General features: G+C 62.6%; 52 protein-coding genes, 1 tRNA gene, 2 rRNA genes and 2 pseudogenes (1 of these 57 cut by a window edge). 20 read left to right on the forward strand and 37 right to left on the reverse strand.

The window, feature by feature from the left end; translation table 11 throughout:
- Positions 1 to 10: 10 nt before the first annotated feature.
- Positions 11 to 355 carry a hypothetical protein gene (locus tag AC1D08_RS18325; protein WP_477228969.1) on the reverse strand — a complete coding sequence of 115 codons (345 nt, stop codon included), beginning with the start codon at positions 353 to 355 and terminating at the stop codon, positions 11 to 13.
- Between AC1D08_RS18325 and AC1D08_RS18330 the strand changes: the two genes are divergently transcribed.
- The 3 genes from AC1D08_RS18330 (at position 350) to AC1D08_RS18340 (ending at position 3,869) form a co-directional block, all read left to right on the forward strand.
- A 23S ribosomal RNA gene (locus AC1D08_RS18330) occupies positions 350 to 3,208 on the forward strand. The two genes, AC1D08_RS18325 and AC1D08_RS18330, sit on opposite strands and share 6 nt — an antisense overlap.
- Before the next feature lie 299 nt (positions 3,209 to 3,507).
- Positions 3,508 to 3,622, forward strand: a 5S ribosomal RNA gene (rrf, locus tag AC1D08_RS18335).
- A gap of 170 nt (positions 3,623 to 3,792) precedes the next feature.
- Positions 3,793 to 3,869 (forward strand) — tRNA-Met (locus tag AC1D08_RS18340).
- A 286-nt stretch (positions 3,870 to 4,155) separates the two neighbouring features.
- On the opposite strand, the gene AC1D08_RS18345 is transcribed toward AC1D08_RS18340, so the two are convergent.
- Positions 4,156 to 5,073 (reverse strand): LysR family transcriptional regulator, encoded by a 918-nt coding sequence (locus tag AC1D08_RS18345; RefSeq protein ID WP_457151951.1) that lies wholly within the window; start codon positions 5,071 to 5,073, stop codon positions 4,156 to 4,158.
- 142 nt (positions 5,074 to 5,215) lie between these two features.
- Between AC1D08_RS18345 and AC1D08_RS18350 the strand changes: the two genes are divergently transcribed.
- Both AC1D08_RS18350 and AC1D08_RS18355 read left to right on the forward strand, forming a co-directional pair.
- Positions 5,216 to 5,851: a DsbA family protein gene (locus AC1D08_RS18350; protein ID WP_457151950.1), complete on the forward strand. Its 636-nt coding sequence runs from the start codon at positions 5,216 to 5,218 to the stop codon at positions 5,849 to 5,851.
- 40 nt (positions 5,852 to 5,891) lie between these two features.
- The gene (locus AC1D08_RS18355) at positions 5,892 to 6,503 is read left to right on the forward strand and encodes an NAD(P)-dependent oxidoreductase (protein WP_457151949.1); all 612 of its coding nucleotides are present in this window, start codon (positions 5,892 to 5,894) and stop codon (positions 6,501 to 6,503) included.
- A gap of 75 nt (positions 6,504 to 6,578) precedes the next feature.
- On the opposite strand, the gene AC1D08_RS18360 is transcribed toward AC1D08_RS18355, so the two are convergent.
- The 6 genes from AC1D08_RS18360 to AC1D08_RS18385 form a co-directional block, all read right to left on the reverse strand.
- Entirely contained in the window at positions 6,579 to 7,121 is a 543-nt protein-coding gene (locus AC1D08_RS18360) for an L-2-amino-thiazoline-4-carboxylic acid hydrolase (RefSeq protein ID WP_457151948.1), read from the reverse strand.
- An 85-nt stretch (positions 7,122 to 7,206) separates the two neighbouring features.
- Positions 7,207 to 7,983: an ATP-binding cassette domain-containing protein gene (locus AC1D08_RS18365; RefSeq protein ID WP_457151947.1), complete on the reverse strand. Its 777-nt coding sequence runs from the start codon at positions 7,981 to 7,983 to the stop codon at positions 7,207 to 7,209.
- Entirely contained in the window at positions 7,980 to 8,795 is an 816-nt protein-coding gene (locus tag AC1D08_RS18370; RefSeq protein ID WP_457151946.1) for an ABC transporter ATP-binding protein, read from the reverse strand. Before AC1D08_RS18370 ends, AC1D08_RS18365 begins: the two co-directional genes overlap by 4 nt.
- The gene (locus tag AC1D08_RS18375) at positions 8,792 to 9,622 is read right to left on the reverse strand and encodes an ABC transporter permease (RefSeq protein ID WP_457151945.1); all 831 of its coding nucleotides are present in this window, start codon (positions 9,620 to 9,622) and stop codon (positions 8,792 to 8,794) included. The genes AC1D08_RS18370 and AC1D08_RS18375 overlap by 4 nt, the downstream gene beginning before the upstream one ends.
- Positions 9,619 to 10,605: an ABC transporter permease gene (locus AC1D08_RS18380; protein ID WP_457151944.1), complete on the reverse strand. Its 987-nt coding sequence runs from the start codon at positions 10,603 to 10,605 to the stop codon at positions 9,619 to 9,621. The genes AC1D08_RS18375 and AC1D08_RS18380 overlap by 4 nt, the downstream gene beginning before the upstream one ends.
- Before the next feature lie 282 nt (positions 10,606 to 10,887).
- Positions 10,888 to 12,498, reverse strand: coding sequence for an ABC transporter substrate-binding protein (locus tag AC1D08_RS18385; RefSeq protein ID WP_457151943.1), 1,611 nt, complete (start codon positions 12,496 to 12,498; stop codon positions 10,888 to 10,890).
- Between the two features lie 371 nt (positions 12,499 to 12,869).
- Here AC1D08_RS18385 and AC1D08_RS18390 point away from each other — a divergent pair, with 371 nt between their 5' ends.
- Complete coding sequence (locus AC1D08_RS18390; RefSeq protein ID WP_457151942.1) at positions 12,870 to 14,060, forward strand: M24 family metallopeptidase; 1,191 nt, start codon at positions 12,870 to 12,872, stop codon at positions 14,058 to 14,060.
- Between the two features lie 27 nt (positions 14,061 to 14,087).
- Here the strand turns inward: AC1D08_RS18390 and AC1D08_RS18395 are convergent, their stop codons facing one another.
- Genes AC1D08_RS18395 through AC1D08_RS18405 form a run of 3 tightly spaced genes read right to left on the reverse strand, consistent with a single transcriptional unit; the run spans position 14,088 to position 16,575 of the window.
- Positions 14,088 to 14,507 (reverse strand): cupin domain-containing protein, encoded by a 420-nt coding sequence (locus AC1D08_RS18395; protein WP_457151941.1) that lies wholly within the window; start codon positions 14,505 to 14,507, stop codon positions 14,088 to 14,090.
- Positions 14,508 to 14,513: 6 nt separating this feature from the next.
- Entirely contained in the window at positions 14,514 to 15,368 is an 855-nt protein-coding gene (locus AC1D08_RS18400; protein ID WP_477423710.1) for a phosphoenolpyruvate hydrolase family protein, read from the reverse strand.
- Between the two features lie 10 nt (positions 15,369 to 15,378).
- Positions 15,379 to 16,575 (reverse strand): Tm-1-like ATP-binding domain-containing protein, encoded by a 1,197-nt coding sequence (locus AC1D08_RS18405; protein WP_457154410.1) that lies wholly within the window; start codon positions 16,573 to 16,575, stop codon positions 15,379 to 15,381.
- Positions 16,576 to 16,685: 110 nt separating this feature from the next.
- On the opposite strand from AC1D08_RS18405, the gene AC1D08_RS18410 reads away from it, so the two are divergent.
- The 8 genes and pseudogenes from AC1D08_RS18410 to AC1D08_RS18445 form a co-directional block, all read left to right on the forward strand.
- Entirely contained in the window at positions 16,686 to 17,345 is a 660-nt protein-coding gene (locus AC1D08_RS18410; protein WP_457154412.1) for a TetR/AcrR family transcriptional regulator, read from the forward strand.
- 440 nt (positions 17,346 to 17,785) lie between these two features.
- On the forward strand, positions 17,786 to 18,898 hold the full coding sequence (locus AC1D08_RS18415; protein ID WP_457154409.1) for an ABC transporter ATP-binding protein: 1,113 nt from the start codon (positions 17,786 to 17,788) through the stop codon (positions 18,896 to 18,898).
- Positions 18,899 to 18,944: 46 nt separating this feature from the next.
- Positions 18,945 to 20,378: an ABC transporter substrate-binding protein gene (locus tag AC1D08_RS18420; protein ID WP_477227854.1), complete on the forward strand. Its 1,434-nt coding sequence runs from the start codon at positions 18,945 to 18,947 to the stop codon at positions 20,376 to 20,378.
- Positions 20,379 to 20,458: 80 nt separating this feature from the next.
- Positions 20,459 to 21,520: a carbohydrate ABC transporter permease gene (locus tag AC1D08_RS18425; protein ID WP_010911632.1), complete on the forward strand. Its 1,062-nt coding sequence runs from the start codon at positions 20,459 to 20,461 to the stop codon at positions 21,518 to 21,520.
- A gap of 3 nt (positions 21,521 to 21,523) precedes the next feature.
- Positions 21,524 to 22,462 (forward strand): carbohydrate ABC transporter permease, encoded by a 939-nt coding sequence (locus tag AC1D08_RS18430; protein WP_095084794.1) that lies wholly within the window; start codon positions 21,524 to 21,526, stop codon positions 22,460 to 22,462.
- Position 22,463: 1 nt separating this feature from the next.
- The gene (locus AC1D08_RS18435; protein WP_184877083.1) at positions 22,464 to 23,552 is read left to right on the forward strand and encodes an ABC transporter ATP-binding protein; all 1,089 of its coding nucleotides are present in this window, start codon (positions 22,464 to 22,466) and stop codon (positions 23,550 to 23,552) included.
- A complete protein-coding gene (locus tag AC1D08_RS18440) occupies positions 23,549 to 23,989 on the forward strand; it encodes a hypothetical protein (RefSeq protein WP_457152532.1) in 441 nt (146 codons plus the stop codon). The genes AC1D08_RS18435 and AC1D08_RS18440 overlap by 4 nt, the downstream gene beginning before the upstream one ends.
- Before the next feature lie 113 nt (positions 23,990 to 24,102).
- Positions 24,103 to 24,862 (forward strand): annotated as a pseudogene (locus AC1D08_RS18445) (ABC transporter ATP-binding protein); the annotation flags it as partial.
- Positions 24,863 to 24,894: 32 nt separating this feature from the next.
- Here AC1D08_RS18445 and AC1D08_RS18450 read toward each other — a convergent pair.
- Complete coding sequence (locus tag AC1D08_RS18450) at positions 24,895 to 25,887, reverse strand: AraC family transcriptional regulator (RefSeq protein ID WP_457152531.1); 993 nt, start codon at positions 25,885 to 25,887, stop codon at positions 24,895 to 24,897.
- 184 nt (positions 25,888 to 26,071) lie between these two features.
- Between AC1D08_RS18450 and AC1D08_RS18455 the strand changes: the two genes are divergently transcribed.
- Positions 26,072 to 27,286, forward strand: coding sequence for an MFS transporter (locus AC1D08_RS18455; RefSeq protein WP_457152530.1), 1,215 nt, complete (start codon positions 26,072 to 26,074; stop codon positions 27,284 to 27,286).
- A 130-nt stretch (positions 27,287 to 27,416) separates the two neighbouring features.
- Here AC1D08_RS18455 and AC1D08_RS18460 read toward each other — a convergent pair whose 3' ends face one another.
- Entirely contained in the window at positions 27,417 to 27,764 is a 348-nt protein-coding gene (locus AC1D08_RS18460) for a GFA family protein (protein ID WP_457152529.1), read from the reverse strand.
- Between the two features lie 119 nt (positions 27,765 to 27,883).
- Here AC1D08_RS18460 and AC1D08_RS18465 point away from each other — a divergent pair, with 119 nt between their 5' ends.
- The gene (locus AC1D08_RS18465; protein ID WP_457152528.1) at positions 27,884 to 29,179 is read left to right on the forward strand and encodes an amidase; all 1,296 of its coding nucleotides are present in this window, start codon (positions 27,884 to 27,886) and stop codon (positions 29,177 to 29,179) included.
- Between the two features lie 18 nt (positions 29,180 to 29,197).
- Here the strand turns inward: AC1D08_RS18465 and AC1D08_RS18470 are convergent, their stop codons facing one another.
- From AC1D08_RS18470 to AC1D08_RS18490, 5 genes are read right to left on the reverse strand one after another with little or no spacing between them, the layout of a single operon-like run.
- Positions 29,198 to 29,587 (reverse strand): hypothetical protein, encoded by a 390-nt coding sequence (locus AC1D08_RS18470; RefSeq protein WP_457152527.1) that lies wholly within the window; start codon positions 29,585 to 29,587, stop codon positions 29,198 to 29,200.
- A gap of 42 nt (positions 29,588 to 29,629) precedes the next feature.
- Positions 29,630 to 30,610 (reverse strand): hydroxyacid dehydrogenase, encoded by a 981-nt coding sequence (locus AC1D08_RS18475; RefSeq protein ID WP_457152526.1) that lies wholly within the window; start codon positions 30,608 to 30,610, stop codon positions 29,630 to 29,632.
- Between the two features lie 5 nt (positions 30,611 to 30,615).
- Positions 30,616 to 31,332 carry a FadR/GntR family transcriptional regulator gene (locus AC1D08_RS18480; RefSeq protein WP_095084786.1) on the reverse strand — a complete coding sequence of 239 codons (717 nt, stop codon included), beginning with the start codon at positions 31,330 to 31,332 and terminating at the stop codon, positions 30,616 to 30,618.
- Positions 31,333 to 31,334: 2 nt separating this feature from the next.
- The gene (locus AC1D08_RS18485; RefSeq protein ID WP_477423713.1) at positions 31,335 to 32,504 is read right to left on the reverse strand and encodes a mandelate racemase/muconate lactonizing enzyme family protein; all 1,170 of its coding nucleotides are present in this window, start codon (positions 32,502 to 32,504) and stop codon (positions 31,335 to 31,337) included.
- A 60-nt stretch (positions 32,505 to 32,564) separates the two neighbouring features.
- A complete protein-coding gene (locus AC1D08_RS18490; protein ID WP_095084784.1) occupies positions 32,565 to 33,452 on the reverse strand; it encodes a sugar phosphate isomerase/epimerase family protein in 888 nt (295 codons plus the stop codon).
- Between the two features lie 400 nt (positions 33,453 to 33,852).
- On the opposite strand from AC1D08_RS18490, the gene AC1D08_RS18495 reads away from it, so the two are divergent.
- From AC1D08_RS18495 to AC1D08_RS18505, 3 genes are all read left to right on the forward strand, one after another.
- On the forward strand, positions 33,853 to 34,908 hold the full coding sequence (locus AC1D08_RS18495) for a sugar phosphate isomerase/epimerase family protein (protein ID WP_477423715.1): 1,056 nt from the start codon (positions 33,853 to 33,855) through the stop codon (positions 34,906 to 34,908).
- A 150-nt stretch (positions 34,909 to 35,058) separates the two neighbouring features.
- Positions 35,059 to 36,246 carry a Gfo/Idh/MocA family protein gene (locus AC1D08_RS18500; RefSeq protein WP_477423717.1) on the forward strand — a complete coding sequence of 396 codons (1,188 nt, stop codon included), beginning with the start codon at positions 35,059 to 35,061 and terminating at the stop codon, positions 36,244 to 36,246.
- Positions 36,247 to 36,285: 39 nt separating this feature from the next.
- Positions 36,286 to 37,137: a sugar phosphate isomerase/epimerase family protein gene (locus AC1D08_RS18505; RefSeq protein ID WP_457152999.1), complete on the forward strand. Its 852-nt coding sequence runs from the start codon at positions 36,286 to 36,288 to the stop codon at positions 37,135 to 37,137.
- Positions 37,138 to 37,172: 35 nt separating this feature from the next.
- Here AC1D08_RS18505 and phnE (AC1D08_RS18510) read toward each other — a convergent pair whose 3' ends face one another.
- From phnE (AC1D08_RS18510) to phnG, 13 genes and pseudogenes are all read right to left on the reverse strand, one after another.
- A complete protein-coding gene (gene phnE / locus AC1D08_RS18510; protein WP_477423719.1) occupies positions 37,173 to 38,540 on the reverse strand; it encodes a phosphonate ABC transporter, permease protein PhnE in 1,368 nt (455 codons plus the stop codon).
- 103 nt (positions 38,541 to 38,643) lie between these two features.
- Entirely contained in the window at positions 38,644 to 39,597 is a 954-nt protein-coding gene (gene phnE / locus AC1D08_RS18515) for a phosphonate ABC transporter, permease protein PhnE (protein WP_457153001.1), read from the reverse strand.
- A gap of 55 nt (positions 39,598 to 39,652) precedes the next feature.
- A complete protein-coding gene (gene phnD, locus AC1D08_RS18520) occupies positions 39,653 to 40,561 on the reverse strand; it encodes a phosphonate ABC transporter substrate-binding protein (RefSeq protein ID WP_457153002.1) in 909 nt (302 codons plus the stop codon).
- 101 nt (positions 40,562 to 40,662) lie between these two features.
- A pseudogene (phnC, locus tag AC1D08_RS18525) lies at positions 40,663 to 41,501 on the reverse strand (phosphonate ABC transporter ATP-binding protein).
- A 132-nt stretch (positions 41,502 to 41,633) separates the two neighbouring features.
- On the reverse strand, positions 41,634 to 42,344 hold the full coding sequence (locus tag AC1D08_RS18530; protein WP_457153003.1) for a DUF1868 domain-containing protein: 711 nt from the start codon (positions 42,342 to 42,344) through the stop codon (positions 41,634 to 41,636).
- 85 nt (positions 42,345 to 42,429) lie between these two features.
- Positions 42,430 to 43,047, reverse strand: coding sequence for a DapH/DapD/GlmU-related protein (locus AC1D08_RS18535; RefSeq protein WP_457153004.1), 618 nt, complete (start codon positions 43,045 to 43,047; stop codon positions 42,430 to 42,432).
- Positions 43,044 to 43,751 carry a phosphonate C-P lyase system protein PhnL gene (phnL, locus tag AC1D08_RS18540; RefSeq protein ID WP_457153005.1) on the reverse strand — a complete coding sequence of 236 codons (708 nt, stop codon included), beginning with the start codon at positions 43,749 to 43,751 and terminating at the stop codon, positions 43,044 to 43,046. Before phnL ends, AC1D08_RS18535 begins: the two co-directional genes overlap by 4 nt.
- A 3-nt stretch (positions 43,752 to 43,754) precedes the next feature.
- Positions 43,755 to 44,531 (reverse strand): phosphonate C-P lyase system protein PhnK, encoded by a 777-nt coding sequence (gene phnK / locus AC1D08_RS18545; RefSeq protein WP_457153006.1) that lies wholly within the window; start codon positions 44,529 to 44,531, stop codon positions 43,755 to 43,757.
- On the reverse strand, positions 44,528 to 44,974 hold the full coding sequence (locus tag AC1D08_RS18550) for a hypothetical protein (RefSeq protein WP_477423722.1): 447 nt from the start codon (positions 44,972 to 44,974) through the stop codon (positions 44,528 to 44,530). Before AC1D08_RS18550 ends, phnK begins: the two co-directional genes overlap by 4 nt.
- Positions 44,967 to 45,887: an alpha-D-ribose 1-methylphosphonate 5-phosphate C-P-lyase PhnJ gene (locus tag AC1D08_RS18555; RefSeq protein ID WP_477423724.1), complete on the reverse strand. Its 921-nt coding sequence runs from the start codon at positions 45,885 to 45,887 to the stop codon at positions 44,967 to 44,969. Before AC1D08_RS18555 ends, AC1D08_RS18550 begins: the two co-directional genes overlap by 8 nt.
- On the reverse strand, positions 45,884 to 46,996 hold the full coding sequence (locus tag AC1D08_RS18560) for a carbon-phosphorus lyase complex subunit (RefSeq protein ID WP_457153928.1): 1,113 nt from the start codon (positions 46,994 to 46,996) through the stop codon (positions 45,884 to 45,886). The genes AC1D08_RS18555 and AC1D08_RS18560 overlap by 4 nt, the downstream gene beginning before the upstream one ends.
- Before the next feature lies 1 nt (position 46,997).
- A complete protein-coding gene (gene phnH, locus AC1D08_RS18565; RefSeq protein ID WP_457153927.1) occupies positions 46,998 to 47,609 on the reverse strand; it encodes a phosphonate C-P lyase system protein PhnH in 612 nt (203 codons plus the stop codon).
- On the reverse strand, positions 47,609 to 48,070 hold the full coding sequence (gene phnG, locus AC1D08_RS18570) for a phosphonate C-P lyase system protein PhnG (protein WP_457153926.1): 462 nt from the start codon (positions 48,068 to 48,070) through the stop codon (positions 47,609 to 47,611). The genes phnH and phnG overlap by 1 nt, the downstream gene beginning before the upstream one ends.
- 120 nt (positions 48,071 to 48,190) lie before the next feature.
- Between phnG and phnF the strand changes: the two genes are divergently transcribed.
- Positions 48,191 to 48,940, forward strand: coding sequence for a phosphonate metabolism transcriptional regulator PhnF (phnF, locus tag AC1D08_RS18575; protein ID WP_457153925.1), 750 nt, complete (start codon positions 48,191 to 48,193; stop codon positions 48,938 to 48,940).
- Between the two features lie 102 nt (positions 48,941 to 49,042).
- Here phnF and AC1D08_RS18580 read toward each other — a convergent pair whose 3' ends face one another.
- The 6 genes from AC1D08_RS18580 to AC1D08_RS18605 all read right to left on the reverse strand — a co-directional run.
- Positions 49,043 to 50,059: a zinc-binding alcohol dehydrogenase family protein gene (locus AC1D08_RS18580; protein ID WP_457153924.1), complete on the reverse strand. Its 1,017-nt coding sequence runs from the start codon at positions 50,057 to 50,059 to the stop codon at positions 49,043 to 49,045.
- Between the two features lie 74 nt (positions 50,060 to 50,133).
- Entirely contained in the window at positions 50,134 to 51,102 is a 969-nt protein-coding gene (locus AC1D08_RS18585; protein WP_477227872.1) for an ABC transporter permease, read from the reverse strand.
- Positions 51,099 to 52,652, reverse strand: a complete 1,554-nt coding sequence (locus tag AC1D08_RS18590) for a sugar ABC transporter ATP-binding protein (RefSeq protein WP_477285559.1) — start codon at positions 52,650 to 52,652, stop codon at positions 51,099 to 51,101. Before AC1D08_RS18590 ends, AC1D08_RS18585 begins: the two co-directional genes overlap by 4 nt.
- Before the next feature lie 158 nt (positions 52,653 to 52,810).
- Positions 52,811 to 53,803, reverse strand: a complete 993-nt coding sequence (locus tag AC1D08_RS18595) for an ABC transporter substrate-binding protein (protein WP_457152183.1) — start codon at positions 53,801 to 53,803, stop codon at positions 52,811 to 52,813.
- 339 nt (positions 53,804 to 54,142) lie between these two features.
- On the reverse strand, positions 54,143 to 55,141 hold the full coding sequence (locus tag AC1D08_RS18600; protein WP_457152184.1) for an aldo/keto reductase: 999 nt from the start codon (positions 55,139 to 55,141) through the stop codon (positions 54,143 to 54,145).
- Between the two features lie 146 nt (positions 55,142 to 55,287).
- Positions 55,288 to 56,282, reverse strand: partial view of a UxaA family hydrolase gene (locus AC1D08_RS18605; RefSeq protein WP_457152185.1) — the 3' portion only. It continues 511 nt past the right edge of the window; the window shows 995 of its 1,506 coding nt (coding positions 512–1,506); its start codon lies off the right edge, out of view; the stop codon is at positions 55,288 to 55,290.

Raw genomic sequence — 56,282 nt, forward strand, 5'->3', positions numbered from 1 at the left:
CGAGAAAAAGTCATTCGAAAAAAGATTTGCGGGAAGCTTTCTTGGCTTTCCCGCCTGTTCTGTTTGACATCGTAAAGAGAAGATTTGTTCGAACTTCATGAGCCCAAAAGGCTTGTGATTTGTCGCGGGAGACGCTCAATCTCCCGCATATGATGGGTTTGCCTAACCGCACCCTCGAACCGATCTCGAGAAGCTGGTCTTTTTGTGCCAATGACATCGGGCTAAATCCCGCACAGGATTTGGCCCATGCGACGATCCCTTCGGGGTCGCGCTGAAGCAGGATCCTTCGGGATTTGGCTGAAGCGACGATCTCTTCGAGGTCGCGCAGGTGGGCATTGGCAATGAGAACGATCAAGTGTCTTAAGGGCAATTGGTGGATGCCTTGGCATGCACAGGCGATGAAGGACGTGATACGCTGCGATAAGCTACGGGGAGGTGCGAATACCCTTTGATCCGTAGATTTCCGAATGGGGAAACCCACCTAAGGTACTTGGAAAATCAGAGCAGCAGGCCGGCGCGATCCCTTTGGGGGCGCGTTGGAGCGACAATCTCTTCGAGATTACGCTGATGCTGCTGTGGTTTCCGAGTATCGATAATAGGTAACTTACCCTGAATACATAGGGGTAAAGTGGCGAACGCGGGGAACTGAAACATCTAAGTACCCGTAGGAAAGGACATCAACCGAGACTCCGGAAGTAGCGGCGAGCGAACCCGGACCAGGCCAGTGGCGATGATGAGACAAGCGGAACCTTCTGGAAAGTAGGGCCATAGTGGGTGACAGTCCCGTACGCGTAATGCAAATCATCGTCCTCGAGTAAGGCGGGACACGTGAAATCCTGTCTGAAATTGGGGGGACCACCCTCCAAGCCTAAGTACTCGTGCATGACCGATAGCGAACTAGTACCGTGAGGGAAAGGTGAAAAGCACCCCGACAAGGGGAGTGAAAGAGTACCTGAAACCGATTGCCTACAAACAGTGGAAGCCCAAGGTTCGTCCTGGGTGACCACGTACCTTTTGTATAATGGGTCAGCGACTTAGTGTGACGAGCAAGCTTAAACCGCTAGGTGTAGGCGCAGCGAAAGCGAGTCTGAACAGGGCGTTCAGTTCGTCGCATTAGACCCGAAACCGAGTGATCTAGCCATGAGCAGGTTGAAGGTAAGGTAACACTTACTGGAGGACCGAACCCATAACTGTTGCAATAGTTCGGGATGACTTGTGGCTAGGGGTGAAAGGCCAATCAAACTCGGAAATAGCTGGTTCTCCGCGAAATCTATTTAGGTAGAGCGTCGACCGAATACCCCAGGGGGTAGAGCACTGGATGGGCTAGGGGTCCTCACCGGATTACCAAACCTAACCAAACTCCGAATACCTGGGAGTACTAGTCGGCAGACACACGGCGGGTGCTAACGTCCGTCGTGAAAAGGGAAACAACCCTGACCTACAGCTAAGGTCCCCAAGTTATGGCTAAGTGGGAAAGGATGTGAGGATCCCAAAACAACCAGGATGTTGGCTTAGAAGCAGCCATCATTTAAAGAAAGCGTAACAGCTCACTGGTCTAAATAAGGGTCTTTGCGCCGAAAATGTAACGGGGCTAAAGCCATACACCGAAGCTTAGGGTTCGTGAGCAATCACGAGCGGTAGCGGAGCGTTCTGTAAGCTGATGAAGCCATACCCGTGAGGGGTGGTGGAGGTATCAGAAGTGCGAATGCTGACATGAGTAACGTAAGGGGAGTGAGAGACTCCCCCGCCGAAAGACCAAGGGTTCCTGCTTAAAGCTAATCTGAGCAGGGTTAGCCGGCCCCTAAGACGAGGCGGAAACGCGTAGTCGATGGGAACCACGTTAATATTCGTGGGCTTGGAGGTAGTGACGGATCATTGAGGTAGTCCAATCTTATCGGATTGAACGGGCTGCTGCGTGGTTCCAGGAAATAGCTCCTCCTTATAAACCGTACCCGAAACCGACACTGGTGGTCTGGTAGAGTATACCAAGGCGCTTGAGAGAACTATGCTGAAGGAACTCGGCAAATTGCACGCGTAACTTCGGAAGAAGCGTGACCCTTTTCCACGCAAGTGGAGGAGGGTGGCACAGACCAGGGGGTAGCGACTGTTTATCAAAAACACAGGGCTCTGCGAAGTCGCAAGACGACGTATAGGGTCTGACGCCTGCCCGGTGCTGGAAGGTTAAGAGGAGGGGTGCAAGCTCTGAATCGAAGCCCCAGTAAACGGCGGCCGTAACTATAACGGTCCTAAGGTAGCGAAATTCCTTGTCGGGTAAGTTCCGACCTGCACGAATGGCGTAACGACTTCCCCGCTGTCTCCAGCATAGACTCAGTGAAATTGAATTCCCCGTGAAGATGCGGGGTTCCTGCGGTTAGACGGAAAGACCCCGTGCACCTTTACTATAGCTTTACATTGGCATTCGTAGTGGCATGTGTAGGATAGGTGGTAGGCTTTGAAACCTGGGCGCCAGCTCAGGTGGAGCCACCCTTGAAATACCACCCTTATTACTATGGATGTCTAACCGCGGCCCGTTATCCGGGTCCGGGACAATGTATGGTGGGTAGTTTGACTGGGGCGGTCGCCTCCTAAAGAGTAACGGAGGCGCGCGATGGTGGGCTCAGAACGGTCGGAAATCGTTCGCTGAGTGCAATGGCATAAGCCTGCCTGACTGCGAGACTGACAAGTCGAGCAGAGACGAAAGTCGGTCATAGTGATCCGGTGGTCCCGCGTGGAAGGGCCATCGCTCAACGAATAAAAGGTACGCCGGGGATAACAGGCTGATGACCCCCAAGAGTCCATATCGACGGGGTTGTTTGGCACCTCGATGTCGACTCATCGCATCCTGGGGCTGGAGCAGGTCCCAAGGGTATGGCTGTTCGCCATTTAAAGCGGTACGTGAGTTGGGTTCAGAACGTCGTGAGACAGTTCGGTCCCTATCTGCCGTGGGTGTAGGAATATTGAAAGGATCTGTCCCTAGTACGAGAGGACCGGGATGGACGGATCTCTGGTGGACCTGTTGTGGCGCCAGCCGCATAGCAGGGTAGCTATATCCGGACGGGATAACCGCTGAAGGCATCTAAGCGGGAAACCCACCTTAAAACGAGTATTCCCTGAGAACCGTGGAAGACGACCACGTTGATAGGCCGGGTGTGGAAGAGCGGCAACGCTTGAAGCTTACCGGTACTAATAGTTCGATCGGCTTGATCGTTCTCATTCCTTATGCCCATCTCGGCGCAATCCAAAGGATTGTCGCCAGAAGTCAGATGGTTTGTTCTTACTCACGCTTGTTCCGCCCTGCGGGCGGCGCTACGTGGGTGCGGCGCATCGGCGCCGACGGTCGGTCGACCTTGCGAAGCTTCGCTTCGAAGGGCCAGACCCCAAGAACAGCCAGGCACAAAAAAGACCAGCGAACAGCTCCGAGACGGCCAAAAAATAGGTAATCCCTATTGGCTACTCACTAATAGCTATTCGCTCAAAAGCTTCTCGAAACAACGTGCGTTTTGCCGACCTGGTGGTTATGGCGGAGCGGCTGCACCCGATCCCATTCCGAACTCGGCCGTGAAACGCTCCAGCGCTGATGGTACTTCGTCTCAAGACGCGGGAGAGTAGGTCGCTGCCAGGTCTGCCAAACGCACGTTGATCTCACATCCAAATCGGATGCAGAGAAATCTTCTCTTTATGAACAGGCCCGCCAACGGGATCACGGGCCGCGTAAGCGGCCCTTTCATTTGGTGAGGCATCTACCTATCTGTAGGCCATCCCTATCGTAGGCTTGCGCTTACTTCTAGTTGACGCGGGGTGGAGCAGCCCGGTAGCTCGTCAGGCTCATAACCTGAAGGTCACAGGTTCAAATCCTGTCCCCGCAACCAAATTAAGACAGCCCGGCCAAGCCCGGGCTGTTTTTGTATCTGGCCGACCGTGGCCATGGATTCGAACCCCTCAGGGCCCGCAAGGAACCAAGCCGACGCAGCAGGACAAATAAGACAAAGCCCGTTCCAGCAACCAAACGCCCGCCTGGCCAAAAGCCGGCGGGCGTTGCGCGTTTGGGACGCCTCGCCGTCGATTCTCCCATCAATGTAAGTTGTCTCTGACGTTTCCATGCGGCGGAAATTGCCCATCTGTTGCAGCGTCCTGCAACAGGTCGCCGAATAGGCGTCACGCCATGGTGCGGCCGCGCGATCGGTTTTTCTCGGCCGCCGCGAGCAAGTCGACGAAGGCGCGCACCTTGGCGGGCCGGAACCGGGCCGGCGGAAAGACGGCATGGATGCCGCCGGTGGGTAAGCTCCAGTCGGTAAACACCGGCACCAGCCGTCCCTCGGCGATATCATCGCTGACGCTGTAGTCGGGAAATACGCCCAGTCCGATGCCGGCGAGCACGCAGGCAAGGGCGGCGGGGCTCTTGTCGCACATGATGATCGGATTGAGTTCGGTCAAAACCGTTTCACCATCCCTGGAAAACAGCCATTGGCCGATGCCGCGCAGCTGGGCGTTGCCGACCCAGGCCAGCGATCTTGCCTGGCGCGGGCTGACGTCGGGCGGCAGGCTTGCCGCGAAGGCGGGGTTCGCCACCACGGTCTGCCGTATCGTGCCCAGGCGGCGCGCCTGGTTGGAGGAATCGGCGAGCCAGCCGACGCGGATGCCGAGATCGATCTGCTCGTCCACCAGATTGCTCACCGCGTCATCGAAGATCGCCTCGACGCGCATATGCGGATAGGTCTTCAGATAGGCGGCCATGACCGGGGCCACGATCTTGGTGCCGTAGTCGAGCGGCGCGGTTAGCCTCAGCGTCCCGCTCGGCTCGACCGCTCCGTGCGAAATTTCGCCATAGGCCGCCTCTGCCTCCCGCAGGATGATCATCGCGCGATCATAAAAGAGGCGACCTTCTTCGGTTGGCGTGACGCGCCGTGTGGTGCGCTGAAGCAGCGTTGCGCCCAGTTCCTCCTCGAGCTTGCCGATCTGGTGACTGACGACGGCCTTGGCTACACCAAGCCGGTCAGCCGCTGCGGTGAACGAGCCGGTTTCCATCACCGTGGTGAAGTAGGCGAGCCGATTGAGGTTCAGAAGTTCGGCCAAAGCGACAGCCTTTTTGTCTGATCAGATCAGACAGTTTGTATTATTGGACGCTGTTTATCGCAAGGCTGTCGCCTGTCATGGATGCGCCAACACATTCGACCGGTCGGTGGCCGGCATTTCCGCACCAAGGATGGCAGCGATCTTGAGCAATTCAGAAGTGACCTACCTCTTCGATCCGCTCTGCGGCTGGTGCTATGGCGCCACCCCGATGCTGGACAGGCTGTCGGCCGGCGGCGTGTGCGTCGAGCTGCTGCCGACCGGCTTGTTCTCGGGTGCCGGCGCGCGTCCGATGGATGAAGGTTTTGCCGCCCACGCCTGGGCGAACGATCAGCGCATCGAGCGGCTCACCGGACAGAAGTTCACGCAGGCCTATCAACGCAACGTCCTCAATGTCCGCGGCACCTTGCTGGACTCCCACGCCGCCACACTCGGCATCAGTGCTGCCGGCCTGGAAGATCCCAGCCGCCGGCTTTTCGCGCTGAAGACGATCCAGCGCGCGCGCTATGTCGACGGCCGCGATATCGTGACGATCGACGGCGTTGCCCAGGTGCTCGCCGCCGCCGGCATGAAGAGCGCCGGCGACCTGCTGAAGGCGCCGACGGAAGAGCTGATGACGGCCCACCGCGAGTTGGTCGGCCGTGGCCGCGCGCTGTTCCAGCGCCTGCATGCCGATGGCGTGCCCGCTCTGGCGGTCATGCGCAACGACGCGCCCCGACTCATCGGATCGAATGCATTGTTCGGCAGCTTCGACAACCTCGTCGCCCACATCGCGGCGTGATCCATCCACCAGCAATCTCCAACAAGGAAACGGAAAAGACATGGCAAAAGTCGCTCTCATCGGCGCATCAGGCGCTGTCGGTTCGCGCCTTCTCAGGGAACTCTCCGATCGCGGCCACACGGTCACCGGCATTGCCCGTAACCCGGAAAGGATCGCGGCGCTGCCGGGCGTGACAGCCAGGAAGGGCGATGTCTTCGACAAGGAAGGCCTCGCTAACCTGATCCGCGGCCATGATGTGGTGATCAGCGCCGTGCATTTTCTGGACAGTGATGCCGACGCGCTGATCGCTGCCGTGCGCGCCTCCGGCGTGAAGCGCTATCTCATTGTCGGCGGTGCCGGCAGTCTCGAAGTCGCACCCGGCAAGCGTCTGGTCGATACACCGGAATTCCCGGCGATCTACAAGGCTGAAGCGCAGAAGGGCGCGGACTTCCTGGACAGGCTGAAGACCGTCGGTGACCTCGACTGGACGTTCCTGTCGCCGTCCGCCATGTTCATTCCCGGCGAGCGCACCGGCCAATTCCGCCTCGGCAAGGACACGCTTCTTGCTTCGGACAAGGGCAGCAGCATTTCGTTCGAGGACTACGCCATCGTCATGGTCGACGAGATCGAGAACCCGGCCCACGTCAGGCAGCGCTTCACCGTCGGCTACTGATCGAACGAAGGTTCAACCAAGCCCGGCCGATCTTGTCAGGCTTCTTTCGAACAGCGTCGGCGTTGCCGACGTCCTTCAGTTCGATGAGGCGCGTCGAGCATCGTCTGCCTCCTGATCGCCCGCCCTGTTGGTCAGCGCGATGTGGCAGCAGCCGGAGCCGTGGCCCGGCGTCCAGGTGACGTTGTCGAAACGCACACCAGTCGCCTCGAACAGGCCGCGGTCGAAGGCGCCGGCAATACGGCAGAGCGTGGCAAGTTTCTCGTCACCGAGCCCGGCCTCGACCCAGGCGTCCTTCAGCGGGCAGCGTCTGACCTTGAAGGCGATGCGGTTATCGCTGCGTTCGACATCGGTCGGATACATGCGGCCGCCGTCAGGGCTGATGGCCAGGAAGGCTTCGCCGATCGCGCGTGCATCGTTGGCGCCGAAGCTGGCGAAGGCGGCTGCAGCCACTTCCTTGCCGCGCTGTTCGATGGCGCGGATCATGATCGCTTCGGCTCGTTCTGCGCCAAGCTCTCCAGTCAGTTCTTCGAGGAACAGACGATAAAGATCGGCGCGGTTGCGAAAGGCGGAATCGAGTTCGCGCGACAGTCTTTCGGCTCTGGCTTCGGGGTCGGTCATGTTGCGTCCTGGTCTGTTGTTCGACCATTGTCTTGTCCCGAAAACCGGATTTCGGTTTTCACCGGCGCCGTCCTTCGGTTCGGGGTCATGGTCGGGTCCTGTTCAATCTTGGCGCGGCCGCCACCAGTGCCTTGCCGATGCTAGATTGCGGCGCGTCGATGACGGTCCGGGCATCGCCGCACTCGGCAATTTGGCCGGCTTCGAGGAGGACAACACGGTGGGCGATCGCCCGGACGACGCCGAGATCATGTGAAATGAAGACATAGGCGATCCGTTCCTGGCGTTGCAGGTCGAGCAGCAATTCGAGGATCTGCCCACGCACCGAGACGTCCAGCGCCGACACTGCCTCGTCCAGCACGATCAGCGACGGCTTAGTCGCGATGGCGCGAGCGATGGCGACGCGCTGGCGCTGGCCGCCGGAGATTTCATGGATGGCGCGCGGGGCGACATCAGCGGTCAGCCCGACGCGCTCCAGCAAGGCGGCGATGCGGCGCGGGCGCTCGGCGCGAGCGGCGATGCCATGGATGCGCAAGGGGTCGTCGAGCACACGCGCCACCGTGGCGCGCGGGTTGAAGGCGGCAAGCGGGTCCTGGAACACCATCTGCAGGCGGGCGCGTCGCACCCGGAGTGCTGCGCCACTCAAAGCCAGGAAATCATTGCCTTCGAATTCGATACGGCCTGCATCCGGTTCGATCAGCCGCAGCACCAGCCGCGCGATCGTCGACTTGCCGCTGCCGGACGGTCCTGCCAGCGCCAGCGTTTCGCCGGGGTCGATGTGAAAGGAGACATCGTCGACGGCGGCAATGGTCTTGCCGCCGCGACGGTAGCTCTTGGTGAGGTTGGAAACCGTGAGCAAGCTCATGCGTCGAGCCCGGCTCGGTTGAGCAGCGGCGCGGCGTCGAGGCCGATATGGGCATCGAGCAGCATGCGAGTATAGGCTTGGGTTGGCGCACCAACGATCTGTGCCGTCATTCCGAGCTCGAGCAGTTCACCATGACGGAACACGGCAATCCGTTCGGCAAGCTCGGCCGCTAGCGCGATGTCGTGGCTGATGAACAGCAGCGTCATGCCGTCCTCTGTCACCAGCCGCCGGATCAAAGCGACGATCTCGGCCTGCACGATGGCGTCGAGCGCGCTGGTCGCCTCGTCGGCGATCAGCAATTTCGGACCCGCCGCAATCGCGGCGGCGATCGCCACTCGCTGCTTCTGGCCGCCGGAGAGTTGATGCGGGAAGGCCTGTAGGGCCGAGTCTGGGTCCGGCAGGCGGACGCGTTCAAGCAGGCTCTTTGCCTTCGCGTACGCCTGCGGCCATGTCAGGCCGAGATGGGTGTACGCCACTTCCGCGATCTGCTCGCCGACAGTCATGACGGGATCGAGGCTGGCGGACGGATCCTGGAAGACGAAGCCGATGTCGCGGCCGCCGAGGGGTGCCTTGGCACCAGAGGATGGCGTCGATGGCAAGAGCCAGCCGATGCGGCCTTCAATTCGAGAAGACTGCGGCATCAGGCCGGCAATCGCCAATGCCAGCGTGCTCTTGCCCGAACCGCTTTCGCCGATGATGGCCAGGCGTTCGCCAGCGACGATGTCGAGGTTGATGGTCTTCAGCGCAGCGACCTCGTTGCCGTCGCGGCGGTAGGTCACCGTCAGGTCGCGGATCGAAGCCAGTGCGGTCACGACAGGCCTCTTCTTACGGCTGTCGTTTCGACGATGCCTTCACCGGCGAGATAGACACCCAGTACCGTCAGCACCAGTGCAATGCCCGGGACGATCGACAGGAAGGGCGCGGTGCGCAGCACGGCGCGGCCTTCGGCGATCATGCCGCCCCAGGTCACCCTGTTGGGATCGCCCAGGCCAAGGAAGGACAAGGCTGCCTCGGTGAGGATTGCGGCGGCGACGATCACCGAGGACATGGCCAGCACCGGCGGCAAGGCGTTGGGCAGAACTTCGCGAAAAGCGATCGCCAGCGGATGCATGCCGATGACCCTGGCACCGGCAACATAATCGCGCTCCCGAATGGAGAGGACCTCGGCGCGGGCGACACGTGCCGGGCCAGGCCATGTGCCGAGCGCGATGGCAATCACGACGATGCCGAGCGACGGTCCAACGACGCTGACGAAGGCCAGCGCCAGCAGGAAGCCAGGCACGGTCTGGAAAGCGTCGGTGATGCGCATCAGCACCTCGTCGACGAGGCCACCGGCAAAGCCGGCCAGCGTGCCAACCACAGAGCCTATGGCGAGCGCTGTCGCCGCTGCCGCCAGCCCGACGGCGAGCGAGGTGCGGGCGCCGTGGAACAGCTCGGCCAGCACGTCACGGCCAAGCCGGTCGGTGCCGAGCGGCAGCGACCAGTCCTGAAATGGCGGCAGCAGTGCCGGCCCGGCGATGGCTTGCGGGTCTCCGGGAAACAGCAGCGGTGCCGACAGCGCCATGGCAATCAGCGCCGCCAGGAGGATGGCGTCGGCGACAGCCTCGGGTGTGCGCAGAAAACGTCTGACGGGGCTCATGTGCCGGCCTCGCCGGCGCCGACGCGCGGATCGAGAAAGGCATAGGCGATGTCGACGAGCAGGTTGATGACGATGACCAGGACGGCGCTGGTGAGGATAATCCCGAGCAGTAGCGGGGTGTCCCGCGCGGCCACCGCTTCCTGCGCCAGCCGGCCGAGGCCGGGCACGGAAAAGACGCTCTCGATGACCACGCTGCCGCCGAGCATCTGCGCCGATTGCAGCCCGAGCATGGTGACCAGTGGCAAGAGTGCGTTGCGGGCAACGTGGGCGAGGACGATGCGGCGGCGGGACAGCCCCTTGGCGCGGGCGGCCAGCACAAAATCTTGCCGCCAGACTTCTGCCATGCCGGCACGCATCATGCGCAGATAGAGCGCCAGATAGATGAAGCCTAGCGCCGAAACCGGCAGGACGAGGTGAATGGCGATGTCGGCGACACGGTCGAAGCCGGTCTTGTCCGACGCCAGGGTTTCGATGCCGCCGATCGGCAACCAGCGCAGGTCGACGGCAAAGACGACGATCAGCACCAGGCCGAGCCAGAAACCAGGCACGGCATAGAGCGCCAGCGAGCCGATCGACAGCAAGCGGTCGCGGACGCTGCCGGGTCTGGCGCCGGCGTAGATGCCGAGCGCCGAACCCAGCCCGAAAGAGAGCGCAGTGGCGCTGACCATCAGCAGCAGCGTGGTGGGCAACCGCTCGAGGATCATGTCGCGGATCGGCCGGGAGAACGTCACCGACTGGCCGAGATCGAGATGCAGGAGCGCCCAGAGATAGTTGGCCAGCCGTGTCAGCTCCGACTGATCGAGGCCCCAGCGATGACGCAGGAGTTCGATCATGCCGGCGTCGCCGCCGGTGGAGACGATGTAGGCGTCGACCGCATCGCCGGGCGCTGCTTCGAGCAGCAGGAAGGTGCCGACAACGACGATCAGCAGCACGAAGATGCTGCCGACCAGGCGACGACGGAGGAGAATGAGGGCGCGGGTCATGGGGATGACATGACGCCGTGCCGATTGAGAGAAGTGCGGTGTCTAGGCACCCCCCTCTGTCCTGCCGGACATCTCCCCCGCAAGGGGGGAGATTGGATGTCACCTCTGCTTTCGCCAATCTCCGATGTGGTCACGCAGAAAAAGAACCGCCGTCTGCGAAACCGCCGATCTCCCCCCTTGCGGGGGAGATGTCCGGTAGGACAGAGGGGGGTGTGAAGGAACGCGGCCTTCGGCCGTGTTTCAACACCGATTTCACCGCGAACTTTCATCCGCGCGACTGTGTCACGATTCCAGATAGGTGTCCGCCCAGTTCGACACCGCCCAGCGCGGGTTGTTGGCAATGTTGCCGACGGTGTCGCGCGCGACGCTGATGAAGCTCCATTCGGCGACGTTGATCAGCGGCAGGTCGGCGGCCACCTGTTTCTGGAATTCTTTGTAGAGGTCGGTGCGGGCAGCTGTGTCGAGCGTCTCGGATGCCTTGGCGATTAAGGCATCGAGCGCATCGTTCTTGTAGCCACCCTGGTTGGAGAACGGCACGCCGTCTGGAATGCCGCTCTGCACCAGGATGGTGGTCGAGATCGCCGGGTCGCCGCGGAACACCGACGGGCCGACCGCGAGGTCGAAGGCGTGGTCGGTGTAGACGGCCTTGATGTGCGCGGCCGAGTCGTTGTTCACCAGCTGGGCATCGATGCCGATGGCGGCGAGCGCCTGGCGCAGATAGTCGCCGAACTGCTTGGTCTCGTTGAAATAGGGCGCCGGCAAAAGCTTCAGCGAGAAGCGGTTGCCGTCGGCGCCTCGTCTGTAACCGGCCTCGTCGAGCAGCACATTGGCCTTGGCGACGTCGAAGGCATAGGTCGGCACGTCAGCGGTGTAGAATTGCGGATCGTTCTTTGGCACCGGACCGGTGGCGGTGGCGGCATAGCCGAGGAACACCGTCTTGACGACGAAATCCTTGTCGATGGCATGCGCGATCGCCTGGCGCACCTTGAGGTCGGCCAGCTCCTTGCGGCGATGGTTGATCTCGACGACGAGCTGATAGGTCAACCCCTCATAGCCCTTGGAGATCACCTTGAGGCCCGGCACCTTGGAGATGCGGTCGAGGTCAGCCAGCGGCACGGCGGAAAAGGCGGCGAGCTGGATCTCTTCGGCTTCCAGTGCACTCGCCGCCGACGTGCGGTCGGGCAGCACCTGATAGATGATCTCGTCGAGATAGGGCTCGTCCTTGCCCCAGTAATCCGTGTTCTTCGTCAGCCGGTAGTACTGGCCAGCCTTGTATTCGCCGAATTTGAACGGCCCGGTGCCGATCGGCGCGTTGTTGGCCGGGTTGTCCTCGATCTTGCCCACCTCGTAGATGTGCTTCGGCACGACGCTGCTCAGTGCCGGCAGCGCGTTGCGGATCAGCTGGAACGGGGTCGGCTTGGCGAATTTGAACACGGCGGTGAGATCATCCGGCGTGTCGACGGCGGCGAGATCCTTGAACACGGTACGGCCGAGATTCTGCAGAGGCTTCCATACCTGCAACGCCGAGAAGGCGACATCGGCCGAGGTGAACGGCTTGCCGTCATGCCATTTGACGCCATCGCGCAGTTTGAACGTGGCGGAGAGCCCGTCGGCAGCGCCTTCCCAGCTCAAGGCCAGCCGCGGCGCAAGCCCGTCCTTGCCGTCGAAGGAGGCTTCAGCCAGCGTTTCGACGATCTTGCTGGAGATGAAGAAGACGCCGTTGGAGGCGACGATCGCCGGGTTGAGGTTGCGCGGCTCGGAATCGGCGGCAAGCACCAGGCGCCCACCCTTCTTCGGCGTCTGCGCCCAGCCGAATGTCGGCATGGCGGTGGAGGCCAGCAGCATTGCCGAGCTGGCAAGCATCTGGCGTCTGGAAATCGTGAAACCTGACATGATCGAACTCCGTCCTCTCCGCAACCCAACCGGGTGCGCCAATCCCCTCGAACGCCGGCGAGCCCGCCAGCGTCCTTGCGGTGGCGATTATGAGCCTTGCCGAGGGTTTCGCCAGAGACGGAATTGGCGCATCCTTGCTTGGCTTTGAAATTTTCGTCCGCTGGACCAGTTTGGAGGAGCGGTTCAATTCGATCGATCTGGTAGGACCAGATTCTGTTGAATGCGCTGACATAACGATATGGTGAGTTTGAAGCAGGCCATTTCGCGTGTTTCTGGCTAGACCAGAGCGAGCGAAATGGTGCAGATTTGATCCACAGCCAAGGGATCGGGAGCAAACGGCCGGCGATCTCGGGCAATTCAGGGAGAGAGAGATGAACATTGCTCAGGGCAAGAGTGCCGTCAGCAATATCCCGTTCGACCAGGCAAGGGTCGACCGGCTGATGGAGGAGGCAGGCATCGATGTGCTGCTGGCGACCTCCAAGCACAACACGCAGTATTTGCTGGGCGGCTACAAGTTCATCTTCTTCGCCGCCATGGATGCGATCGGCCACAGCCGCTATTTGCCTGTCGTCATCTATGAGAAGGGCGGACCCGATCATGCCGCCTATATCGGCAACCGCATGGAAGGCGCCGAGCACCAGAACAACCCGTTCTGGACACCGACCCTGCACGCCGCCTGCTGGGGCACGCTCGATGCTGCCAATCTCGCCGTCGAGCACCTGCGGAAGATCGGCAAAACGGGCGCCCGCATCGGCATCGAGCCGAGCTTCCTGCCATCGGATGCCTACACGCTGATCCGCAAGGCATTGCCGGACGCCAAGCTGATCGATGCGACAGCCATGCTGGAGAGCATGCGCGCCATCAAGACCGATGCAGAGCTGGAGAAGCTGCGCACCGCTTCCGAACTGATCACCGATTCCATGCTGGCCACAATCGCCTGGGCGGGCGAAGGCACGACCAAGACCGACATCATCGAGCAGCTTCGGCGCGAAGAGACCAATCGCGGCGCGCATTTCGAATATTGCCTGCTGACGCTGGGCTCCAGCCATAACCGCGCCGCTTCACCGCAGGCGTGGAAGAAGGGCGAGGTGCTGTCGATCGATTCCGGCGGCAACTATCACGGCTATATCGGCGACCTCTGCCGGATGGGCATTCTGGGCGAACCGGATGCCGAACTCGAAGACCTGCTGGCCGAGGTCGAGACAGTGCAAAAGGCGGCGTTCTCCAAGGTCAGGGCGGGCACGCTTGGCGGCGACATGATTTCGCACGCCGAGGGTGTGCTGAAGGCCTCGAAGGTCGCGGCCTATACGGATTTCTTCGCCCACGGCATGGGGCTGATCACGCACGAAGCGCCGTTCCTGATGACCAACCATCCGGTGACCTATGAAGGCACCTACGCGGCCAAGCCGCTGGAAAAGAACATGGTGCTATCAGTCGAGACGACCATGCTTCACCCGACGCGGGGGTTCATCAAGCTGGAGGATACACTGGCGGTGACGGACACCGGCTATGTGATGTTCGGCGACCGGGGCCGGGGATGGAACAGGGGTGGCGCTTCATAGGCGGATGGCAGGTGCTGTCCGGAAAACCTATTTGTCGCCCGGCGGCAGCAGCCTGAAATCCGGCAGCTCGCGCAGCACCAGTTCCGGCCCGGCTGGTGAATAAACGACGAAAAGCTGCATTGGCCCATCGCCGGTGTTGAGCGTCGAGTGGAAGCGGCTTTCGGGCACGTAGATGGTGCAGCCGGGGCCGACCTTCTCGACCACCGGATTGCCCTTCTCGTCCTCGACCATCTGCTCGCCGTTGCCTGAGATGACGAAGATGATTTCCTCCGCGCCCGGATGGTTGTGGCGTGTGTGGCCCTTGCCGGAGGGCAGGTCGACGACTCCGCCGGAAAAGCGCGTCGCGCCATTCACTTCAGGGGCCACCGTCAACGCCAGCCTGCCCCAGTCGAAGCCGAAGGCGCTGACGTCCTTGGGGTAGACAAACATCTTGCTCTTGTCGGTCATCTCTCATCATCCCTTCTTTTTCTTCTGGTCATGAAGCGAGACGGCCTTGAAATCAGCCGTCTGTTTGGCGATCGCGGCCTCCGCCGGCAGCCGTTCCATCGAGCTTGCGCCATAGAAGCCGTGCAGGCCCTTGCAGCGGTCGAGGATATAGCGCGCGTCATCCGGCATCGAGATCGGCCCGCCATGGCAAAGCAGGATGACATCCTTGCGCACCGAACGGGCCGCGTTGGCAATGGCATCGATCTCGACAACGCAGTCGTCGAGCGACTTGGCCGAGGTGGCGCCGATCGAGCCGCCGGTCGTCACCCCCATATGGGCGACGACGATGTCGGCACCGGCCCTTGTCATGGCGCGGGCCTCATCGGGGTTGAAGACATAGGGCGTGGTCAGCAGGTCGAGCTTATGCGCCTCGGCGATCATCTCGACCTCGAGCCCAAAACCCATGCCGGTCTCCTCGAAGCTTTGCCGCATCTGACCGTCGAACAAGCCGATGGTGGGAAAGTTCTGCACGCCGGAAAAGCCCATCGTCTTCAGCTCGGCGAGAAGCAGCGGCATGATGACGAACGGGTCGGTGCCGTTGACGCCGGCCAGCACCGGCGTCTTCTTGACCACCGGCAGCACCTCATAGGCCATCTCCTTGACGATCTCGTTGGCATTGCCATAGGCGAGCAGGCCGGCGGCCGAGCCACGCCCGGCCATGCGGTAGCGGCCGGAATTGTAGATGATGATGAGGTCGATGCCGCCGGCCTCCTCGGCCTTGGCCGACAGGCCGGTGCCGGCGCCGCCGCCGACGATCAGCACGCCCTTTTCGATCATTGCCCTGAACTTCTTCAGTATGTCCTTGCGCGGTATGGCGGGCATGTCCTGGATCTCACTGTCTGGCGATGTCGAGAAAGGCCGCAACCGCGGCCTCGGCGAATTCGGGGTCGTTGATGTGCAGCGGCAGGCGCGTGACGCGGCGCATGTCGTTCGGCTGGATGGTGCGCTCGACGGCTTCGAACAGAACGGCGTCGGCCTCTGGATCGAAGAAAGCACCGCCTTCGATGTCGAGCGCCGAGACACCTTTTTCCGGAATGAGGACATGCACCGGCCCCTCGCAGAGGGCGAGCCTGGTGCCGATCCATTCGCCGATTGCGCGGCACTCCTGCGCCGTGGTGCGCATCAGCGTGACGTTCGGATTGTGTTCGTACACCAACCGTCCGCGATAATGTTCCGGGATCGTCGACGGCGCCCAGAAGTTGACCATGTCGAGCGCGCCGACCGAGCCGACATAGGGCAGCCCGGTGCGGGCGATCGCACCGAAACGATCCTCGGTCGCCGGCAGCACGCCGCCGAACAGCAGGTCGCAGACCTCCGTCGTGGTGATGTCGATGACCCCCGACAACAGGCCGCTGTCGGCCAGCTTCTCCATGCTGCGGCCGCCGGTGCCGGTGGCGTGGAAGACCATGCAGTCATAGGTCGAGCGAAGCTGGTCGGCGATGGCGGTCACGCAAGGGGTGGTAACGCCGAACATGGTGAGGCCGATCGACGGTTTGCCATCGGCCGGCGGCGCCGGCCTGGCCGCCATGCCTGATATGGCCAGGGCGGCGTTGTGCAGGACGACACGGGAAATCCGGTTCAGCCCGGCCATGTCGGTCACCGATGGCATCATGACGATGTCGGAGACATCGACATAGGGCGCGGTGTCGCCGGAAGCGAGCGTCGAGACCATGATCTTGGGCAGGCCGAGCGGTAGGGCACGCATGCCAGAGGTGATGATCGAGGTGCCGCCGCCGCCGCCAATGCCGATCATGGCGGCGATGTCGTTTCGCGATTGGACAAAGCGGGCGAAGGCGATGCCCATGGCGGCGACCGCGGCGCCACGGTCATTGCCGCCGAGCACGGCGTCACGACCGCCGGGGTGATGGCCGGCAATGTCTTTCGCTGGGATGTCCACCGCGACGGTTGGGTCGCGCGTCCCGACATCGACGCGCGAAACGGCGGCGCCCGTGGCGGCTATCGCATCCGCCAGGAAGGCGAGTTCCTCGCCCTTGGTGTCAGCCGTGCCCACCACATAGATGCGCTTCATTGCGTTCCCCAATCCAGGCCGGCGCAATGCTGCGCCCCACCGCTCATTGCCCGGCCGCTCGACGATGCGAAGGTCATTGCAAATTTTTGAGACGCGCGTATCGTATTGACATGGATGTCTCACGTCAACAATCGACAGCAGGCGAAGACGCCGAGCGGGGTAGCGGCCAGGCGCTGGAGCGTGGGCCTCGCGCGCGCACGAAACGGCTTATCCTGGAGACGGCGACAAGGCTGATGCAGGCGGGCGTCACGCCGTCGGTCAGCGAGGTTGCCGAAGCGGCAGAAGTTTCCCGCGCCACCGCCTATCGCTATTTCCCGAGCCAGGCGGCGCTGGTCCACGCGGTGGTCGACGAAGGGCTAGGCCCGATACTCGAGTGGCGATCCGATTCGTCCGATGCCGAACGCCGCGTGGCGGAGTTGATAGACAGCGCGATGCCGCGCATCGAGGCCTTCGAGGCAACGTTCAAGGCAGCCCTGAAATTGTCGCTGGACCAATGGGCGCGCGAGCAGGCAGGCACGCTGGGCGGCGAGCCACCCTTCACCCGTGGCCATCGCATGGACCTGCTGGAGGATGCGCTTGCGCCACTGAGGGGCGAGCTGCCGCCGCGCGAATTCGAGCGCCTGGCGCAGGCGCTGTCGCTGATTTTCGGCGTCGAACTGCTGATTGTGCTGAAGGACATCTGGGGCCTGGACAGCGGCAAGACCCTGGCCGTCGCCCGGTGGGCGGCCTCAGCGCTGGTGCGCCAGGCGCGACTCCGGACGCCATCCTGACCAGGGGTGGTGGCGGCGTGAGTTGGGCATGGAGGAGGGCTGGACCAAGGCGGATGCAGGATATGAGACTTTCTCCCGACGCGGACCGGATTGGGGGGTCGTCGAGGGCAATCCGGGGCGGTCGCCGCGGTAGCTCGGAGCGAATCTGGTTCGACCAGATTTGAAGGTCGGCGATTTCAGTGATTTTGGGGATTGGCGTTTTGCGAACGGGATGAAGGTGGAGAATTGCCAAAAATGAAGGAAATACCAACATATAGCGGACGTTTTCAGCTTATTTCGGTGACGGCAAATTTTAAGAAAGCGCTTGACGAGCATCTTAAATTGGTAATACCAGATTAGGAAAGAAAAGGCGGATCGGGAATGACAGCCGCAGTCCATTTCGGCAGGGCGAGGAGGATCACACGGATGGCGCGTGTTCCGTCCGCACGAGGTGGCACATCGTGACGCAGACGTCGCCTCGCGCCAGTGCCGGCAAGGGGATTGCGCTGCGCCTCGATGGGCTCAGCAAAGCCTATGGATCCGTGCGCGCCATCAACGACCTGAGCTTCGCCGTCGACGAAGGCCGCTTCTTCGTACTCTTCGGGCCGAGCTCGGTTGGCAAGACGACGACGCTGCGCACTATCGCCGGCCTCGTCCAGGCCGACTCCGGCACGCTTGAGATCGGCGGCCGCGACATGACCCATGCGCCGATCGCCGGCCGCGGCATCTCGATGGTCTTCCAGTCTTTCGCGCTTTACCCCCACCTCACGGTCTACGACAATCTCGCCTATCCGCTGCGCGAGGAGAAAGTCGCGCGCGCCGAGATCGACAAGCGGGTGAAAGAGACCGCCGAGATCCTGAAGCTGACACACCGCCTGAAGGCCAAGCCGGCAACCCTGTCCGGCGGAGAGCAGCAGCGCGTCGCGCTCGGCCGCTCCCTGATCCGCCGGCCAAAGATTCTTCTCCTCGATGAGCCGCTCACCAATCTCGACGCCAAGCTTCGGCACGAGACGCGCGCCGAGCTGAAGCGGCTGCACCGCCAGTTCGGCATGACCGTGATCTATGCCACGCCCGACGAGCTCGAGGCTCTCTCGATGGGCGAGACGATCGCCGTCATGCGCGATGGCGGCATCGTCCAGATCGGCACGCCGGACGAGCTTTACGAGCAGCCGATCCATACCTATGTCGCCAGCAAGATCGGCTCGCCGCACATGAATCTGTTCACGGCCTCGGTGCGCGCCGACACCAGGTCTTTCGACACGCCGCTCGGGACACTGGTTCCGGCGACGGCGCCAAAGACTGCCGATGCCGGCGAGGCCGCGCTGATCGGCATTCGCCCGAGCGACATTCGGCTCGCCGCCAAGGGCGAAGCCGGGGTTGCCTCGAAGGTGCATCTGGTCGAACCGCTCGGCGACATCACGATCGTCTCGGTCGAGGCCGGCGGCGAGATGTTGCGCATGGTGCTGCCGGAAGCGATCGCCGCCAGCATCAGGACCGGCGATTCGGCATCGATCGCCATCGATAACAGGAAAATCCACGTCTTCCGCGCCGTGAGCGGCCAGGCAATGACCTGACGCGAACGGCGAGAAGCAATCCGGTTAACCAAGGGAGGAAACGCGAATGACGGCGATGACCAAAGTGAAAGGGCTAGCGACAGCCGCAAGCTTCGCTGCCACGCTACTGGTGGGAGGCGTGACCTATGCCTCTGCCGAAGAAGTGACGTTGACGATGGCGGTGCCGGATTGGCCCCCGACCCGCATTATGAAAAAGTTCTTCGACGAGCAGTACAAGCCCAAGTCTGGCAATACCGTGAAGCTCGATGTCGACTTCATTCCGTGGCCGGATTTCTACACCCGCGTCAACGCCTCGTTGACCTCGGGCGAAAAGAAGTACAACTTCATCGTGTCGGACTCGCAGTGGCTGGGCGCCTTCGTCGAAGGCGGCTACTTCCGCAAGATCAACGATCTCATCGATGCCGACCCGGAACTCAAGGCGGCAATGGAGTCGATGCATCCCGCCGTGCTCAACGCCTACTCGACCTATCCCAACAGCACGCCGAACTACTACGGCTTCCCGCAGTTCCCGGACGTGCTGGTCACCTACGGCCGCAAGGACGTGCTCTGCAACGACGACGAGCAGGCCGCCTTCAAGGCGAAGTACAATGAGAAGCTGCCCTGCACCGGCGAAGAAATCGACGCCATGGACTGGAACACGTTCGAGCATGTTGGCGAATTCTTCCAGCGCAAGAAGGGCGACAAGCTCGCCGGCCAGGTGCTGGATGACGATTTCTACGGCATTGCCTATCAGGCAGGCAAAGGCTACGACTTCTCGACGAGCTCGGTCCACACGTTCGTCTGGGAGCATGGCGGCGGCATCTGGGATGAAACCAAGGCCCCGACCGGACATGCCGAAGGCGTCGTAAACTCCCCGAAGTCCATCGAGGGCATGGAGCATTTCCTCAAATTGCTGAAGTACATGCCGCCGGTGGTCAAGACCGGCACCATGGACATCTTCGTCTCGGACCAGTTGTTCCGTGAAGGCAAGGTGGCCATGAACATCGACTGGATCGGTCTCGGCGAAGCCTCGCTCGATCCCAAGACGTCGAAGGTTGCCGACAAGCTGGTGTTCGGATTGGCGCCAGGCCTGCGCGGCCCCGACGGAAAGGTGAATCGTACGTCACAGATCGGCGGACAGCCTTTCGTTCTCACCACCTGGACGACGCCTGAGCAAATCAAGGAAGCGGTGGGCTTCGTGAAGTGGTGGCTCTCGCCCGATATCCAGCACCAGTTCGCCGCCGCCGGCGGCCAGTCCGCGATCAAGTCGGTCTACAGCGATCCGAAATACGTGACCTATCGTCCGTGGGACCGCGCCTGGGCGAACTCGCTCGACTGGCAGAAGGACATGTGGCACGTGCCGCAGTTCTTCGAACTGCTCACCCAGCAGCAGGATCAGTACGACCTAGCCATCACTGGCAAGCAGGACGCCAAGACCACCCTGGATAACATCGCCAAGTTCCAGGAGGACCTCCTGAAGAACGCTGGCCTTATCCAGTAACCTTCCAACATAGCTGCGGGGAGCGGGCAAAAGCCGCTCCCCATCATTGCCACGTCAGGCGCTCCATATTTCGGACTCTCATGACCGCTGTTTCAAGCACGCTGCTGACACCACGCCTTACCGCGGTTGTTGCCCACAACTGGAAACTCGCCATCGCTGTCGCTGTCGTCGTGTCGGCCATATCAATGGCGGGCTTGCCGGCGGCTGTCTCCTTCTGGGTGGTGGGCGCCGCGGCGGCGTTGGTCGCGGCCGCATTTACCGTCAACGCGTATCGCCGCCACTACTTCGGCGCCCTGCTGGTCGCTCCGGCAATCGCCGTTCTGTTTGTGATGAATATCTTCCCCCTACTGTGGTCGCTGGGCCTTTCGTTCTTCGCCTACCAGGCAAACCAGCAGACGATCCGCTTCGTCGGACTCGGGAACTACGTCCGGATCCTTACCAACGATCTCGCTGCTCACGCGACTTGGGGCGCGCTGATCAATACCGCCATGTTCGTCGTGTTCACCGTCTCCGCGCAGATGATCGTCGGCTTTCTGCTGGCCATCCTGTTCGCCAAGCAATTTCCGCTGCGCAAGTATTTGTTGATCCTGGTGCTGACACCGATGATGCTTTCGGTTGTCGCCTCTGGCGTGTTCTTCACCTACTACTATGACCCGACATTCGGGATTCTCAGCTACGTCATCAATTCCATCTCCGGCAACCAGTTCATCCTGATGAGCAACAAAGTCGGTGCCGTGGCGGGAATCGTTTTCGCCGACGCATGGATGTGGTCGCCCTTCGTCATGCTCCTTGTGCTGGCGGGCCTCGTCTCGGTGCCGAAATACCTTTACGAGGCCGCTGCCATCGACCGTATTTCCAGCTGGCGGCAATTCTGGATGATCACCTTCCCCTACATCCGCGGCCTTCTGATGTTGGCCCTTCTCTTCCGCACCATCGAGGCATTCAAGCTGGCGGATCTCGTCATCCTCCTCACCAAGGGCGGCAACGACACACTGACGATCTCCTATCACTTGATCCGCATCGCCAACGAGCAGAACAAGACGAGTGAGGGCGCGGCGATCTCCTATCTGATGCTGTTCATGGTGATCGTTCTCACCAACCTCTACCTGTACCTCGCAAACCGCCGTACGAAGGGAGCCTGACCCGTGGCCGAATCGATATTGGGAAAGCTCGGCTTCGGCAGGGCCAGCGGAGTAGACAAGGCCGGCTGGGGGCGGACGCTCGCCGTGGCCGTCGTCGCCTTTATCTATTTTCTGCCGGTGCTGTTCATCATATTCACCGCCTTCAAACCGCAGGGCGACGCGCTCCTGGTGCCTCCGACGCTGTCGCCCACGTCGCTGTTCGGCTTGATTCCGGACCATTTTGTATTCAAGCCCACGCTCGAAAATTTTGGGTCCGTCTTTTCCCGCTCGATGACGCCGGACGGTGCCCCGGAAGCGACAGGATTCGACCGTTATTTCTTCAACTCGATCTTCATCGCCTCGGCGTCGGTGCTGCTGGCGCTGGTCATCGGCACCCTGGCGGCCTTCGGCTTCTCGCGCTATCCGCTGAAAGGCAATGACACCTACCTGTTCATCATCCTGACCACGCGCATGCTGCCGGCGATTGTGGTGATCATTCCGGTGATCCTGATGTTCCGCGTAGTGGGCCTGTCGGGCTCGTATCTCGGCATCATCATGCTCTACACCGCCTTCAACCTGGCCTTCACCATCTGGATGATGAAGAGCTTCTTCGATGAATTGTCGCCAGACGTCGAGGATGCCGCCCGCATCGACGGATCGTCCGGAATGCGGGTGTTCTTCAAGATTTGCCTGCCCCAGGTCATTGCCGGGCTCGCCGCCACGTTCGTGTTCGGCCTGATCCTCACCTGGAACGAGTTCCTCTTCGCCCTGTTGCTCTCGGGGCCTGACACGAGAACGGTCCCGGTCGCCATGAACCAGGCCGTGTCGTCGGGTGGACGCGGCACCGACTGGACTTTGCTTGCCGCCATCGAAACCCTGTTCCTCGTCCCAGTCTTTCTGGTCACCTTCTTCTTGCAAAACCATCTGTTGCGCGGCGTTACCTTCGGCACCGTGAAGCGCTGAGATGTCAACCATCGAACTCCGCAAAGTCACCAAGCGTTTCGGCTCCTTCACCGCGGTCAAGGACGTTGACCTGTCGGTGGCCGCCGGTGAGGTCGTCTGCCTTCTCGGCCCGTCCGGCTGTGGCAAGACGACGACCCTGCGCGTCATCGCCGGGCTGGAAAGCGTCACTGACGGCGAGGTCGTCATCGCCGGCAAGGTGATGAACAACCTGCCGCCCGAAAAGCGCGACATCGCCATGGTGTTCCAGTTCTACGCGCTCTACCCGTCGGCATCGATCGGCGAGAACATCGCCTTCCCGCTCTATCATGACGGCATTTCCAGGGCTGAGCGGACTGCCCGCGTCAACCGCGTCGCCGCGATCCTCCACTTGGAGCACGTTCTCGACCGGCTGCCGAACCAGATATCCGAGGGCGAAAAGCAGCGCGCCGCCATGGCCCGCGCCATCGTCCGCGACCCCAATTGCTTCCTCTTCGACGAGCCCTTGTCGCGTCTCGATGTCGAACTGCGCCAGAGCATGCGTGGCCAGATCAAGGAAGTGCTGCAGGGCCTCTCCAAAGCGACCGTGATCGTGACCCATGACCAGCTCGAAGCGCTCACCATGGCCGACCGCATCGCCATCATGAAGGACGGCCTGATCGAGCAAGTCGGCTCACCGCACGAGGTTTTTGCCAAGCCCGCCAATGCTTTCGTGGCGAGCTTCATCGGCACGCCGCAGATGAATCTTCTCGAGGCCGACCTCAAGACCTTCGCCGATGGCACGGCGGAGATGGCCGTGGCCGGCATTAATCTGGCGATCCGCACGGACGCGGCGGTCGCGCGCCTGCAGCCCGGCAAGGTGACGATCGGTGTCCGCCCCCGCGCCTTCACCGCGACCGATACGGGGGACCGTGGCACCATCTCCGCCCGGGCCGAGCTCATCGAGCCCATGGGCGCCGAAACCCTTATTCATGCCCGCACGGCGGCAGGCGCCGACATCCGCGTCGTGGTGACGAGAAGCCAGCGGGTCAAGGTCGGCGAGGCGCTGAATCTACGCCCCGATCCCAGGCAAACCCATGTCTTCGATGGCGCCGGAAAGGCGGTGCGGTCATGAGCGAACGTTCTTCCGGCATGAGCCGGGCCGGCGCGTACTGCCTCGAGGTCTTCATCATTGGCCTGGGCGTCATGGCGCTGGTGCTGATCTTCCAACCCTTTTCCATCGGCCTGTACGCGGTCGGCAGCGGTCTCGTGGTGCTTGCCGGACTCATCAACAACCTGCTGCCGTTGGCCCAGCCGGGCGTCAAGGTGCGCAGTGTGGTGACCGTAGCGCTGGTCGTGGCGCTGGTCTTCTGCATTGTGCTGCTGGTTTCGATCACGGCGGCGCATCTCTACGGCGTCTTCTTCCTCAATCCACCGGACCCCAACACTCTCGCCGGCAAGGCGCAGCTCGCCACGCCGCCTTTCTACAAGCAGGCTTTCGTGTGGGAAATCGCCGCCGCGGCGGTGATTCTCGCGCTGGTCGTCACCGCTCTCAACAAGACAGCGCGATGATCAGCAGCTGACGCTATCCGGCAGGTCGCGCTCGCGCCGGTCCGCGCCGGTCGGTGTGCGTCGCCCTCTCAACTCTCACGCCGTCATCCTCCGGCTTGACCGGAGGACCCGATGCCGAGATCAAGGACCGCGTCGACCGCGCCGCCAGGACGCTGCGGATCGAACATTTGCTCGACCGCAAGACCGACCGGCTTTCGGGCGGCCGAGATGCAGCGCGTGTCGATCGGCCGTGCCATCGTGCGCAAGCCGCACGTGTGCCTGATGGACGAGCCGCTGTCGGCGCTCGACGCCAAACTGCGCGTGGCGCTGCGCACGGAACTCAAGAACCTGCAGATGCAACTCGGCGCCACCTTCCTGTTTGTCACCCACGACCAGATCGCGGCGATGTCCATGGGCGATAAGGTCGGCGTGCTTAACCATGGCCGCATCGTCCAGACCGGCACGCCGTACGAGATCTACAACAATCCGCGCGACACCTATGTGGCGAGCTTCGTCGGCTCGCCGCCGATGAACCTCATCGACGGCAAGCTGGTGAACGGCCGCGCGGTGATGGCGCCGCTGAATTTCGAACTGCCTTTTTCAGGGGGAGCCAAGGCGAGTGCGGCGACCGACGGCCGCCCGCTCGTCTTCGGCATTCGGCCCGAGGACGTCTATCTCGAGAGCGGCGCGCCGGTCGAGGCGCACGTCCACGACGTCGAGAACCATGGCGTCGAAAAGATCCTGACGCTGCGCGTCGGCGACGCGATGCTGCGCGCCACGGTGCCGGCCAGGACCGATGTGGCGATCGAGCAGCCGGTGCGCTTTGCCTGGAACCCCGACAAGGTGGTGCTGTTCGACAAGGGCAGCGGCGTCAATTTGCGCCACGCGTCATAGGCCGCGACCTCGCTTATTTCGGCAGGTAAGTCTCATATGGCGTGTCGTTGATCAGCAGGACCCTGCTCTTCGGCGCGAAGATGGCTGGGCGCCGAGCCAATGACGCGCTTGAAGGCACGGCTGAAGGCGGCATCCGATTCATAGCCGAGACGCGCGGCAACGACGGAGATCTTCATCCGGTCGCGGACCAGCCACTGCCGCGCCTGGTGCATTCTGACCTGGGTGACATATTTAGCCGGCGTTTCTCCAACGACGGTGGCGAACCGCTCGGCAAATCCCGACCGCGAGGCGCCCATCATCCTGGCCAGCGACTCGACAGTCCAGTCGTGGTTCGGTTCGAGATGGATGGCGGCCAGCACGCGCCCGATCTCGCGGTCCCTGACCGCCGCGATCCAGCCGGACGAGTCTCCGCAACCGCGTTCGACCCATGAGCGGATGACGGTGGCGGCAAGCACGTCAGCCAGCCGCGCCATGATACCGCCGGAGCCGACGCGCTCCATCGTCACTTCGCGTGCCATCGAGTCCAGCAAATGCGGTATCCCCGGTTCGTAGGCTTCCAGCTCATGCGTGCGCATCACGTCCGGCATCATGCCGAGCAAGGGATGCAGGCCATCGAGGTTGAAATACATGCTGGCGCAGAACAGCAGCGTTCCCGGTTGGCAGTCCTTGCCGCACATCTCCGCGTTCGACGTGCAGTAGACGTCCTTGCAGACCTCTTCGAGTTCGTAGCCGTGGATCGGCCAGGCCTGGGCGCCGGGTTCGCTGGCCAGCACATGCGCCGCACCGCGTGGCAGCAGCACCGCATCCCCCGCATTCAGCTCCACCCATTCGCCCGACGGCTGCTTCAACCAGCAGCCTCTACGGCCGATGAAATGAAACCGCGCCCCGGGTTGAGCCGGGAACTGGATGCCCCACGGCTCCTTCATTTCGCAGCGACCGTATTCGACGCCATCGAGACGCAGGCCGCGCAATATGTCGGTGAGCGGATCGCCCGTGATCGGGATTTTGGACGAATGGTCAAACATAATGGGGTTTCTAGCATGGAAACTCCAGGCGGTCACTCCCTATGTTGCGTTGCAGCCAAATGCTGCGCTGCAAACAAGATCGAAGACCGGCCACATAGCCAAGCCGAGATGGCAAGGCATGTAACGGGTGGAGCCCCGGTTGGTCGTTCCCTATGTGGCGCTGCAAACAGATCGGAGACTGACCATGGCCGAACCCGCGACAGGCGTCATCGACGCCACACTTCTGAACCCCGCAGACTCTGATGAACGAACCGAGCCGGCATGGGGCGCCGTGGTCTCGCTGGCGCTTGGTGTTTTCGGCCTCGTTACCGCCGAGTTCCTGCCGGCCAGCCTGCTGACGCCAATGGCGCGCGACCTCGGCGTCACCGAAGGCGTGGCCGGACAAGCGGTGACGGCGACCGCCATCGTCGGCGCCATTGCCGCGCCGACCATGGCCATCATCACCAGGCGCATGGACCGCAGGGTGGTGATGTGGATGCTGACGGTGTTCCTGATCTTCTCCAACCTTCTGGCCACCTTTGCCTCATCGCTTACCGTGCTCCTGCTTGCCCGCGTCGTGCTCGGCGTTGCACTTGGCGGCTTCTGGGCGATGTCGGCGGCGATGGCGCTGCGGCTGGTACCGATGCGGCTGATGCCGCGCGCCATGTCGATCATCCTGACCGGCGTTTCGCTGGCGACGGTATGCGCAGCGCCGGTCGGCGCCTATGTCGGTGATATCTGGGGCTGGCGGACCGCCTTCATGATCGCCACCGTCGTCGGCGCCCTGGCGCTGCTGGTGCAGGTGGCCACCATTCCGAAGCTGCCACCCGTGGGCGTGGCAAGCTTCCGTACCTTGCTCGATGTGCTCGAGCGCCCCTCTATCAGGGTGGCACTGCTGGTCGTGCTGCTCGTTGCCTCGGGACACTTTGCCGGCTTCACCTACGTGCGCCCTTTCCTCGAGAAGGTCCCCGTGCTCGACATCGAGACAATCTCGCTGGTGCTTCTGGCCTATGGCGTTGGTGGCTTCTTCGGCAATGTCGCCGGCGGCTTCCTGGCCGAACGCAACCTCAAGGCAGCCGTTGCGCTGGCGCCCTTGCTGATTGCGGCGGCGGCTGCCTCGATGCTGGTTTTCGGTGCCTCGCCCACGGTCGCTGCCGCCGCGGTTGCGGCGTGGGGCTTTGCCTTCGGCGCGGTGCCGGTTGGGCTGCAGAGCTGGCTGGTGCGGGCAGCACCGGATCAGGCAGAAAGCGCAGGCGGGCTGATGGTGGCGACGTTCCAGGTGGCGATTGCGCTCGGTGCTGTCGTCGGTGGCCTGCTGGTCGACCATGCCGGCGTGGCCAGCGCCTTCGCCTATTGCGGCACGGCGACATTGCTGGCGGCGATCGTGGTGTTCCTGCGCGGTCCGAAGCAGGTCAACTAGCCGTCGGACTCACCATTTGGCGATAACTTCCTGACGCCAAGCATCGGCCCGCGAACCATCACGGTTTCGGGCCGATGCCGTTATGCGGCAAGCGACAAAGCGAACCTTGCCGGTGCGACGGGAGATAGGTTCAGACCGAGCGGCCATCGAAGTCGAAGACTGGCAAGGTCGAAGGGTCAAAATCCGCAATGCAATACATGTTGACGTAGGCACTGCGTTCAGGGCCTTCGCCGACATCCTCAGCGAAGGGGTGGACTCCACAGGTGCGGCAGAACCGATGCGCGATGGCGTGGTTGCCGAATGTGTAGATCCCCAAGTCATTGCCCCAGGCCAGCACCTGCAAGGTCTCGTGCGGGATGGCACACAACAGGGCACCCTTGCGCGAGCAGATCGAGCAATTGCACCGCACGGCGCCGGTCAGCTCGGCTTCGAACTCGAAGGCGACCTTGCCGCAGTGACAGCTGCCTTTGTAGAGCATCGGATTTTTCCTCGTATCGACAGGGTGCAAAACCGCCTGCGCCGGTTTAAGTCTCGGCAGGCCAAGTGCTGGCCGCTACCTCTTAAGACGTTCAAGGCGTCCGGAGTCCGACACCGAAAATGCAATCAGCCCGCGATCATCTCGAAACCATCCTCGCGCGACTCGCCGCCCGTGCCGGCGAAGAACATGTGTTCACGAAGCTTTATGCCGAAGCCGCGCGGGCCGCGGCCGACGCCAGCGATGCCCGCAAACAAGCCGGTGTGACGCTGGGGCCGCTCGACGGCACCATTGTCTCGATCAAGGATCTGTTCGATGTCGGCGGCGAACCAACCACGGCCGGCTCGCTCATGCTCAGGACCGCTGCACCTGCGCTGCGCGACGCCGCCATCGTTGGCCGGTTGCGGCAGGCCGGCGCGGTGATCGTCGGCAAGACCAACATGACCGAATTCGCGTTCACCGCGATCGGTGACAACCAGCACTACGGCACGCCCGGGAATGCCACCGATCCCAGCCGCATTCCTGGTGGTTCCTCCTCAGGTGCCGGCGTTTCCGTCGGCGAGGGGACGAGCGAAATCTCCATCGGTTCCGATACCGGTGGTTCGATACGCATTCCGGCATCGCTCAACGGTGTCGTCGGCTTCAAGCCGACCGCTAGGCGGGTGCCTCTCACCGGCGCTTTCCCGTTGTCCGGCACGCTGGACTCGATCGGGCCGCTTGCCCGAACCGTCGCCCAGTGCGCCGCCGCCGACGCCGTGATGGCCGGCGAGGAAGCGGCTGCGCTGACGTCGATTTCCCTTGTAGGGCTTCGCATAGGCATCCCGCGCGGCGTCCTATTCGAAGAAACGCAAGGCGAGGTGGCGACCGCGTTCGATCGATGCCTTCGCAAGGTCGAACTGGCGGGTGCAGGGGTGGCGGATCTGTCGATAGACGATCTGCTTGGAGAGATGCGCGCGGCGACCAAGCGCGGTTCGATCGCTGCCATGGAAGGGGCGGAGATCCATGCCGACTGGTTGGCGACGGGGGCATCGGTGCCGGTCGACCCACATGTCAGCGGGCCTTTGTCGCGGGCAGCTATGCTGCCGACGCCAGTTTACATCAGGACAATGCGTCGTCGCGCCGCGCTCGCGGCCGCCATGGACGAGCGGCTGGCATCGGTCGATATGCTGGCCCTACCGACCACACCGGTGACAGCGCCGACCATCGTTTCGATGGTTGACGATGCCGAACTGCGCGACCGCACCGAAGGCCTACTGCTGCGCAACACGCAGGTCGCCAACCAGTTCGACCTTTGTGCGATCTCGCTGCCGATGCCGGGCATGGTGCGCCCGGCAGGATTGATGCTGGTGGCGCGCAACGGCCAAGACCGGCGACTGCTACGCCTCGCCGCTGAAATAGAGTCGCTGCTTGGCTCTTGACGAGGGCTGAACTGAATATCAGTGCGACGAACAGTGCTTGCGTTCGCTTTCCTTGGCGGTGCGTACGATGCCGGTCGCAACCAGCCAGGGCAGGCTGTAGTCCTTGCCGGTGATGGTCTGCGTGCGATGTTCGATCGATCCCCTGACGACGATCTTTCCGGCGTAAAGCGCGTCTGAGAGATCCGTTATCGCCTTGTCGGCCTGCGGCAATCCGCTGCTGTCGATCGACACGCCCTTGATGATCGTGCCGGTGGCAAGGTCGAGCGCGCTGTTCGACGGGCAGGGTGCCTTGAAGCAGCGCAGCCCGTTGTCGCAGTAGACATAGCTGCTCTCCGCAGCGGCAAGCGACGGCAAGACGGCTGTCGAAGCGGTGGCAACAAACAACAGCGCGGAGCGAAGACTGGACATGGGAGCGAGCCTCGCCAGAAAATGAGGCGAAACGGCGATGCGTTACACGCTCGCAGGAAACCGCCGGCGGTAGTGATCGACCACTTCGGGGTTGCGCAGATTGACCGGCAGTTTGTTGGCCAGCACCAGCAAGGCTTCACCGGCCGCGCCGACGCCCATGCGCATCATCGATTCCTCGGTGATGCCGGCCATGTGCGGGGTGATGATGACATTGTCGAAGCCAAAATAGGGATGATCTGGCGGCAGCGGCTGCGTCGAAAACACATCGAGTGCGGCACCGCCGATGCGGCGTTTCTGCAAGGCTTCGATCAGGGCGTCGTCATCGACGACCGGTCCGCGCGATACGTTGATCAGCAGCGCATTGGGCTTCATGCGGGCGATCCGCTCGCGATTGATCAAGCCGCGCGTCTCCGGCGTCAACGGACAGCACAGAACGATGATGTCGCTCTGCTCGACCAGGGCGTCGATCGACAGGAAGCCGACTTTCTCCGGCGCCGGCTGCATGCTGCGCGTCGTTGCCACCACCTTCAGGTCGAAACCATGCGCCGCTATATGTCCGACAGCCTGGCCAACGGCGCCAAGGCCGACGATGCCGATCGTCTTGCCGGCAAGTTCGCTGTTGGAGTTGGCGTGCTCGCGGCCGGCGAGCCAGCCTTTCGCGCGCAAGTCGCGGTCGACGATGCGGAAGCGGCGAAGCAGGGCAAGTGCTGCAAACATGACGTGTTCGGCAACCGAGCGGGCATTGACCGCCGGCACATTCGCCACCAGCACGCCGGCCGCGAATGCTGCTTCCATCGGGATCATATCGAGCCCGGCGCCATGGCGGATTGCTGCCCTCAGCTTCCCTGCACCCTCGAAGAGCTGTGGCGGCAGAGGCGCGCGCACGATGACAATGTCAGCGTTTTTCGCCTCGGCAACAAGCGTCGCTGGGTCGAGAGCAGAAGCGACAACAAGCTCGCCGGCGCCGGCCAGCATGGCCGAGGCGCGCGGATGCAGGGGGTGTGTGGTGAGGATGCGGGCCATGTCGGTCAGGCTCTTTCGAGCGTCGGGCTTTGAGGTTCCTCGCCATGGCCCTCGATCAGGCCCTTCCAGTAGCTCTCGGCGCCCTGCAGATGAGCGCTCATCAGCGCCTGGGCGAGATTGCCGTCGCGGCGCAGCAGCGCCTCGTAGATCTGGATGTGCTCGGCATGCGAGCGCACGCTGCGCTCGGGATCGTTGAAATAGATCGGCAGGCGCTGCTCGCCCATCATGTAGTAGACGCTGCAGACATTGTGGAAGACGCTGTTCTTGGTCGCGCGTACGATCTCAAGGTGGAATTCGCGGTCTTCCTTGGCCAGGCCCTCGCCTGCGGCGATGCGCTCTTCCGAAGCTTTCAGGATCTCGCGCAGACGCTCGAAATTCTCTTCGGTGGCGCGCGAACAGGCAAGCTCGGCCGCCTTGATCTCATGGATCTTGCGCAATTCGACCGTCTCGTAGATCTGGATCGGATCGAGCGGCAGGCCGGCGCGCGCGAACAGCGCCATCGCCTCGACGCTGGCCTGCTTGGTGTCGATGTAGATGCCGGACTTGGCCCTGCGCTCGACGATGCGCATGGCTTCGAGGATGGCGAGCGCCTCGCGGATCTGGCCGCGGCTGACGCCGAACTGCTCCGCCAGCTCACGTTCCGACGGCGTTCGGCCGGTCTCCTTGTCCGAATGGGAGAACAGGTAGGCAGCGAGTTCCGCGAGAAGGTTCTTTTCTTTCATTGTCAATCGCGTTGCGCGTGCGCCTCCAGGAACCGCTCCGAAATGGTGAACCCCAGACCCGGCTTTTCCGGGATCGCTATCATACCGTCCTTGGCTTCGACAGTCTCTTCGATCAGATCATGGATCATCGGGTTGGCGCCGAGCGAATATTCGACGGTGAAACTAGCCGGCGAAGCAGCACAGACGTGCAGTCCAGCGAAGAAGCACGGCGCGCCGGCCCACAGATGCGGCGCAAAGCGCAGGTTGAAGGCGCTGGCGATGGTGCCGATCTTCATCGCTTCGCTGATGCCGCCGCAGAAGGCCGGATCGGGCTGGAAGATGTCGGCGGCTTTCAGCACGGCAAGGTCGCGGAAGGCATAGCGCGTCGCCTCACTTTCGCCGGTGGCGATCGGAACGGCGCCGCTTGCCCGCACTTCGGCCATGCCTGGCTTGTCGTCGGCGATGATCGGCTCCTCGAACCAGGCGAGGTCCAGATCGTCGATGAGGTGGATGAAGCGCTTGGCTTCAGCCACCGTGTAGGTGCCGTGGGCATCGACCATCAATTCGACATCGGGGCCGAGCGCCTGCCGTGCGGCACGGACGCGGGCGGCGGAGACATGCGCGGCACCGTCCATGGCGCCGATCCGCATCTTCAGCGCCTTGAAGCCGCCTTTGGCGACATACGATTTCAATTGCTCGCCGATGGCGTCGGCGGACGCCCATCCGCCGGACGCATAGGCCGGCATGCGATCGAGCTTGCGGCCGCCGAGGAGCCGCCAGACCGGAACGCCAAGCGATTTGCCCAGGATATCCCAGAGCGCGATATCGACGGCGCTGATGGCCGCTATGCTCATGCCGCGCCGCGCCAGTTGCGGCATGGCGTGGCCGGCGCGGGCGGCGCTGTCGTGGCGAACGCCGTTGTAGAGCATCTCCCAGATGACGCCGATGTCGGCCGGATCGCGGCCGATCAATTGCGGCCCGACTTCATGGTTCAGCATGTGGACCAGCGCCCCGTAGCTGCCGGCGCTGCCGGCGGCATTCTTGCCTTCGCCCCAGCCGACCAGCCCGTCATCGGTCTCGATGCGCAGGATGGCGGCGTCAAAGGTCGTCACCTGACCGAAGTCGCTGCGGTGCTGCCGAGCGGCTTCGATCGGGATGCGGATCCACCAGGCTTGGACGGTCTTGATGCGCATTGTCTTTCCCGGCCCTGCCGCCGGTCAGGGCGAAAGGGCAATTTCCCAACAGGCAGTCGACTACTTGATCAGCGGCAGCAACGTTTCTGCGGTGATGCGCATCTGGTCGGTGTAGAATTTCTCGGTCAGCACGCTGGAGCCGTGATCCTGGATGAACTTCAGCTGTTCGGGCGAAATGTCGACCGGATGGCGCTCGACCATGTCGGGATAGGGCGCGGCCGGCGTGCGGTCGACCGGGGCGACGAACTCGTTGGTCAGCGCGCCGTCGTAGCCGACTTCCTTCAGCGTGGCGACGATCTTCGGCCAGTCGATCTGGCCGAGGCCGGCGGCAAAGCGGTTGTTGTCGGCGACATGGAAGTCGAACAGGCGCTTGCCGACCTGCCGGATCGCGTCATGGACGTTAAATTCCTCCATGTGGATGTGGTAGGCGTCGAGGCAGACGCCGCATTCGGGGCTGACCGCGTCTGCCAGCGCCAGGGCCTGGGCGCCGCGATTGAACAGATAGGTTTCGAAGCGATTGAGCGGTTCGACGGCGATCTTGACGCCGACCTTCTTTGCGTGGGTGAAGCATTCACGGGTCGCGTCGACAACCCATTTCCATTCCTCTTCCTCGGTGCCATCCGGCACCACCTTGCCGACCGTCGCCGGAACCAGCGTGATGATCTCGCCATCGAGTTCGCTGATCATCGTCAGCACGTCCTTGACATACTGCACGGACCGCTCGCGCTGGCCCTGGTCCTTGGCGGCAAGGTTGCGCTCGCCCAGCATCAAGGTCACCGCGCCCCAGCAGCGGATCCCATGCTCCTTCAGCAGCGCCCGCGTCTCCTTGGTCTTGTACTGCTCAGGCTCGCCGGAAATCTCGATCGACTCGTAGCCGAATTTCTTGATGCGCTTGAGCGTCGTCTCCAGCGGTTCCGCGCGCATCCAGTTGTGCGTCGAAAGGTGCATGGTCTGTCCTTCCCAGATTCGTCTTTATGGTTCGCCTGCGACATGCATCGCTGAACGGCGACGCAAGGGTTCCTCCCCAAGGCATCCCCAGCCTTTTTCGCAAACTGGTTCGACCAATTGGGCCTGAAGCGAGGTCTACAGCAATTTCCCATGGACGGCAAGAAGCGGCGGACTGCTGCGCTCACTCCGAATTATTTCATTGATTATATTGAGATATGTATCCCTTTTTTGCCTGTCTCAGGGGTTCCCGCGATGCACTACAAGACTTGACCAAATCCTTGTATTTGGTAATACCAGAATAGCGGCGCGCACAAGCGCCCGGTATGAAAAGACCAAAGTGGCTGGCCCTGCTTCCAATCGGCGCTATGCTCGGTCGCGAGGAAAATGAGGGAGGATGCCGATGCCGACGACAATGAAGGGCCCTGGACTGTTTCTGGCGCAGTTTGCAGGTGACGCCGCACCGTTCAATTCGCTGGCTTCGATCACCAAATGGGCGGCTGGTCTTGGTTACAAGGGCGTGCAGATCCCGACCTGGGACGCGCGCTTGTTCGATCTCAAGAAGGCGGCATCTTCCAAGGCCTATTGCGACGAGGTGAAAGGCATCTGTGCCGACGCCGGCATCGAGATCACAGAACTGTCGACGCATCTGCAGGGGCAATTGGTGGCGGTGCATCCGGCCTATGATGCGCAGTTCGATGGCTTTGCGCCGGCTTCGGTGCACAACAATCCCAAGGCGCGTCAGAAATGGGCGGTCGAACAGATGAAGTTCGGCGCCAAGGCCTCGCGCAATCTCGGGCTGAACGCCTCTGTGAGTTTCTCCGGAGCACTGGCTTTCCCTTACCTCTATCCGTGGCCACAGCGGCCGGCCGGCCTGATCGAGGAGGCTTTTTCGGAGCTCGGCAAGCGCTGGAAGCCGATCCTTGACGTCTATGAGGACAATGGCGTCGATGTCGGCTACGAAATCCATCCCGGCGAGGACGTGTTCGACGGCGCTACCTTCGAGATGTTCCTCGACGCGGTTGGCGGCCACAAGCGCTGCAACATCAACTACGATCCGTCGCACTTCCTGCTGCAGCAACTCGACTATCTCGAATTCATCGACATCTATCACGAGCGCATCAAGGCGTTCCACGTCAAGGACGCCGAGTTCAACCCGACCGGGCGGCAAGGCGTCTATTCCGGCTATCAGAGCTGGACCAACCGCGCCGGCCGCTTCCGCTCGCTCGGCGACGGACAGGTGGATTTTGGCGGCATCTTTTCCAAGCTGACGCAGTACAACTACGATTCCTGGGCGGTGCTGGAATGGGAATGCTGCCTGAAGCACCCAGAAGACGGCGCGGCAGAAGGCGCACCATTTATCCAGCACCACATCATCCGGGTGACGGAAAAGGCATTCGACGACTTTGCCGGCGGCACCACCGACAAGAAAGTGCTGCGCGGCCTGATGGGGATTTAACGCGACTTCCCTCCCGCTCGAGGGAGGGTGGCCGACGGGCCCGGGTAGGGTCAGTTCAACCGAGCTCTACCTCTACGACCCACCCGATCCGCAGCGCGGATCGACCTCCCGTCAAGGGGCCGGGATATTTCAGACACGAGGAGAAAAGACATGGTCGGCGCATCGAAGTCGGAAACGGGAGGCGGTCCGATCCGCTATGGCATGGTCGGTGGCGGGCAAGGCGCCTTCATCGGCGCGGTGCACCGCATCGCGGCGCGCATCGACAATGATTTCGTGCTGGTCGCCGGCGCGCTGTCCTCCGATCCGGCGCGCGCCAAGGCCTCGGCCGCCGAACTCGGGCTCGACCCGGATCGCAGCTACGGCTCCTATGCCGAGATGGCCAAGGCCGAGGCCAAACGGCCTGACGGCATCGAGGCGGTGGCCATCGTCACCCCCAACAATGTCCACGTGCCGGCGGCCAAGGCCTTCCTCGAGGCCGGCATCCACGTCATCTGCGACAAGCCGCTGGCGACGACGCTTGCGGAGGCCAAGAAGCTGGCCGCCGTGGTCGAGAAGAGCGGCAAGGTGTTCGTGCTCACCCACAACTACACAGCCTATCCGATGGTGCGGCAGGCGCGCGAGATGGTGGCCAAGGGCGTGCTCGGCGACATCCGCATCGTGCAATCCGAGTATCCACAGGACTGGCTGACCGAGGACCTCGCAGCCACCGGCCAGAAGCAGGCGTCGTGGCGTGGCGATCCCAAGCAGGCAGGCGCTGGCGGCGCGCTGGGCGACATCGGCACCCATGCCTATAACCTGGCGCGCTTCGTCTCGGGACTGGAGCTCGCTTCCCTGTCGGCCGATCTCGATGCCTTCGTGCCGGGGAGGCTGCTCGACGACAATGTCAACGTCATGCTGCGCTTCAAGCCGGCCGGCAAGACGCATCCGGCCAAGGGCATGATCTGGGCCAGCCAGGTGGCACCGGGCCATGAAAACGGCCTGAAGCTGCGCATCTATGGCTCGAAGGGCGGGCTGGAATGGGTGCAGGCCGATCCGAACTATCTCTGGTACACGCCCTTCGGCCAGCCGAAGCAACTGATCACCCGCAACGGCGCCGGGGCGCTGCCGGTGGCGGGGCGTGTCAGCCGGGTTCCGCCGGGCCATCCCGAGGGCTACCTCGAAGGTTTTGCCAACATCTACCAGGAGGCCGCGCGCGCCATCCGCGCGGCGCGCAAGAAGGGCGGCAAGCCGGCAAAGGACGTCGTCTTTCCGACCATTCAGGACGGCGTCGAGGGCATGGCCTTCATCGAGGCCTGCGTGAAGTCGTCGAAGAAGAATGGGGCCTGGACGAAACTATAGCTTCGACCGGCGAGGGGAATTCACTGGGGAGGGGCGTCGATGAAAATCGGCATGTGCATGTTCCTGTGGACGACGGCGGTGTCGAAGAAACACGAGCCGTTGCTCCGCGACATCAAGGCAACCGGTTTTGATGGCGTCGAGATACCGATCTTCGCCGGCACGCCCGACGACTACAAGAAACTGGGTGAGTTGCTCGACCGTATCGGGCTGGAGCGGACCGCCGTGTCAGCCATGGGCGATCCGGCGATGAACCTGATCGCGGCCGACGCCGCGACCCGCAAGGCCGGCGTCGACTATATGAAATGGGCTATCGACTGCGCCGACGCGCTCGGCGCCAGCACGCTGAGCGGACCGCTGCATTCGACGCTCGGTGCCTTCTCCGGCTCGGGGCCGACAGCCGCCGAGAAGAAACGCTCGGTCGCTTCGCAACGCGCGATCGGCGATCATGCCGGCAAGAGGAACGTCACAATCGGGCTCGAGGCGCTGAACCGCTTCGAATGCTATCTTCTCAACACGATGGCGGATCTGTCCGAGCATATCGATGCCATCGACCGGCCGCACATCAAGGCGATGTACGACACGTTCCATGCCAACATCGAGGAAGCCGACCCGATCGGCGCCTATACAAAACACCGCAGGAATGTCGTCCATATCCATATTTCGGAGAACGACCGCGGCGTGCCGGGGCGCGGCAATATCCCGTGGAAGGAAGCGTTCTCCGCCATCCGCAAGAGTGGTTATGACGACTGGCTGACGATCGAGGCGTTCGGCCGTTCGCTCAAGGACCTGGCTGCGGCGACCAAGGTGTGGCGCGATTTTTCCGAGAGCCCGGAAGCCGTCTATCGCGACGGCTACAAGCATATCAGGAACGGGTGGAAGAAAGCGGCGTAAGGCGTGTTGAGACATGCTCTGAAGCGCCGTGATCGCTAACCCTGCTCGGCCTGGATTCTGTTGTAGTCGTGGATGGTCCGGCTCAGCCGGCGGCGCAGGAAGTTGGATATGTTGTCGAAGATGAACACCACGGCCAGCGTCAGCAGCACCATGTAGAAGACGTTGGCCCAGTTGGAGTTGGTGCGCATCGCTTCCCATAGTTTCAGGCCGATGCCGCCGGCGCCGACGGCGCCGATGATCGTGGCGCCGCGGGTGTTGGATTCCCACTGGTAGAGCGTCTGGCTGATGAAGATCGGAATCACTTCAGGCATTACGCCATAGCGCTGCACCAGCAAACCGTTGGCACCTGTCGACTTGATGCCCTCGCGCGGTTTGTCGTCGATGTTCTCGAGGCTTTCCGAATAGGTTTTGCCCAGCGTGCCGATCTCGGTGAAGAAGATCGCGGCACTGCCGGCCAGCGGGCCAGGGCCGAAGGCGCGGGTGAAGAACAGCGCCCAGATCAGCATGTCGACCGAACGCATGAAGTCGAAGAAACGCTTGAGCACCTGGCTGAGCAGCCCGTTCGGCGTGATGTTGCGGGCGGCGAAGAAGGCAAGCGGGAAGGCGACGATGCCACCGAGCAGCGTGCCGAGAAAGGCCATGACGATGGTCTGCAGCAACTTCGTCCAGACGTCGCCGTGCTGCCACTGGGCGTTGTTCCAGATATTGTCTCCCGCCAGCGCGAGGTTCGAGGTGCCCGGCTTGAGTTCGGGGCCGGACACGATCAGCGAGACCACTTCGCTGGCCGACTTGCCGAAGAAGGGCGAGCGCGTGTCGAAGACGAAATTTGCCCAGCCGAGGAAGCGCTTGCGGACCTTGACGCGGTCGACGGTGACGCGCACTTCGCCGGCGAAGCCCATCTTGGCCACCACCTCGTCGTCATGAGCGGTGATCCAGTCCGGCACCGGGCCCGAGATCACCGGCTTGCCGCCGGTCAGCGACACCGGCACCGTCTCGCCATTGGCCACGATCGTCGCCTTGGTCTTGTCGAAGGTGACGGACTTGTCCGGACCGTCGATCAGGACGCTGAAGGTGCCGTCCGCGTTCTTGATGACCCAGTCTGGGTTCGGGTTCTCGCCAAGCGCGGAAAAGCGCGGGTATTTCGGTGTTATCTCGGGCTGGTCGAGCCGAAATTCCGGCTGCAGGTCATAGCTGACCCACTGCGTCAGGAAGAGCGGCAGGCGTTCCCAGTGCGATTCCCGCAGCACTTGCGGCAGGCTGAAGAACCACAAGGCATAGATGAGGTAGAGCAGTATGCCGACGAACAGGAACAGCGGGGCAAAGCGCTTGTACGTCGGCCGCCGGAACACTTGCGGGTAGCGCTCCTCGATCAACCGGATTTCGTCGGCGGTCATCGTCGCCATGATCAAGAACCTGATCCATCCCGATAGGACCGGGATGGATCTCTATCTTTTGGTTTTGCCATGGTCTTTTCCGAAAACCGGATTCCACTTTTCGGGATCATGGCTAAGCACCCATCAGGAAGGCTTGTTCGCCGACCAGCTTGCGGCGCAGCCAGGCGGAGAACTGGTCGATGATGAAGATGGTCGTGAACAAGAGCAGCACCAACGCCAGCGTCTTGGCGCCGAAGCCGCGTGAAATCGAGAGTTTCAATTCCTCGCCGATGCCGCCGCCGCCGACGGCGCCGATGATGGTCGAAGCGCGCACATTGATCTCGACGCGGAGCAGCGTGTAGGACATGAAGTTGGGCAGCACCTGCGGCAGGTCGGCGAAGCGCACACGCTCGAACCAGTTGGCGCCGACCGCCCTCAGGCCTTCCTCGGCGCGCATATCGATGTTCTCGTTGATCTCATAGAACAGCTTGCCGAGCGCGCCTATCGAATGCAGGCCGATGGCGATGATAGCAGCGATCGGACCGGTCGAGACGATGGCGGCGAAGAGGCCAGCAATGACGATCTCCGGAAAGGCGCGCAGCAGCTCCATGAAGCGCTTGACGACGAGCCTCAGCACCGGATGCGGCGTCAGGTTGCGCGCGGCGATGAAGGAAAACGGCACGGCGAAGATGAAGCCGATAAACGTCGAGACCAGGGCCATGTTCACCGTGGTCAGCATGAGCTCGAAATATTCAGGGATGTAAAAGCCGCCCCAGACATAGACGCGGCCGAGCGGAAAGTTGAATTCCTGGGTGCCAGTGTCATGCGGCGAGGCAATGTCGAACAGCGCCCGCCAGACGTCGTTCCAATCCTTGGGGATCAGCCAGCTCAGGAAGTCCAGAATATGCGGCAGCCGGTCGAAGAAGTGCCCGGCATTGGCTTCGTCGGCGAACCACATGCTCGCAAACATCGCGGCAAGCAGTAAACCGACGCCAAGCACCGTATAGAGCCGGCGCAGCGATATCTGGCGTCGCCAGGCATCGGCCATCTGATGGGCGGCGGAGGGGGCTGTCACGGAAAGGGTCATGATCGGACAAACAGAAGGGGCGGTGTTTTGAACACCGCCCTTCTGATTTTTGCCGTTAGCCGCCGATGGCCGCCTTACGGGCTTCGACGATGACGTTGTAGAAGTCCGCCTTCACCGGAACGTAGCCGGTGAAATCGCCGCCTTCGACGCCCTCGAAGCAAGCCTTGTCCTTGGCCGGCAGGGCCGTGAAGAAGGCAGTCAGCTTGGCAGTCATGTCGTCGCCGAGTGCGGTGCGCACGACCAGCGGGCCGTTCGGGATCAGGCCCGAGCGCCAGACTTCGACGAAGTCGTTGGGGTCGACGGCGCCCTTGGCGACTTCCTTGTGGAAGGTGCCGGAGGTGTAGCCGTTCTTGAAATCGCCGATGCCCGAGGAATCGTCCACCGCGACGTCGACCTTGCCGTCACGCACGGCCAGGACGTTGTTCTCGTGGCCGCCATTGAACTGGGTCGAAGCGAAGAAGGTTTCGTTCGAAGCGCCAGTGTCCTTCGGGATCTGGGTCAGCGGGATCAGATAGCCGGAGGTCGAATCCGGATCGGCGTAGCCGAGCTTCTTGCCCTTGGCCGACTTGATGTCGGTGATGCCGGAAGACTTGAGCGCCAGGCCGATCGAATAGTAGCCGGTGGCGCCGTCGGTCTGCTGGGTGGTGAGGATCGGGGTTACCGCCTTCGGGTCCTTGAGGGCGATGCTGGCATAGCCGGAAGCGCCGAGTTCGGCGAAGTCGAGGGTACCGCCGAGCAGGCCCTGGATGACGCCGTCATAGTCGGCGGCGGGGAACAGCGAGACCTTCTCGAAACCGAATTCGGCCTTCAGATGGTCGGCCAGGCACTGGTAGTTGCGCAGCCGGTCGGTTTCGTTCTCGCCGCCAAGGATACCGACGCGGAATTCCTTCATATCGGCGGCGTGGGCCATGCTGGTTGCCATGGCGAGCACCGAAACGGCGCTAAAAACCATCTTCCTGAACATTGGATATCTCTCCTGTGGGTTCCGGCCCCGCGCCGGTAGCGTTGGTTATTCTGACAGGTGCCCTTGACGCGGGCTGGCGATCCAGGTCGCTCTTTCTTGACTCAATATCCCGGGAATGCGGGCTCGAGCGGTCCGGCGGATGCAGTGATCTTTTGCTTGTAGGCGATGCTGGTCGAGGTGATGGCCTCGGAGATTTGCTGTCGGCGCCATAGACGAGACGGACAGCCTCGCGGTTGAGCTCTTCCGGCGGGCCGTCGAAGACGACCTTGCCGGCGGCCATGCCGATGATGCGGTTGCAGTAGGCGCGCGCAGTGTCCAGCGTGTGCAGATTGGTGACGACGGTGATGCCTTCGCGCAGATTGATGTCCTGCAGCGAATCCATCACCACCTTGGCGTTGAGTGGGTCGAGCGAAGCGATCGGCTCGTCGGCGAGGATCACCTTGGGCTGCTGCATCATGGCGCGGGCAATGGCGACGCGCTGCTGCTGGCCACCCGACAAAGTACCGGCAGGCTGCATTGCGGTGCGGGCAATGTCGAGCCGCTCGAGCGCGGCGACCGCCTCGGCGCACTCGGCGCGGGAAAACATGCCGAGCAGGTTCGACATGGTCGAACGGTGGTTCAGCTTGCCGAGCAGCACATTGGTCAGCACGTCGAGGCGCGGCACCAGGTTGAACTGCTGGAAGATCATGGCGCAGTCGCGCTGCCAGCGCCGGAGCGGCGAGCCGCGCAGCTGGGAAACTTCGGCGCCGTCAAAAAAAATCGATCCCTGGCTGGGATCGATGAGACGATTGATCATGCGAAGAAGGGTTGATTTGCCAGCACCCGAACGGCCGATAATGCCAACCATCTGACCCTGCGGGATCGAGACGTTGATATCGCTGACGGCAGTGTTCTTGCCAAATCGTCGGGTGACGCCGCGGATTTCGAGCGTGGCTGACATGGTCGTTTGCAGTCCAGTCGCGTTGAAGGTCTGTTAAGAACTTCGCTAGCGCAGCGCCATGAACCTGCGGTGTCGGATTGATGTCAGTTTTGTTACTGCCCACAGGCGCGGCGTCAGGCGCCCGGTGGTGGATCAGCCGAGCACCTGCAACTCTTCGAAATGCTCCATGTCCCTGAAGCTGCAGAAGGCCGGCGCCTTGATCTCGATCGCCGGAGCCTGCCGCGCGAAAAGCGCGAGAGAGTCATCGAACAGTTGCTGCCATGCGGCCGCCCTGTCATCCGCAAGACGCTGGATCTGATAGGCGAAGGTGATGTGGAAGGCGTAGCTGTCATGGTCGGGATGCCGGTAGCCGAACGGCACCGCCAAGGCATCGCGCCAGGCGCCCATGATGCGCACGTCCTCGTCGGTCGCGCCGGCAACGGTAAGGCCGGTCGGTACGACTGCGACCACCTTGATGTTGAACGGGCCGAGGCCCTTGAAGCCCTTCAAGCGTTCCAAATAGAGGCGGGTCATGGCGTCGATGCTGGTGTCGAGCGGCACGTCATGTGGCCAGTAGGGCAAACGGCGGCGATATTCGATGATGCCCTGGAACAGCGTCATGTGCAGGCTGGAGACCGGGGTGAAGGCCAGCCGGTCGGCATCGGGCATCGCCAGCATCCGGTCGCGCACCTCAAGCACCACGGCCTCGGAGGGCGAACCGCTGACGAGATGGCTGACGACCGTGTTGCCGGGCTCGATCAGGAAATTGCCCGACGTGTCGTAGCGCGTGCCGAGATGAACCGGTGGCTTCGGATTGGAGCCGGCAAAGAATCCGGCGAGCGAGGGTCTGACTGAAACAGGCATTGCGATCTCCAGGGCAGATGGCGTCCTGCCCCGGCGATGTGTCAGGGAGATGAAACAGGCTCACCTATGACAATGATGTGATGGCCTATCCGCAATATTTTTCCAGAAAGGCCTCGGCCGATAGTTCCCGGAAATCAACCAGTGCTGTCCGCAGCTTGGCATGGTCCCAGTCCCACCAGGCGAGCGCCTGGTAGCGTTCGGCGGTGCGGCGGTCGAAACGCTCGCGGATCGGTTTGGCCGGCACGCCGCCGACGATGGTGTAAGGCGCGACATCCTTCGACACGACGGCACCGGCACCGACCGCGGCGCCATCGCCGACGGTGACGCCGGGCAGGATGGTCGAGCCGTGGCCGAGCCAGGTGTCGTGGCCGATGGTGACGCGCTTGGCGCGTCGCTGGGCGAAGAACTCGCTCTCGTGCTCGGCGTCGTCCCAATAGTCGGAGGCGCGGTAGGTGAAATGGTGCAGCGTCGGCCGCCATGTCGGGTGGTTGGTGGCGTTGATGCGCACGCTGGCTGCAATGTTGGAAAACTTGCCGATCGTCGCGCACCAGACGGCGCAGTCCTGCATCATGTAGGAATAGTCGCCGAGGATGCTCTCGGAAACCCGGCTGCGGTCGGCGATCTCGGTCCAGCGGCCAAGCGTTGAGTTCTGTACGTCCGCCGTCGGGTGGATCAGCGGCGTCTCTGACAGCTTTTTCGTCATGCGGCGACTTTTCCGGGCGCGAAAGCGGTGACGTCGATGATGCGGTCGGCGACGGCCTCGCGCACGTTGTGGTCGTGGAAGATGCCGAGCAGGGCGACGCCCGCGGCTTTCTTGGCGGCGATGAGTTCGATCACAACGTCGCGGTTCCTGGCATCGAGCGAGGCGGTCGGTTCGTCGAGGAGCAGGATCGGGTGCTCGGTGATGAAGCCGCGCGCGATGTTGACGCGCTGTTGCTCGCCGCCGGAGAAGGTTGCCGGCGGCAACGCCCAGAGTTTTTCCGGCAGGTTGAGCTGCGCCAGCAAGGCGCGTGCCTTGCCGCGCGCGTTCTCGCGGTCCTCGCCGCGCTCGACCAGCGGTTCGGCGACGACGTCCAGCGCCGAGACGCGCGGCACGGTGCGCAGGAACTGGCTGACATAGCCGATCGTTTGCCGGCGTATGGCAAGCACGGTGCGCGGACTGGCGGTGGCGAGATCGATCAGCCCGTCATCGTGCTTGACGATGATCTGGCCCTCGTCGACGGCGTAGTTGCCGTAGAGCATCTTCAGGATCGAGCTCTTGCCGGCACCGGACGGGCCGCCGAGCACGGTGCATTCACCAGCCCTGATCGAGAACGAGACACCGGCGACGACAGGCAGTTTGATGCCGTCGCGCAGATGCATGGTGAAGCTCTTGGCGGCGTCGGAGACAACGAGGGGCGTCGGCATGGGTTACACCTGAAGTATCGAGGAAACGAGAAGCTGGGTGTAGGGCGCGCGCGGGTCATCGAGCACGCGGTCGGTGAGACCGCTTTCGACGACGCGGCCATCCTTCATCACCATCATGCGCTGCGACAGAAGACGCGCCACGGCGAGGTCGTGGGTGACGACGATGGCGGCGAGACCAAGGTCGGTGACCAGGCCGCGCAGCAGGTCGAGCAGGCGTGCCTGCACCGAGACGTCGAGGCCGCCCGTCGGCTCATCCATGAACACCAGCCGTGGCCCGGTGACGAGGTTGCGGGCGATCTGCAGGCGCTGCCGCATGCCGCCGGAAAAGGCGCGCGGCTCGTCGTCGATGCGGTCTTCGTCGATCTCGACGCGCGACAGCCAGTCGACGGCCGTGGCGCGGATCTTTCCGTAGTGGCGGTCGCCGACCGCCATCAGCCGTTCGCCGACATTGGCGCCGGCCGACACCGTCATGCGCAGGCCATCGGCCGGGTTCTGGTGGACGAAACCCCAGTCGGTACGCATCAGGAAGCGGCGCTCGGCCTCGCTCATCCGGTAGAGTTCTCGGAACTGGCCGTCGCGCATGCGGTAGCTGGCGGTGCCGGAACTCGGCAACAGCCGGGTCGACAGGCAGTTGAGCAGGGTCGTCTTGCCGGAACCGGACTCGCCGACGACCGCCAGAACTTCGCCCGGCCACAGGTCGAAGGAAACGTTGTCGCAGCCGACGCGCGAGCCATAGAATTTGGAGAGCGCCGAGACGCGCAGCATTGGTTCGTCTGTCATGGACGGGATCCTGGCATGAATTCTGTGCTATCTGCTCCCGTCGTGATTTTGCCGGCGAGCAGGTCAAGAAATGCGTTGCCGATTTCGAGCAGCCGACTGGTCTCGATTGGGTGTGACCAAACAATGCTGAGTCCGAGAAGATTAATCGTGGCGGGTTCGAGCATCTTTGCGTGTCTCTCCAACATCGAGAGGAGTCGCCCTATCGCGCTGACCACTTTTTGCTTCGCGTTCTGATCGCGCGCCACGCGGTCCAAATCTGCCACAACGAAACCTGGAGCATGGCACTCGGATTGCAAAAGCCATTCTTCCCGGGCGACCATTTCTGGAGCCGACTGATCGAGATTGGATTGGACATGTAATGCCAGCAAACGCAGCCAAAGACACAGCAGGCTGTCGTTCATCCAGAAGCCCTTTTCATCTACTTCAACGAAAGAGCTACCCATTGGAGTGGTCCCGGATGGCCTGAATCTCCTCGCCAGCAGTATCAGGGGCAAGATGGCCACGATGACCCTCTTCACGCCGCTTCTCGCAGTGATCGGTGTCGGAGCAGACGAACATGTGGCCGCCATGGTCGTCGAGGATGACTTCGTCGAGATAGACATTCTCGGCCGCGCACAGCGCGCAGGGCTGGTCGAAGGTCTGCACCTCGAACGGATGGTCCTCGAAGTCGAGGCTGACCACTTCGGTGAAGGGCGGCACGGCATAGATACGCTTTTCGCGGCCGGCGCCGAACAGCTGCAAAGCGGGCGAGCGGTGCATCTTGGGATTGTCGAATTTCGGCGTCGGCGACGGGTCCATCACGTAGCGGCCCTCGACCTTGACCGGATAGGCATAGGTGGTGGCGATGCGGCCGTGCCTGGCGATGTCCTCATAGAGCTTGACATGCATCAGGCCGTATTCCTCCAGCGCATGCATTTTCCGCGTTTCGGTCTCGCGCGGCTCGAGGAAGCGCAAGGGTTCGGGGATCGGCACCTGATAGACCAGCACCTGGCCCGCCGTCAGAGGATGCTCGGGGATGCGGTGGCGGGTCTGGATGATGGTGGCGCTGGCGGTATCGGTCGTCACGGCGACATTGGCGACCTTCTTGAAGAAGGCGCGGATCGAAACCGCATTGGTGGTGTCGTCGGCGCCTTGGTCGATGACCTTCAAGACATCGTCGGGGCCGATGATCGAAGCGGTGACCTGGACGCCGCCGGTGCCCCAGCCATAGGGCATCGGCATCTCGCGCGAGGCGAACGGCACCTGATAGCCGGGGATGGCGATGCCCTTGAGGATCGCGCGGCGGATCATCCGCTTGGTCTGTTCGTCGAGATAGGCGAAGTTGTAGGTGGCGATGTCTGTCGGTTGAGCGGTCATTCCGCAGCCTCCCTCTTGTCGTCCGCCTTCACCGGGTTTTCGCGGGCGTCATATTCGGCGCGCATGCGGCGCACGAGGTCGAGTTCGGCCTGGAAGTCGACATAGTGCGGGAGCTTCAGGTGCTCGACGAAGCCGGTCGCCTGGACATTGTCGGAATGCGAGATGACGAACTCCTCGTCCTGCGCGGCGGCGACGACATCTTCGCCGAGTTCCGAAGCGCGCAATGCCCGATCGCACAGCGCCATCGCCATCGCCTTGCGCTCGCTCTGGCCGAAGACTAGGCCGTAGCCGCGGGTGAATTGCGGCGGCGCCTTGGCCGAGCCCTTGAACTGGTTGACCATCTGGCATTCGGTGACCCGCACGGTGCCGAGCGGCACAGCGAACGGGAGTTCGGGCACATCCAGTTCCAGCTCGACCTCGCCGATGCGGATCTCGCCGACGAAAGGATGGTTGCGGGCATAGCCGCGCTGCGTTGAATAGCCGAGCGCCAGCAAGAAGCCCTCATCGCCGCGTGACAGCGCCTGCAGGCGGATGTCGCGCGCCATCGGGAATTCCAGCGGCTCGCGGGTGATGTCGCCGGGGACATGGTCCTGCGGCATCTCGCCATCCGGCTCGATCAGGCCCTCGCGAGCAAGGATCGCAGAAACGCGGGGCATGGCTTGCGCTTCCGTCTCGCGCTGCAGCGGCTCGGCGACGTCGCCGCCCGCGGCAAGCTCGGGGTCGAGCAGCCGGTGCGTGTAGTCGAAGGTCGGGCCGAGCAGCTGGCCGCCGGGCAGGTCCTTGTAGGTCGCCGAAACACGTCGCTCGACAAGCATGGTGGCGGTGTCGATCGCCTTGGAATACCCGAAGCGCGGCAATGTGGTGCGGTAGGCGCGCACCAGGAAGATCGCCTCGATCAGGTCGCCGCGCGCCTGGACGATGGCAAGCGCCGCCAGCTCGCGGTCGTAGAGCGAGCCTTCGCTCATCACCCGGTCGACGCCAAGCGCCAACTGTTCGACGATCTGGTCGAGCCGAAGGGCGGGCACCGAACGGTCGCCGCGCCGGCGGTCGGCGAGCAGGCTGTGGGCGTTGGCAATGGCCGCCTCGCCACCTTTCACCGCGACATACATCTCAGGCCCCCATCGTCTTGATGCGCGTTGTGCGCGGCAGACAGGCGACGCCATCCGATGTGGCGAGGATGATATCCACGCCGCGCGGGAAGCGCTTGATGTTCTGCTTCCACTGTTCGACGAAATGACGCGGAATCTGCGCCGGCGCGATCGTGGCACTGGTTTCGATGCCGGGGCCTTCGAGCAGCAGCGGGGCGCCCGAGGCGAGATCGCTGACCTGCAGGATCAGCGTGGTGGAGCGGTCGGGATAGTCCTGCGTGCCTTGCGAAAAACCGTCGAGCGCCATCATCTCGGCCGGCGTGGCGATCAAAGCGAAATGCGCATCGGCCGGCGTGTTGGCCAAGGGCGCACCTGTGTGGAAACCAAGCCAGGATTTGATCGCGGCGGAGGCCTGCAAAGCGGGATCGAGCCAGAGCGGGGTGTCGTTGTCGCAAAGCGCCAGCGCTACGGCGCCGGCGGTCGCTGAAAACGGCACCGGCGGGCGAGCGAAGGCGGGCAGGGGCCGTATGCTGCCCGGCCGCGCCATCGCCTCCATGATCGCGCGAAACACGGTCTGGGCGTTGAAGACCGGATCGGCGAAACCGCCTTCGATCGAATGCGCTGCGATCTCCATCAGTCTTCTCCGCGAACCATGGTGAAGAAATCCACCTTCGTTGCCGCCGTCTCGGCGCGGCGCCGTTCATGCGCCGTGGCCAGAGCCGACCGCAGAGGCGCTATGAGCCCGGTCTCGACCTCGGCGCGACGCGCCGGGTCCTGCCACAACGCGTCGGCGATCGCCGCCAGCCTTGCCTTCTGCTTGTCGCGGCCAAGCGCATAGCAGTGGCCGACCTGTCCGGACGGCAACCGGACAGTGGCGCGGGTAACCGTCGTCTCACCGACATTGAAGGGGGAGCCGCCACCGCCGATGCGGCCGCGCACGGTGACCAAGCCGGTCTCCGGGCCGCGCAGCAGCTCAGCTTCCGAGGGCAGCCCGGTAGCGTTCCAGAGCCGGACGACGTCATCGCCGCTGGATTGCGCCAGTGTCGCCATGGCGGCCTTGCGCTCGGCCTGGTCGCGGGCTTCCTGTCTTCGCATGAGCAACATTCCTCTTGGCTAAATTTGTCTATTGATATAGACAACTATACAAATTATACCTATTATCTATCGCGAGTCCATGACGGGTGGATGACAAGCAATGGGAGGCCGGGGCAATTAATGGTCGGGCAGCTGGAAGCGGACGGCATCGAGCGGCGGAGTGGTGTCTCGCTGTGGCGGCAGATCGCCGACAAGATCCTGCATGCGATCGCCATCGGCGATTTCGCCGAGAATGCAGCGCTACCGCCAGAGGTTGCGCTGGCCGAGCGCTATGGCGTCAACCGTCACACGGTGCGCAGTGCCATAGCAGCCCTTGTGCAGGAAGGGGTGCTGCGGGCCGAACAGGGACGCGGCACCTTCGTGCTGTCGCGCAAGCGGCTATCCTATCCGATCGGCGCGCGCACACGGTTTTCGGCAGGCCTGCAAGGGCAGGCGTCGGAACGGCATATAGTCCTGCTTGCCTCGTCGGTGGAGCCGGCCAGCCAGCGCGTCGCCGAGGGGCTGGGCCTAGCCAGGGGGACAAACGTGATCCGGCTGGAAACACGCGGCGAAGCCGACGGTCGCCCGGTGTCGCGTGCCGCGGGCTGGTTCGAGGCCAGGCGCTTTGCCGGCATCGATGCCGCCATGGCACAAACCGGCTCGATCACCGCGTCGCTGGCACGTTTCGGCATAGATGATTACTTGAGGCAATCGACCATGCTGTCAGCACGCCATGCCGATGCCGCCGACCTTGCCGACCTCGACCTGCAGCCCGGCGCAATCGTGCTGGTCACGGTCGCCGTCAACGTCACACCCGACGGCCAACCGATCCAGTTTTCCGAGTCGCGGTTCCCGGCCGAGCGGGTCGAACTCAAATTGTCGGCGTTGTGAGCCGAGACCGCCGGTTGCCTAGATTGTCGAATTCAATTCCCTTAGCGAAAGCGCTAAGCGCTTTTCCCGGGAAAACCGCTTCAAACTTTTCCAGGATTGCACTCATCCGACTTCTATCACAGCCTTGATCAGACCGGATTTCTCGTGTGCCCAGCGTGCGAGATCATGTGGCGTGCCGGCCAGCGTGGTGCGGTGGGTGACGAGCTTGGCCAATGGCACGGCGCCGTTGCGGATCGAGGCGGCGACGTGGTCGAAGTCGGCGCGCAACGCATTGCGACTGCCGATCAGGGTCATCTCGCGCTTGTGGAATTCCGGATCGGAGAAGGTGATGTCATCCTTGACAACGCTGACCAGCACCAGTGTTCCGCCATGCGCGACATGGGCGAAGGCCGACTGCACCGACTGGGTGTTTCCGGTGGCGTCGAAGACCACATCGAAGCCTTCGCCGCCCGTCGCTTGCCCGACCAGATCGGGCACCGCGCCGCGCGAACCATCGAGGGTCTTGAAACCGAGCTCGTTGGCGGCAAAGGCAAGCCTTTCGCTGCTCATGTCGAGCAGCGTAACGTCAAGCCCGGCGATGCCGGCGAAGATGGCCGTGCCGAGCCCGATCGGACCGGCGCCGATGACCAGCGTGCGGGCGCCGGGATCGGCGCTTGCGCGCCGCACTGCATGCGCGCCGATGGCCAGGAACTCGACAGCAGCGGCGTCGGACAGCGAAAGGCCGTTTGCCGGATAGAGATTTTGTGCCGGCACCAGAATCCGTTCGCACATGGCGCCGTCGCGATGGACACCGAGCACCTCGATCCCGACGCAGCAGTTCGGCTTGCCGTGCCGGCAGGCGATGCACTTGCCGCAGGAAAGATAGGGATTGATGACCACCGGCTCACCAGCGGAAAGTTCAACGCCTTCGCCGGTCTCGACGATCGTTCCCGACACTTCATGGCCCATGATGCGGGGATAGGCGAGGAATGGGTGCTTGCCTTCGAAGATATGATAGTCGGTGCCGCAGATGCCGACATGGCTGACAGCCACCAGCGCCCAGCCGGGAGGTGGCGCGCTCGGCGCCGGACGGTCTTCCAGGACGAGCTCACCAGGCGAGCGGCAGACGACGGCTTTCATGCTTCAATCCAGTTTGTCATGAAAATCGCCGGCCCATTTTCGTGACAGGGCCGGCGATCGATCTCAAATTATTGTCACTTGCTACCGCGGCGTCGCAGCCCGTCGAAATAGACGATGATGATGATCAGCGCGCCGGTGATGATGCGCTGCCAGAAGGCGTTGACGTTCAAGAGATTGGCGCCGTTGTTGATGGTGGCCAGAATGAAAGCGCCGAGCAGCGGCCCGTGCACCGAGCCGACCGCGCCGAACAGCGAGGTGCCGCCGATCACCGACGACGCGATCGCCTGCAGTTCCCAACCCTCGGCCTGGGTCGGGTTGCCGATGCCGATGCGCGAGGCCAGCAACACGCCGACGAACGCCGCGCAGAGGCCCGACAGTGTGTAAGCCATGTAGATGGTTCGCTGGACATTGACGCCGGACAGGCGCGAGGCCTCGGCATTGGAGCCGACCGAGAACAAATACCGGCCCCAACGGCTATGATGGAGGAAGATGTAGGCCGGAATGCCGACCAGGATCACCATCCAGAACAGGTTGGGGACGCCGAGGAAGGAGTTGCGCGAGAACTCCTGAAAGGCATCGTTGTTGATCGAGATCGAATTGCCGTTGGTCATCAAAAGACCGATGCCGCGCAACGACGTCAGCGTTGCCAGCGTGATGATGAAGGGCGGCAGCCCCATCTTGACGATGCCGAAGCCATGGAACAGGCCGATGGCGACGCCGACCAGCAAGGTGATAAGGATGGCGAGGAAGACCGGGATGCCGGCATTGATCAGCATCGCGGCTATGACGGTGGCGAAGCCAACCACGGCGCCGACCGAAAGATCGATGCCGCCGGTAATGATAACGAAGGTCTGGCCGACGGCCAGGATGGCGATCATCGAGCCCTGGCGCAGCAGGTTCGAGATGTTGTTGGCCGAAGCAAAGCTTGATGTCGACAGTGACAGGATGACCCACAGAAGCACCAGCAGCGCCAGCAGCGTCAGCCCGAACAGGGCATTGTAGTTGCGCTTCGGTTTTTCGGCAGGAATCGCCTCGGTGCTCATATCTGTTCTCCCAGCTTTTCTTGTTTCTCGGCGAGCGCCTGTGTGAGAATTTCCTCATGGTCGGCGGTGCGGAACCCGTGCGTGGCGACCAGTTTGCCGCGGCGGAATACGTGCAGCGTGTCGGCCAGTTCGTAAACCTCGGGCAGGTAGGACGAGATCAGGATGATGCCGGCTCCCTTCGACAACAATACGCTGAACAGGCGGTAGATCTCGGCCTTGGTGCCGACGTCGACGCCGACCGTCGGCTCGTCGAAGATGAACAGCCTGGCGCCGTGGGCCAGCCATTTGCCGATGACGATCTTCTGTTGGTTGCCACCGGACAGGCTGGACGCCAGTGCACTGCGCGTCGGCGTCTTGATCCTGAGATCGGCGATCTGGCGGTCGGCCTGGGTCCTTTCCTGCGCATTGGAGATCAGCAGATTGTTCGAGATGCGCTTGTAGATCGGCAGGTTGAGATTGAGGCCGACCGAAAGGTTGAGGCACAGACCCTGATCGCGACGGCTTTCCGGCGCCAGCGCCATGCCAAGCTTGATCGCGTCATGCTCGGAGTTGATCTGGACCGGCTTGCCTTCCCACAGGATCTGGCCGGCCGATTTACGGTGGCGGCCGTAAAGCGTGGTGACGAACTCGCTGCGCCCGGCGCCGATCAGGCCGTAGAGCCCGACGATTTCGCCGGCTCGGACCGTCATCGATACATTCTCGAAGCCTTTGCCGGAAAGGTTCCTGGATTCGAGGATCGCCGCGCCCGGTGTGAAATGTTCCTTGTGGTAGATCTGTTCGATCGAGCGGTTGATCATCATCTTGACCAGCTCCGCGTCGTTGGTCTCGGCGATGTTGCGGGTGCCGACCAGCGTGCCGTCGCGCAGCACGGAAACACGGTCAGCCAGCTCGAACACTTCCTCCATGCGGTGGCTGATGTAGATGATCGTCACGCCCTCGCCCTTCAGCCGGCGGATCAGGGTGAAGAGCTGGTCGGCCTCCTTGCGGGTCAGGTAGGCGGTCGGCTCGTCGAAGATCAGGAATTTCGTGCCGCGCACGGTGGCGCGGGCGGCGGCGATCAGCTGCTGCTGGCCGATGGTTAGGTCGCCGAGCGTGACATGCGCCGGCAGATCGAAGCCGAGATCGTCGATGATCTTCTGCGCTTCCTTGACCATGGCGCGCTGCTGCAGGATGCCGAAGCGCGAATTCTCCTCGCCGAGGAACATGTTGGCTGCCACCGTCAGGTGACGGCAGAGTACGACCTCCTGGTGCACGGCATTGATGCCGAGTGCCATCGCCTCATGCGGTGTCGCCAAGGCTGCCGGCTGGCCCTCCCAGATCACCTCTCCGGAGGTGCGCGGCATGACGCCAGTGAGAAGCTTGATGAGCGTCGATTTGCCGGCGCCGTTCTCGCCGACGATGGCGTGGATCTCGCCCGACTTGAAAGCGAGGTTGACCGGCTTCAGGGCGTGGGTGCCGGGATAGCGCTTCTCCAACCCGCGCAATTCGAGGATGGTCCGCCCTGGTTCCAGCACGGGTGCCGGATGCAGTTCCTGCGCCGTCGACGTCATGACAATCCTCCCAGATTGGCCTCACGATTGGCACGCTGCAAGGCAAGGATAGGCCTCGAAAGGCAGCCTAGCTCAAGCTTGTGGATTGCCAAGCCGTTTGTGCCGGCAGTGGATGTTTCCGGGGCGCGAGGCCCCGGAAACGATTTGGATGCGACGGCTCAGAGCTTCGGGTTGAGCAGGGCGTCGATCTTCGGGTCTTTCATGTTGGCCTTGGTGACGAGGTTGGCGCCGGTGTCGACATTGGCCTCGACCTTCTCGCCCTTCGAGGCGGCGAGCGCCGTCTTGATGCCGTCATAGCCCATCCGGTACGGGTCCTGGACGACGAGGCCGGAAATGACGCCGTCATTGAGGAACTTGATCAGCTTCTCGTCGCTGTCGAAGCCGATCAGCCCGACCTTGCCGGCAAGTTTGTTCTCGGCGATCGCCTGGCCGACGCCCTGCGCCATAATCAGGTTGGAGGCGAAGATGCCCTTCAGGTCCGGATTGGCAGTGATCAGGTCGGTGGCGATGTTGAGGCCGGTGGTGGCCTGGCCGTCGGCATATTTGTCGGCGACGAGCTCGAGGCCCGGATATTTTGCCTTGAGCTGTTCCTTGAAGCCCTGGGCGCGCTGTTCCAGCGAGCCGGCACCGGGAAGTGCCGTGATCAACGCGACCTTGCCCTCGACCTTACCGCCATTGGCTTCGCCGATGGCTGCTGCAAGACCGTCCGCGGCGACGCGGCCACCCTGCACGTTGTCGGTGGTCAGGAACGAGGTGAAGGCCTTGGAGTCGGCGCCGGAGTCGATGCCGATGACCTTGACCTTGGCAGCGGCTTCGTCGATCGGCTTGCCAAGCGCCTTGGCTTCGGTCGGCGCGATGACGACGGCGGCCGGGTTGCCGGCGACGGCATTCTCGAGGATCGAGATCTGGCCGTTGACGTCGGTTTCAGCCTGGGCGCCGAGTTCCGGTACGTTGACGCCCAGGTCCTTGCCGGCCTTGCGTGCGCCGGCCAGAACGATCTGCCAGTAGAAGGACGTCGTGTCCTTGACGATGATCGGAATGGTCACGTCCGCCGCCGAGGCCGGCGCCGAGTGCATGACGCCGGCGAGCATCGAAGCTGCTGCCAACGTCATCACGGCGCGGCGGTTGAGAATGCTGGTTACGAATTTCATTAGGAATCCTCCCTAAGTCGCCCGGTGAACGTTACGGAAGCTCCGTCCGGATAGGCGTGGCCCAAACAGAACTTTATCAATAAAAAACATTTACAGTGTTTTGATAGTGCATCGACCTGTCCGATGCAAGCGGTGTTTCGCTTCAACCCTGCCGAGGTCTGGCAGGGGCAAAATAACCGCGCCACTCCTCCCTTGCCGCCGTCAAATGCTCCCGTTCCGTTCCGTGAAGACATGGAATATTAATTCCACTCTTTAGTCAATATGGAATATTCATTCTTTTATGAGATCGCAAGAATGTGAAGCATGGGTCAGCTTTCACGGGGGGGGTGGATGGGAGCTTCACGCCAGCTCCTGCACCAGAGTATAGGGTCGGTATCTGGCGTATTCCGCCTCGGGCACGTCGACGTCGAGCAATTCGAGGTTGCGGGTCAGGTTTGCCAGCTTGGCGGTGCCGGTCAGCACCGTGGCGACCGCGGGTTCATGCAAGGGGAACTGGAACGCGGCAGCGGCCAGCGGATAGCCACCCTCGGTGGCGATCCTTTCCATCGCACCGACGCGGTCCAGCACGTCGTGGTTGGCGGGCAGGTAGTCGAAATGCGCGCCTTGCACAGGCCCGGTCGCCAGGATGCCGGAGTTGAACACACCGCCGATGACCAGTGACGTTTGTTGTGCCCTGCACAATGGCAGCAGTTCCGCTTCGGCGCTGCGGTCGAGCAAGGAATAGCGGCTGGCGAGCAGGATACAATCAAGTGGCGCGCGACGCATCACATCGAGGCAGATCTGGACCTCGTTGACGCCAAGCCCATAGGCGGAAATGACGCCGGAACGCTTCAGCTCTTCGAGTGCCTTGAGGCCGCCATCCATGAACTCGCGAAAATGCAGTTTGGTTTTCTCGACGCCATGCGTATAGGCGCCGATGTCGTGGACGAACAGGATGTCGATCTTGTTGAGGCCAAGCCGCGCATAGCTGAAATCGACCGAACGCATGATGCCGTCATAGGAATAGTCATAGTCCAGCGCGAACGGCAGCGGGTCGACATAGGAGTGATCGGGAACACGGTCGTCCGGCACGGGGCGGAACAGGCGGCCGACCTTGGTCGACAGCACATAGGAGTCGCGCGGCTTGTAGCGCAGGAAGTCGCCGAAGCGGCGTTCCGACAGGCCGAAACCGTAGAAGGGTGCGGTGTCGAAATAACGCAGGCCGGCCTCCCAGGCGCCTTGCAGCGTTTCCATTGCCGACTCGCGCGAACAGGCGCGGTAGAGACCGCCGATCGCGGCGCCGCCAAAGCTGATCTCGGTGACCTCGAGCGCGGTCTGACCGATGCGGCGCTTGTTCATGCGAAAACCTCCCTGTTGCCGACCGTTGTCCGGTTGGCAGCCTTCAGATGTCAGTTCAATCTAGAGCAATTCCTGGAAAGACGTGTAACGGTTTTCCCGGGAAAGCGCATAGCGCTTTCCCTTGGGAATTACGCAAAAACAACGGGTTAGAGCGTTGCACCAAGATGCCAGGGCACGAACTCGTTGTCGCCGTAGCCGAAATCCTCGCTCTTGGTCTTGCGGCCGGAAGCCGTCTCGACGATCAGTTCGAAGATCTCGCGGCCCATGCCGGCGATGGTTTTCTCGCCCGAGGCGATGACGCCGCAGTTGACGTCCATATCCTCTTCCATTGTGTGATACATGGTCGAGTTGCTGGCGACCTTGATCGACGGCGTCGGCCGACAGCCGAAGCACGAGCCACGGCCGGTCGTGAAGACGATGACATTGGCGCCGCCCGCCACCTGTCCGGTGGCCGAGACCGGGTCGTAGCCGGGCGTGTCCATGAACACCAGTCCGTTGCCGGTGACCTTTTCGGCATAGCCGAAGACGCCGTTGAGCGGCGTCTGGCCGCCCTTGGCGACCGCGCCCAGCGACTTCTCCAGGATGGTGGTAAGGCCGCCGCGCTTGTTGCCGGGCGAGGGGTTGTTGTCGATCGAGGCGCCATGCTTGGCGACGTGATCCTCCCACCACTTGACGAAACCGTCGAGCTTCTGCGCGATCTCCGGTGTTGCCGCGCGATAGGCGAGCAGGTGCTCGGCACCATAGATCTCGGTTGTTTCTGAAAGGATGCCGATGCCGCCGACGCCGGCCAGGATGTCGACGGCTGCGCCCAGCGCCGGATTGGCCGTAATGCCAGACATGCCGTCGGAGCCGCCGCATTGTAGGCCGACGACGATCTCACTGACCGGGATCGGCTCACGCTTCAGCTGGCCGACTTCCTCCGCGATCTCGGCCAGCACCAGCATCGCCTTTTCGACCGATTTGCGCGAGCCACCCGCGTCCTGGATGTTGAAGTGGCGTTTGCCGGCGGCAGCGCCCTTCTGGCCATAGAGGGTGAGCTGATTGACCTCGCAGCCGAGCCCGACCATCAGCACGCCGCCGAAATTGGGGTGGCGGGCGTAGCCGGCGAGCGTGCGATGCAGCACCATCATGCCGTCGCCGG

The sequence above is a fragment of the Mesorhizobium sp. P2_E6 genome (assembly GCF_056403835.1).

Coding starts and splice junctions, on each gene's coding strand:
- AC1D08_RS18555 (WP_477423724.1), bottom strand. CDS start 45,887: ATGACCGCTCAACCGACAGACATCGCCACCTACAACTTCGCCTATCTC.
- AC1D08_RS18600 (WP_457152184.1), bottom strand. CDS start 55,141: ATGAACAAGCGCCGCATCGGTCAGACCGCGCTCGAGGTCACCGAGATC.
- phnF (WP_457153925.1), top strand. CDS start 48,191: ATGGTCGGGCAGCTGGAAGCGGACGGCATCGAGCGGCGGAGTGGTGTC.
- phnG (WP_457153926.1), bottom strand. CDS start 48,070: ATGCGAAGACAGGAAGCCCGCGACCAGGCCGAGCGCAAGGCCGCCATG.
- AC1D08_RS18395 (WP_457151941.1), bottom strand. CDS start 14,507: ATGACCGACAAGAGCAAGATGTTTGTCTACCCCAAGGACGTCAGCGCC.
- AC1D08_RS18485 (WP_477423713.1), bottom strand. CDS start 32,504: ATGCGCATCAAGACCGTCCAAGCCTGGTGGATCCGCATCCCGATCGAA.
- AC1D08_RS18500 (WP_477423717.1), top strand. CDS start 35,059: ATGGTCGGCGCATCGAAGTCGGAAACGGGAGGCGGTCCGATCCGCTAT.
- AC1D08_RS18405 (WP_457154410.1), bottom strand. CDS start 16,575: ATGAAGCGCATCTATGTGGTGGGCACGGCTGACACCAAGGGCGAGGAA.
- AC1D08_RS18490 (WP_095084784.1), bottom strand. CDS start 33,452: ATGCACCTTTCGACGCACAACTGGATGCGCGCGGAACCGCTGGAGACG.
- AC1D08_RS18410 (WP_457154412.1), top strand. CDS start 16,686: ATGGATGTCTCACGTCAACAATCGACAGCAGGCGAAGACGCCGAGCGG.
- AC1D08_RS18425 (WP_010911632.1), top strand. CDS start 20,459: ATGACCGCTGTTTCAAGCACGCTGCTGACACCACGCCTTACCGCGGTT.
- AC1D08_RS18585 (WP_477227872.1), bottom strand. CDS start 51,102: ATGAGCACCGAGGCGATTCCTGCCGAAAAACCGAAGCGCAACTACAAT.
- AC1D08_RS18360 (WP_457151948.1), bottom strand. CDS start 7,121: ATGACCGACCCCGAAGCCAGAGCCGAAAGACTGTCGCGCGAACTCGAT.
- phnK (WP_457153006.1), bottom strand. CDS start 44,531: ATGACAGACGAACCAATGCTGCGCGTCTCGGCGCTCTCCAAATTCTAT.
- AC1D08_RS18505 (WP_457152999.1), top strand. CDS start 36,286: ATGAAAATCGGCATGTGCATGTTCCTGTGGACGACGGCGGTGTCGAAG.
- phnE (WP_477423719.1), bottom strand. CDS start 38,540: ATGGCGACGATGACCGCCGACGAAATCCGGTTGATCGAGGAGCGCTAC.
- AC1D08_RS18400 (WP_477423710.1), bottom strand. CDS start 15,368: ATGCCCGCCATACCGCGCAAGGACATACTGAAGAAGTTCAGGGCAATG.
- AC1D08_RS18550 (WP_477423722.1), bottom strand. CDS start 44,974: ATGGGTAGCTCTTTCGTTGAAGTAGATGAAAAGGGCTTCTGGATGAAC.
- AC1D08_RS18470 (WP_457152527.1), bottom strand. CDS start 29,587: ATGTCCAGTCTTCGCTCCGCGCTGTTGTTTGTTGCCACCGCTTCGACA.
- phnD (WP_457153002.1), bottom strand. CDS start 40,561: ATGTTCAGGAAGATGGTTTTTAGCGCCGTTTCGGTGCTCGCCATGGCA.
- AC1D08_RS18390 (WP_457151942.1), top strand. CDS start 12,870: ATGAACATTGCTCAGGGCAAGAGTGCCGTCAGCAATATCCCGTTCGAC.
- AC1D08_RS18595 (WP_457152183.1), bottom strand. CDS start 53,803: ATGAAATTCGTAACCAGCATTCTCAACCGCCGCGCCGTGATGACGTTG.
- AC1D08_RS18460 (WP_457152529.1), bottom strand. CDS start 27,764: ATGCTCTACAAAGGCAGCTGTCACTGCGGCAAGGTCGCCTTCGAGTTC.
- AC1D08_RS18455 (WP_457152530.1), top strand. CDS start 26,072: ATGGCCGAACCCGCGACAGGCGTCATCGACGCCACACTTCTGAACCCC.
- AC1D08_RS18435 (WP_184877083.1), top strand. CDS start 22,464: ATGTCAACCATCGAACTCCGCAAAGTCACCAAGCGTTTCGGCTCCTTC.
- AC1D08_RS18440 (WP_457152532.1), top strand. CDS start 23,549: ATGAGCGAACGTTCTTCCGGCATGAGCCGGGCCGGCGCGTACTGCCTC.
- AC1D08_RS18480 (WP_095084786.1), bottom strand. CDS start 31,332: ATGAAAGAAAAGAACCTTCTCGCGGAACTCGCTGCCTACCTGTTCTCC.
- AC1D08_RS18355 (WP_457151949.1), top strand. CDS start 5,892: ATGGCAAAAGTCGCTCTCATCGGCGCATCAGGCGCTGTCGGTTCGCGC.
- AC1D08_RS18420 (WP_477227854.1), top strand. CDS start 18,945: ATGACGGCGATGACCAAAGTGAAAGGGCTAGCGACAGCCGCAAGCTTC.
- phnE (WP_457153001.1), bottom strand. CDS start 39,597: ATGACCCTTTCCGTGACAGCCCCCTCCGCCGCCCATCAGATGGCCGAT.
- AC1D08_RS18465 (WP_457152528.1), top strand. CDS start 27,884: ATGCAATCAGCCCGCGATCATCTCGAAACCATCCTCGCGCGACTCGCC.
- AC1D08_RS18475 (WP_457152526.1), bottom strand. CDS start 30,610: ATGGCCCGCATCCTCACCACACACCCCCTGCATCCGCGCGCCTCGGCC.
- AC1D08_RS18590 (WP_477285559.1), bottom strand. CDS start 52,652: ATGACGTCGACGGCGCAGGAACTGCATCCGGCACCCGTGCTGGAACCA.
- AC1D08_RS18450 (WP_457152531.1), bottom strand. CDS start 25,887: ATGTTTGACCATTCGTCCAAAATCCCGATCACGGGCGATCCGCTCACC.
- AC1D08_RS18365 (WP_457151947.1), bottom strand. CDS start 7,983: ATGAGCTTGCTCACGGTTTCCAACCTCACCAAGAGCTACCGTCGCGGC.
- AC1D08_RS18385 (WP_457151943.1), bottom strand. CDS start 12,498: ATGTCAGGTTTCACGATTTCCAGACGCCAGATGCTTGCCAGCTCGGCA.
- AC1D08_RS18580 (WP_457153924.1), bottom strand. CDS start 50,059: ATGAAAGCCGTCGTCTGCCGCTCGCCTGGTGAGCTCGTCCTGGAAGAC.
- AC1D08_RS18495 (WP_477423715.1), top strand. CDS start 33,853: ATGCCGACGACAATGAAGGGCCCTGGACTGTTTCTGGCGCAGTTTGCA.
- AC1D08_RS18380 (WP_457151944.1), bottom strand. CDS start 10,605: ATGACCCGCGCCCTCATTCTCCTCCGTCGTCGCCTGGTCGGCAGCATC.
- AC1D08_RS18535 (WP_457153004.1), bottom strand. CDS start 43,047: ATGACGAAAAAGCTGTCAGAGACGCCGCTGATCCACCCGACGGCGGAC.
- phnH (WP_457153927.1), bottom strand. CDS start 47,609: ATGGAGATCGCAGCGCATTCGATCGAAGGCGGTTTCGCCGATCCGGTC.
- AC1D08_RS18375 (WP_457151945.1), bottom strand. CDS start 9,622: ATGAGCCCCGTCAGACGTTTTCTGCGCACACCCGAGGCTGTCGCCGAC.
- AC1D08_RS18530 (WP_457153003.1), bottom strand. CDS start 42,344: ATGCCTGTTTCAGTCAGACCCTCGCTCGCCGGATTCTTTGCCGGCTCC.
- AC1D08_RS18560 (WP_457153928.1), bottom strand. CDS start 46,996: ATGTATGTCGCGGTGAAAGGTGGCGAGGCGGCCATTGCCAACGCCCAC.
- phnL (WP_457153005.1), bottom strand. CDS start 43,751: ATGCCGACGCCCCTCGTTGTCTCCGACGCCGCCAAGAGCTTCACCATG.